The sequence below is a fragment of the Undibacterium sp. Ji50W genome (genome assembly GCF_049340445.1).
Lineage (GTDB): Bacteria > Pseudomonadota > Gammaproteobacteria > Burkholderiales > Burkholderiaceae_D > Undibacterium.
The window spans coordinates 1-57,671 of the sequence record NZ_JBMPOX010000001.1 but is presented as its reverse complement, the minus strand read 5'-3'; the positions used below and the strand labels follow the sequence as shown (position 1 = coordinate 57,671).

At 50.8% G+C, this 57,671-nt stretch carries 53 protein-coding genes, 5 tRNA genes and 1 pseudogene (1 of these 59 running past the window's edge); 17 read left to right on the top strand and 42 right to left on the bottom strand.

From position 1 onward, the window contains the following. From flhB to ACO0K9_RS00285, 3 genes are all read right to left on the bottom strand, one after another. Positions 1–344, bottom strand: partial view of a flagellar biosynthesis protein FlhB gene (gene flhB / locus ACO0K9_RS00295; protein WP_422980680.1) — the 5' end (the start) only. Its footprint begins 808 nt before the window's first position; the window shows 344 of its 1,152 coding nt (coding positions 1–344); its start codon is at positions 342–344; its stop codon lies beyond the left edge, outside the window. A gap of 238 nt (positions 345–582) precedes the next feature. After that, the gene (locus ACO0K9_RS00290) at positions 583–1,830 is read right to left on the bottom strand and encodes an MFS transporter (protein WP_422980679.1); all 1,248 of its coding nucleotides are present in this window, start codon (positions 1,828–1,830) and stop codon (positions 583–585) included. 66 nt (positions 1,831–1,896) lie between these two features. Then, a complete protein-coding gene (locus tag ACO0K9_RS00285) occupies positions 1,897–3,096 on the bottom strand; it encodes an FAD-dependent oxidoreductase (protein WP_422980678.1) in 1,200 nt (399 codons plus the stop codon). Positions 3,097–3,376: 280 nt separating this feature from the next. Here ACO0K9_RS00285 and ACO0K9_RS00280 point away from each other — a divergent pair, with 280 nt between their 5' ends. Further along, positions 3,377–3,937, top strand: coding sequence for a TetR/AcrR family transcriptional regulator (locus ACO0K9_RS00280; RefSeq protein WP_422980677.1), 561 nt, complete (start codon positions 3,377–3,379; stop codon positions 3,935–3,937). 40 nt (positions 3,938–3,977) lie between these two features. Here the strand turns inward: ACO0K9_RS00280 and ACO0K9_RS00275 are convergent, their stop codons facing one another. Next, positions 3,978–4,586, bottom strand: coding sequence for a TetR/AcrR family transcriptional regulator (locus ACO0K9_RS00275; protein ID WP_422980676.1), 609 nt, complete (start codon positions 4,584–4,586; stop codon positions 3,978–3,980). Between the two features lie 358 nt (positions 4,587–4,944). Continuing rightward, positions 4,945–6,441: a hypothetical protein gene (locus ACO0K9_RS00270; RefSeq protein ID WP_422980675.1), complete on the bottom strand. Its 1,497-nt coding sequence runs from the start codon at positions 6,439–6,441 to the stop codon at positions 4,945–4,947. 316 nt (positions 6,442–6,757) lie between these two features. Between ACO0K9_RS00270 and ACO0K9_RS00265 the strand changes: the two genes are divergently transcribed. From ACO0K9_RS00265 to arsH, 6 genes are all read left to right on the top strand, one after another. After that, the gene (locus ACO0K9_RS00265) at positions 6,758–8,350 is read left to right on the top strand and encodes a 2OG-Fe(II) oxygenase (RefSeq protein WP_422980674.1); all 1,593 of its coding nucleotides are present in this window, start codon (positions 6,758–6,760) and stop codon (positions 8,348–8,350) included. Between the two features lie 165 nt (positions 8,351–8,515). Beyond that, entirely contained in the window at positions 8,516–8,860 is a 345-nt protein-coding gene (locus tag ACO0K9_RS00260) for an ArsR/SmtB family transcription factor (protein WP_422980673.1), read from the top strand. A gap of 26 nt (positions 8,861–8,886) precedes the next feature. Continuing rightward, entirely contained in the window at positions 8,887–9,582 is a 696-nt protein-coding gene (locus ACO0K9_RS00255; RefSeq protein WP_422980672.1) for an MIP/aquaporin family protein, read from the top strand. An 8-nt stretch (positions 9,583–9,590) separates the two neighbouring features. Then, positions 9,591–10,010, top strand: a complete 420-nt coding sequence (arsC, locus tag ACO0K9_RS00250) for an arsenate reductase (glutaredoxin) (protein ID WP_422980671.1) — start codon at positions 9,591–9,593, stop codon at positions 10,008–10,010. Next, positions 10,003–10,167, top strand: a complete 165-nt coding sequence (locus tag ACO0K9_RS00245; protein WP_422980670.1) for a hypothetical protein — start codon at positions 10,003–10,005, stop codon at positions 10,165–10,167. The genes arsC and ACO0K9_RS00245 overlap by 8 nt, the downstream gene beginning before the upstream one ends. 75 nt (positions 10,168–10,242) lie before the next feature. Next, the gene (gene arsH, locus ACO0K9_RS00240) at positions 10,243–10,905 is read left to right on the top strand and encodes an arsenical resistance protein ArsH (protein ID WP_422980669.1); all 663 of its coding nucleotides are present in this window, start codon (positions 10,243–10,245) and stop codon (positions 10,903–10,905) included. A 97-nt stretch (positions 10,906–11,002) separates the two neighbouring features. On the opposite strand, the gene ACO0K9_RS00235 is transcribed toward arsH, so the two are convergent. The 3 genes from ACO0K9_RS00235 to ACO0K9_RS00225 are packed head-to-tail and all read right to left on the bottom strand — an operon-like array spanning position 11,003 to position 14,296. Then, positions 11,003–11,878, bottom strand: a complete 876-nt coding sequence (locus tag ACO0K9_RS00235; protein ID WP_422980668.1) for a M48 family metallopeptidase — start codon at positions 11,876–11,878, stop codon at positions 11,003–11,005. 1 nt (position 11,879) lies between these two features. Further along, the gene (locus ACO0K9_RS00230; RefSeq protein ID WP_422980667.1) at positions 11,880–12,404 is read right to left on the bottom strand and encodes an SH3 domain-containing protein; all 525 of its coding nucleotides are present in this window, start codon (positions 12,402–12,404) and stop codon (positions 11,880–11,882) included. Further along, positions 12,401–14,296: a CHASE2 domain-containing protein gene (locus ACO0K9_RS00225; protein WP_422980666.1), complete on the bottom strand. Its 1,896-nt coding sequence runs from the start codon at positions 14,294–14,296 to the stop codon at positions 12,401–12,403. Before ACO0K9_RS00225 ends, ACO0K9_RS00230 begins: the two co-directional genes overlap by 4 nt. 221 nt (positions 14,297–14,517) lie before the next feature. Here ACO0K9_RS00225 and ACO0K9_RS00220 point away from each other — a divergent pair, with 221 nt between their 5' ends. From ACO0K9_RS00220 to ACO0K9_RS00205, 4 genes are all read left to right on the top strand, one after another. Further along, a complete protein-coding gene (locus ACO0K9_RS00220; RefSeq protein ID WP_422980665.1) occupies positions 14,518–14,949 on the top strand; it encodes a hypothetical protein in 432 nt (143 codons plus the stop codon). A 298-nt stretch (positions 14,950–15,247) separates the two neighbouring features. Continuing rightward, complete coding sequence (locus ACO0K9_RS00215) at positions 15,248–16,354, top strand: hypothetical protein (protein ID WP_422980664.1); 1,107 nt, start codon at positions 15,248–15,250, stop codon at positions 16,352–16,354. Positions 16,355–16,493: 139 nt separating this feature from the next. Continuing rightward, positions 16,494–17,681, top strand: a complete 1,188-nt coding sequence (locus ACO0K9_RS00210; protein WP_422980663.1) for an acyltransferase family protein — start codon at positions 16,494–16,496, stop codon at positions 17,679–17,681. 111 nt (positions 17,682–17,792) lie between these two features. Next, entirely contained in the window at positions 17,793–18,689 is an 897-nt protein-coding gene (locus ACO0K9_RS00205) for a hypothetical protein (RefSeq protein WP_422980662.1), read from the top strand. Between the two features lie 80 nt (positions 18,690–18,769). On the opposite strand, the gene ACO0K9_RS00200 is transcribed toward ACO0K9_RS00205, so the two are convergent. Further along, positions 18,770–19,252 (bottom strand): hypothetical protein, encoded by a 483-nt coding sequence (locus tag ACO0K9_RS00200; protein ID WP_422980661.1) that lies wholly within the window; start codon positions 19,250–19,252, stop codon positions 18,770–18,772. Between the two features lie 681 nt (positions 19,253–19,933). Between ACO0K9_RS00200 and ACO0K9_RS00195 the strand changes: the two genes are divergently transcribed. Further along, a complete protein-coding gene (locus tag ACO0K9_RS00195) occupies positions 19,934–20,809 on the top strand; it encodes a carbonic anhydrase family protein (protein WP_422980660.1) in 876 nt (291 codons plus the stop codon). An 88-nt stretch (positions 20,810–20,897) separates the two neighbouring features. Here the strand turns inward: ACO0K9_RS00195 and ACO0K9_RS00190 are convergent, their stop codons facing one another. After that, on the bottom strand, positions 20,898–21,524 hold the full coding sequence (locus tag ACO0K9_RS00190) for a hypothetical protein (protein ID WP_422980659.1): 627 nt from the start codon (positions 21,522–21,524) through the stop codon (positions 20,898–20,900). A gap of 164 nt (positions 21,525–21,688) precedes the next feature. Between ACO0K9_RS00190 and ACO0K9_RS00185 the strand changes: the two genes are divergently transcribed. After that, entirely contained in the window at positions 21,689–22,144 is a 456-nt protein-coding gene (locus ACO0K9_RS00185; protein ID WP_422980658.1) for a RidA family protein, read from the top strand. A 277-nt stretch (positions 22,145–22,421) separates the two neighbouring features. Here the strand turns inward: ACO0K9_RS00185 and ACO0K9_RS00180 are convergent, their stop codons facing one another. Then, on the bottom strand, positions 22,422–22,928 hold the full coding sequence (locus ACO0K9_RS00180) for a DUF2846 domain-containing protein (protein ID WP_422980657.1): 507 nt from the start codon (positions 22,926–22,928) through the stop codon (positions 22,422–22,424). A gap of 218 nt (positions 22,929–23,146) precedes the next feature. Further along, positions 23,147–24,003: pseudogene (locus tag ACO0K9_RS00175) on the bottom strand (IS3 family transposase); the annotation flags it as partial. A gap of 182 nt (positions 24,004–24,185) precedes the next feature. Here ACO0K9_RS00175 and ACO0K9_RS00170 point away from each other — a divergent pair. Continuing rightward, positions 24,186–26,171, top strand: a complete 1,986-nt coding sequence (locus tag ACO0K9_RS00170; RefSeq protein WP_422980656.1) for an NACHT domain-containing protein — start codon at positions 24,186–24,188, stop codon at positions 26,169–26,171. A gap of 304 nt (positions 26,172–26,475) precedes the next feature. On the opposite strand, the gene ACO0K9_RS00165 is transcribed toward ACO0K9_RS00170, so the two are convergent. The 24 genes from ACO0K9_RS00165 to aroC all read right to left on the bottom strand — a co-directional run bounded on the left by ACO0K9_RS00165 (position 26,476) and on the right by aroC (position 48,726). Further along, positions 26,476–26,985 carry a hypothetical protein gene (locus ACO0K9_RS00165; protein WP_422980655.1) on the bottom strand — a complete coding sequence of 170 codons (510 nt, stop codon included), beginning with the start codon at positions 26,983–26,985 and terminating at the stop codon, positions 26,476–26,478. Between the two features lie 480 nt (positions 26,986–27,465). Beyond that, a tRNA-Leu gene (locus ACO0K9_RS00160) sits at positions 27,466–27,558 on the bottom strand. A 78-nt stretch (positions 27,559–27,636) separates the two neighbouring features. Next, positions 27,637–27,710, bottom strand: a tRNA-Cys gene (locus tag ACO0K9_RS00155). Positions 27,711–27,814: 104 nt separating this feature from the next. Further along, positions 27,815–27,890 (bottom strand) — tRNA-Gly (locus tag ACO0K9_RS00150). 35 nt (positions 27,891–27,925) lie between these two features. After that, positions 27,926–28,001 (bottom strand) — tRNA-Gly (locus ACO0K9_RS00145). A gap of 63 nt (positions 28,002–28,064) precedes the next feature. Beyond that, a tRNA-Gly gene (locus ACO0K9_RS00140) sits at positions 28,065–28,140 on the bottom strand. Positions 28,141–28,198: 58 nt separating this feature from the next. Beyond that, positions 28,199–28,783: a CDP-diacylglycerol--glycerol-3-phosphate 3-phosphatidyltransferase gene (pgsA, locus tag ACO0K9_RS00135; protein ID WP_422980654.1), complete on the bottom strand. Its 585-nt coding sequence runs from the start codon at positions 28,781–28,783 to the stop codon at positions 28,199–28,201. A 246-nt stretch (positions 28,784–29,029) separates the two neighbouring features. Further along, positions 29,030–30,898 (bottom strand): excinuclease ABC subunit UvrC, encoded by a 1,869-nt coding sequence (gene uvrC, locus ACO0K9_RS00130; protein ID WP_422980653.1) that lies wholly within the window; start codon positions 30,896–30,898, stop codon positions 29,030–29,032. A 33-nt stretch (positions 30,899–30,931) separates the two neighbouring features. Then, positions 30,932–31,333 carry a holo-ACP synthase gene (gene acpS / locus ACO0K9_RS00125; protein WP_422980652.1) on the bottom strand — a complete coding sequence of 134 codons (402 nt, stop codon included), beginning with the start codon at positions 31,331–31,333 and terminating at the stop codon, positions 30,932–30,934. Position 31,334: 1 nt separating this feature from the next. After that, complete coding sequence (pdxJ, locus tag ACO0K9_RS00120) at positions 31,335–32,105, bottom strand: pyridoxine 5'-phosphate synthase (RefSeq protein ID WP_422980651.1); 771 nt, start codon at positions 32,103–32,105, stop codon at positions 31,335–31,337. Beyond that, positions 32,102–32,983, bottom strand: coding sequence for a DNA repair protein RecO (gene recO, locus ACO0K9_RS00115; RefSeq protein ID WP_422980650.1), 882 nt, complete (start codon positions 32,981–32,983; stop codon positions 32,102–32,104). The genes pdxJ and recO overlap by 4 nt, the downstream gene beginning before the upstream one ends. An 8-nt stretch (positions 32,984–32,991) precedes the next feature. Then, the gene (gene era, locus ACO0K9_RS00110) at positions 32,992–33,894 is read right to left on the bottom strand and encodes a GTPase Era (protein WP_422980649.1); all 903 of its coding nucleotides are present in this window, start codon (positions 33,892–33,894) and stop codon (positions 32,992–32,994) included. Positions 33,895–33,912: 18 nt separating this feature from the next. Beyond that, complete coding sequence (gene rnc / locus ACO0K9_RS00105) at positions 33,913–34,920, bottom strand: ribonuclease III (protein ID WP_422980648.1); 1,008 nt, start codon at positions 34,918–34,920, stop codon at positions 33,913–33,915. A gap of 6 nt (positions 34,921–34,926) precedes the next feature. Further along, positions 34,927–35,337: a DUF4845 domain-containing protein gene (locus ACO0K9_RS00100; RefSeq protein ID WP_422980647.1), complete on the bottom strand. Its 411-nt coding sequence runs from the start codon at positions 35,335–35,337 to the stop codon at positions 34,927–34,929. Positions 35,338–35,643: 306 nt separating this feature from the next. After that, entirely contained in the window at positions 35,644–36,555 is a 912-nt protein-coding gene (lepB, locus tag ACO0K9_RS00095; protein WP_422980646.1) for a signal peptidase I, read from the bottom strand. Further along, a complete protein-coding gene (lepA, locus tag ACO0K9_RS00090; RefSeq protein ID WP_422980645.1) occupies positions 36,552–38,345 on the bottom strand; it encodes a translation elongation factor 4 in 1,794 nt (597 codons plus the stop codon). Before lepA ends, lepB begins: the two co-directional genes overlap by 4 nt. 170 nt (positions 38,346–38,515) lie before the next feature. Then, complete coding sequence (gene truA, locus ACO0K9_RS00085; RefSeq protein ID WP_422980644.1) at positions 38,516–39,334, bottom strand: tRNA pseudouridine(38-40) synthase TruA; 819 nt, start codon at positions 39,332–39,334, stop codon at positions 38,516–38,518. A 70-nt stretch (positions 39,335–39,404) separates the two neighbouring features. After that, on the bottom strand, positions 39,405–42,272 hold the full coding sequence (locus ACO0K9_RS00080; protein ID WP_422980643.1) for a FimV/HubP family polar landmark protein: 2,868 nt from the start codon (positions 42,270–42,272) through the stop codon (positions 39,405–39,407). 373 nt (positions 42,273–42,645) lie between these two features. Beyond that, complete coding sequence (gene asd / locus ACO0K9_RS00075; protein WP_422980642.1) at positions 42,646–43,776, bottom strand: aspartate-semialdehyde dehydrogenase; 1,131 nt, start codon at positions 43,774–43,776, stop codon at positions 42,646–42,648. A 165-nt stretch (positions 43,777–43,941) separates the two neighbouring features. Continuing rightward, a complete protein-coding gene (gene leuB / locus ACO0K9_RS00070) occupies positions 43,942–45,012 on the bottom strand; it encodes a 3-isopropylmalate dehydrogenase (RefSeq protein ID WP_422980641.1) in 1,071 nt (356 codons plus the stop codon). Between the two features lie 56 nt (positions 45,013–45,068). Next, on the bottom strand, positions 45,069–45,716 hold the full coding sequence (gene leuD, locus ACO0K9_RS00065; protein WP_422980640.1) for a 3-isopropylmalate dehydratase small subunit: 648 nt from the start codon (positions 45,714–45,716) through the stop codon (positions 45,069–45,071). 8 nt (positions 45,717–45,724) lie between these two features. Beyond that, positions 45,725–45,847, bottom strand: coding sequence for an entericidin A/B family lipoprotein (locus ACO0K9_RS00060; RefSeq protein WP_186945679.1), 123 nt, complete (start codon positions 45,845–45,847; stop codon positions 45,725–45,727). A 19-nt stretch (positions 45,848–45,866) separates the two neighbouring features. Then, entirely contained in the window at positions 45,867–47,270 is a 1,404-nt protein-coding gene (gene leuC / locus ACO0K9_RS00055; protein WP_422980639.1) for a 3-isopropylmalate dehydratase large subunit, read from the bottom strand. 373 nt (positions 47,271–47,643) lie between these two features. Continuing rightward, complete coding sequence (gene aroC / locus ACO0K9_RS00050; protein ID WP_422980638.1) at positions 47,644–48,726, bottom strand: chorismate synthase; 1,083 nt, start codon at positions 48,724–48,726, stop codon at positions 47,644–47,646. Between the two features lie 454 nt (positions 48,727–49,180). Here aroC and ACO0K9_RS00045 point away from each other — a divergent pair, with 454 nt between their 5' ends. From ACO0K9_RS00045 to ACO0K9_RS00035, 3 genes are all read left to right on the top strand, one after another. Beyond that, positions 49,181–51,415, top strand: a complete 2,235-nt coding sequence (locus tag ACO0K9_RS00045; protein WP_422980637.1) for a GGDEF/EAL domain-containing response regulator — start codon at positions 49,181–49,183, stop codon at positions 51,413–51,415. Positions 51,416–51,695: 280 nt separating this feature from the next. Next, the gene (locus ACO0K9_RS00040; protein ID WP_422980636.1) at positions 51,696–53,048 is read left to right on the top strand and encodes a sensor histidine kinase; all 1,353 of its coding nucleotides are present in this window, start codon (positions 51,696–51,698) and stop codon (positions 53,046–53,048) included. Between the two features lie 8 nt (positions 53,049–53,056). After that, the gene (locus ACO0K9_RS00035; RefSeq protein ID WP_422980635.1) at positions 53,057–53,815 is read left to right on the top strand and encodes a LytR/AlgR family response regulator transcription factor; all 759 of its coding nucleotides are present in this window, start codon (positions 53,057–53,059) and stop codon (positions 53,813–53,815) included. 292 nt (positions 53,816–54,107) lie between these two features. On the opposite strand, the gene ACO0K9_RS00030 is transcribed toward ACO0K9_RS00035, so the two are convergent. The 6 genes from ACO0K9_RS00030 to ACO0K9_RS00005 all read right to left on the bottom strand — a co-directional run bounded on the left by ACO0K9_RS00030 (position 54,108) and on the right by ACO0K9_RS00005 (position 57,170). Then, entirely contained in the window at positions 54,108–54,572 is a 465-nt protein-coding gene (locus ACO0K9_RS00030; protein ID WP_422980634.1) for an ankyrin repeat domain-containing protein, read from the bottom strand. 119 nt (positions 54,573–54,691) lie between these two features. Further along, positions 54,692–54,844 carry a YhfG family protein gene (locus tag ACO0K9_RS00025; RefSeq protein ID WP_422980633.1) on the bottom strand — a complete coding sequence of 51 codons (153 nt, stop codon included), beginning with the start codon at positions 54,842–54,844 and terminating at the stop codon, positions 54,692–54,694. Between the two features lie 1,065 nt (positions 54,845–55,909). Further along, positions 55,910–56,251 (bottom strand): BrnA antitoxin family protein, encoded by a 342-nt coding sequence (locus ACO0K9_RS00020; protein ID WP_422980632.1) that lies wholly within the window; start codon positions 56,249–56,251, stop codon positions 55,910–55,912. 30 nt (positions 56,252–56,281) lie between these two features. Beyond that, positions 56,282–56,593 carry a helix-turn-helix domain-containing protein gene (locus ACO0K9_RS00015; RefSeq protein WP_422980631.1) on the bottom strand — a complete coding sequence of 104 codons (312 nt, stop codon included), beginning with the start codon at positions 56,591–56,593 and terminating at the stop codon, positions 56,282–56,284. Further along, entirely contained in the window at positions 56,580–56,957 is a 378-nt protein-coding gene (locus ACO0K9_RS00010; RefSeq protein WP_422980630.1) for a type II toxin-antitoxin system RelE/ParE family toxin, read from the bottom strand. The genes ACO0K9_RS00015 and ACO0K9_RS00010 overlap by 14 nt, the downstream gene beginning before the upstream one ends. Before the next feature lie 72 nt (positions 56,958–57,029). Then, complete coding sequence (locus ACO0K9_RS00005; RefSeq protein ID WP_422982472.1) at positions 57,030–57,170, bottom strand: DUF7706 family protein; 141 nt, start codon at positions 57,168–57,170, stop codon at positions 57,030–57,032. Positions 57,171–57,671 lie beyond the last annotated feature (501 nt).

Genomic DNA, 57,671 nt, shown 5'->3' with positions numbered 1-57,671 from the left:
AGCCACCCACCAATCAGCAAGGGCGAGCCCAGCGCAACGATCAGCAACAGCACCGCTATCGGCGCAAATGCCACCAGCACGTCCCATAGACTGGCACCGATCTTGGAAAAAAGTAGCTCAGGGTCATAGATAATTTCGCGCTCCAGCGTCAGGCCGGTAATCAAGACGTGATTCAATTGCCGGACCAGGCCATCGCCCATGGCCCATAGCGATCCACCCGCTGCCAGCAAAATGGTGCAGGTTGACAGTTCACGCGAACGTGGAACATCGCCCTCTTCCCGCGCCTGTTCAAGGCGCTTGGGCGAGGCCGGTTCGGTTCTTTCGAGATCGCTATCTTCGGCCATTGCCGACTCCTGTTATTTCCGCAAAGCAACCAGCACACTGATTACACAAAGCTACAGGTGTGATTATTGGCTATGTCAGAAGCACAAGATGCTTGGAATAAAGGAGGAAATACCCCTTAGCTCTGGGGAAAGAATGGCCCTCTGCGCTCAAAGGGCCATGAAAGGCTGAAATCTGAACGCCAGCCTGATGGCAAGACATTCAGATTTAGTTGTTTGAAGTGCGGTTGAAATGCCTTGATCAGGCAGGCACAGCCACAGGTGTTGCCACCATGCGGTGAATGAAATACATCATGACAGCAGTCAGCAGCACGGTGCACACCAGAATATCGCCCAGCAAATCAAAATGCAGTATCGCGCCACCAGCAGGCTGGCTGACGATCATCCCGGCAACCACAGAGCCGACACCACCGGCAATTTGCTGCAGCGAGGAATTGATCGCCATGAATGCGCCCCGGCTGTCAGCGGCTGGCACAGCTGACATCATTGCCTGGGCGGGAATCATGCGCGAAAAAATACCGACAAACAGCAAGACATTGACCAAAATGACCATAGGCAAAGGCGTGACGCCAAGACGGGTGTAGATCACGGCCATGACGATCGTCATCGCAGCTCCGAACAAAAATACGCGATATTTGCCAAACTTGTCGCTGAGCTTACCAACCAGAGGGCCAGTGATAATCGCACCGAAGCCTGTGACCAGATAAATCATCGGCAATTCCTTCATCGAAATACCCAGGTTATTGACCGCAAAGGCGCTGCTGAACGGCATCAGCATATAACCGCCTATGCTCAGAAATCCTGTCGCGGCAAATGCCAGCAAATACCTGGGTGTTGCTATCGTGTCTCTCAAATGATGGAAAGGATTGCGGTCAGACTGCAACTGCAAATGCGCATCAATCGGCTTCAGGTTCACAATGATGATGACGCCGACGATAGCGGCCATCCCCACGATCATCATGAAAGGCGCATGCCAGCCCAAGTGCGCAGACAGATACAGACCAATAGGCAAACCCAGGATCTGGCTACCGGCAAAAGCCGTTTGCAATACACCCATGACCCGGCCGCGCATACTGAAAGGGAACAAGTCTGTCGTAATCGCCATCACGATGGCACCAATGACGCCGCCAAACAAACCCGTCACGATACGTGCGAATAACAGGAAGTAAAAATTAGGCGCAATCCCGCACAGGAAGGTGCCCAGGATAAAGCCGCAATAAAAAAACATGAGCAGCTTTTTGCGGTCAAAACGGTCAGCAAAACCAGCCGCTGTAAAACCGGCGATACCAGCGCTGAAGGCATAGGCAGATACCACCACCCCAAACTGTGAAGGTGTGATATTCAAAGCTGGCATCAGGATCGCACCCAGCGGTGACATGATCATGAAGTCCAGTATGATAGTAAATTGCAAAAACGCCAATATGGCGAGGACAAATTTTTGATAGCCGGTGAACTGCGTTGGCGGTTCGGTAGAAATAGTTTGAGTCATGTTTTCTTTCTTTTGCATTGAAATTCAGACTCTTTATTATGGTCTGAGTTCATATTTTTTTTGTAGTCAAGCAGCTTCTCTGAAGCCCTCTTTTTGTAATAGCACATCCTGATTTCCAGAAAAAAATTCCCTGAAAAACGGTACTGCCTCATAGGAATGAAAGACCTGGGTAAATTTCAACGTTTCCGCTGCGGTCTCTGCATTCCGTGCGCGCATCTCGGTTTCATAGGCAGCGATAGCGGCATGCATATCCAACTCCGGGTTCAGCAATTGCCTGGCCAGCACCATAGCATCCTGCATTGCCATATTCACCCCCTCCCCCGCATACGGTGGCATGACATGGGCAGCATCACCCAGCATGGTCAGGTTAGACAAAGATGGCCAGCTTTGGTGCACAGGTGCACAGAATTGTGGGCGCGGTATGAAAGGCAGGGTGGCATGCTTGAACAATTCTGTCCAGATCCCACTCCAGTTCCCAAATTCATGCCTGAACCAGGCTAATACCTGTTCCCTGTCAGAAAAATCGATTTTGCATTGGGTACACCACTGCTGATCCGCTTTGTGTCCAGTGTAAAAAGCCACACTGCCATCCCCTTTCAGCACGATGAACAAGGTTTTTTCATCATCAAGCACGCAAATTTTTCCACCGCCCAGCAATTCATATAATTCCGGGATAGTACTTGCAACATCAGCTACAGTGCCTTCCAGCACCGTCACCCCCGAATACTCAGGTGCCAGCGCAGTGATATAGGGACGTATTTTTGAGTTGGCACCATCGGCCGCGATGAGCAAATCAGCAGTAAATTTATCGCCGTTTTCAAATGTGATTTCAACCGACTCCTCTGTTCTTTGTAAAGACGAGAAACGGGCATCCCACACCACCGTATCATCTTCTAGCGAAGCCAGCAGCAAATTCCTTAAGGGGCCACGGTCAATCTCTGGCCTGTCGTTGCTCTCTGGTCCAAGTTCATCGATGATGACTGCTGCCTGTGCATCTACAAACAGCATTTTCTCGGCACCCGGACGATACGCCTGCTCAAACGCATCCATCAACCCGGCTGCACGCAAGGCGGATAAACCCGAGCCTTCATTCAGGTTCAGGGTTGCGCCCTGCATGCGGGCAAACTGATTGATATCCCTTTCAAACACCTTCACCTTGGCACCCTGCATTTGCAACAGGCGTGCCAAAGTCAGCCCGCCCGGCCCTGCACCTATGATGGCAATCTGCTTGTCTTGTATTGGACTTTGCTTATGGATTTTTGTCATGACGATGATTCCGGTTTTTATCCATTTCATTGCATGCTTTTGCATAGGCGTGCCGATATTGCTGCTGAATGGATAGACGTTTTGAAATTGCGAATATTGCAGCAAAGCCAAAAATATTCTGTATTTGCAAGAAATCGGCAAGCTGAACACTGCCTTGAGTCGCACTATAATTTAACCAAATTAAAAAGTAAAGTCACTTAATTTATTAATTGAAGTAATAATTGAAGTGGCGAATATGCTAGAATGAAGCAAATGATAAAAACAGCATTAGGGGTCTTTGATGGGACTGAGGGAATTAAAAAAAGCAAAAACCAGGAAAATGATTTCTGATCTGGCGACCAGGCTTTTCATGGAAAAAGGCTATGACGAAGTCACAACAGCAGAAATTGCCAGACTGGCAGAAGTATCTGTGCCTACCCTATTCAAATACTTCCCCACCAAAGAGACCCTAGTATTTGATGAAGAAGCAGAGCGGGAAGCAAGATTGATCGCTGCCGTTACTGACAGAAAAGAAGGCGTATCCATACTGGACGCCCTGCTTCAGCATTTCTCAAGCTATATGGCTTTTGACACGTACAAGAAAAAAGAAGTCGATGCCTTCAGAAAGATGGTTTATTCCACACCAGATTTACATGCCTATGCCAAACAAATCTGGATGCGCTATGAAAAATCACTGGCTGTAGCACTACAGCAAGAAACAAAAAATAAATTAGAGAAAGCAGAAGCGGAAGCGCTGGCCCACTTTATTCTGGATGCATTTCATCGCTCGAAAAATGCCGACAACCCCAAAGCCTCCTTGCATACCTTGTTCAATATGATGAAGAATGGCTGGAAAGAGTAGCCGTCTTGCGCACTGGTTCCATCATCAATTTTAAGTTGATTCAGACTGAGGCCTGCGCCGCCAGACTGTTTTCTATAAATGCCCGGGCGGTCGCCGCTGCATAGCCCTGCGGCATGACATCTCCCGCGGCACTGGCGAGCTGAAAGGCTCCCTCCATAAAAGCCAGCAAGCCCGCCGCCAGCCCCGCAACACCGTCAGTGCGCTTGTGCTGATCTTGCAGACACGCCGTCAATAAAGCCTGTATCAACGCCAATTCAGCAGCAATGGCTTCTTGAAACACGGCGCGCACTTCAGACTGCCTGACGGCTTCAGCGCCAATCACCACCCAGGCAGACACCGCCTCTGGCATGGCCCCCTCCCCTTTAGACAACCTGGCCTGCACATAGGCCGTCAGCTTTTCTTGCGACGTATTGGCACTGGCGGACAACGCCTCATAGCGTGCACGCGACAGACTGGCCAGAAACTTCACCAACGCAATCAGTATTTCGCCCTTGCTTTTGAAGTGATAGTGAATCAGGCCCGGTGCCAGTTCTGCCTTTTTGGCGATGGCCAGTATCGTCGCCTTCTCATAGCCCTGCTCTGCCATGACGGACAAAAGAGCAAACACGATTTCCTGGCGACGCTGCTCTGTATTTGATTTTCTTGACATCCTGGTCTCTTTCTTCATGTATGGCGCAGGCAATACGGTGTACGGTGCTCCACCTCATTTATTCAGATAACAATGAATTAACAAACTAAGAAAGAATACGAATATATTTTGGTTAACTGACCAAATTTACCCCGACTTCACATCAGGGCTACCTCCTATTTTTAAGCTGATTAACCAACTTTTTTAGGCTACTGATTAGTTGCAAATAAAATTCGTGACTCTAAGTTATCCGAAATCAATAAATACGATGATGAGCGGCTGCAGTCGACGCTCCATTCCAGCCTCTGCGTCCCCAAATTGTCATTCGCATGTCGCATTCGACGCTGGCAATGCCCATCAATTCACCAAGAACACGTACTTACCTCTTCAGTGCCCACCCCTCCTCGGTCATTTCCCAAACGTGACGTCCATCGAAATATTGCAGCCCGATAAATTCGCCAACTGTTCCCGGGAATGCACGCCTTTCCACCTGCGTCACGGTCAATAATTGTTTTATTGCCTCCGCTGGCGTCTTAGATCGCAGTTCATTGAGAGTCGGCAGTGGTAGTTTTGCGTAGAATTCTTTTTTCAATGCGGTGCTGTACAGCGCATCCGCAGCTACGTCACGCAATTGGCGTTTGATTCGCCAAGCGAGCGCAACACGCTTGGCCTCGTCTTGTTCTTGCTCGATCATTGAGGGCAAGCGTGCAAGGTATTGAATGTACCACTTCACCGAATCAGATATCCGCATAGATCGCGGCCGTTGCGGTATGAACGGCAGTGTTTCGTTCTGCGTCCGGCCGTTAGTCTCAATCGCTTCCAGATTGACCTCCGACGCCCTTGCGCACCAGTCCACATGTGCCCAGCGATAGCCCTCCTCCCACTGCATGCCGCTACTGCGTCGACTACACACTAGTTGCAACCTGTCACCATCGATATACCCCTCGCAGTCGATTATGTCCACTCCCCCTTCAAGCGAGAACGCAATTTTCCCACCTGCCTGGTTGGTAACCCCTTTCGCATTGCAACGCCAGATGTCAGCCAAACCATAACGGAAGTCGACGGGCGCGATATTAGTCCCGAAGTACTGCACAGTCGCATCATCGAAGAATCGCAAGCAACCGCTTGACACCCATGCACCTGCCGGATCTAGCTCTGCCTTTTCAGTTCTGTAAACACCATCAATTCGCAGCAAGGGAACGCGCGGCGCAAATGCAGATGCCTTGCAGTTTGACAGTATGTTTTCTAGTTTGGACATCAACTCCCGTGCATAGTCCCGCGCGGCCCCGCTGTCGATATTCACGACATCTAACAGCACCTCAAAGTCCGCTGGGCCCAGGTTTATGTACCGCGCAGCCGATACGGCTTGCGTTCGCGTGTATGAATAAGTATCAAGCATCAGTGTACGTAGAATTGGCAGGTCAATTTCGTAGTCGAACGTACCATCATGTATCATCAACCCAAGCACCATCGCACAACTCAAACGTACGCCATCGCTGGGATGCTGGGATAACGACCGGAATAATTTCAAACCATCCGGGATTCGCTGCAATCGATTCCGCAAAAATTCCGCCACTGTGGGAATGTATTTACCATCGAGGTGGACAGCCTCCCTCAACAAGGCAAGCACTTCGTCCGTATCTGTCTTAGTTATGGCAAGCAACTGAGCAACCCATAGTCTAACCAGCGCATTGCTTGATGTATGCCAAGCTAAAACCAAGCATTGGATCTGCTCTGCTTTGAAGCGAAACCTCTTTGTATTGAATTGATCGAAGTAGCCATGTTCCAGGCGTTGCAGTTGTACCGCCGCCGCTAAACGTGTTACGTCGTCAAGCGACGCTAATTCTTCGAAGAGCTTGATGTCTACTTTTTTCATTCTTTACTTTCTCATTCCCTGTCAGAACAATCAAACGCATGCGGCAATGCGTACATACAAATCTGCGCGGAACTCAGTTACTTAAGCATTTGCAACAACCTCATTATGAGCAATACCACACGCTCAACAGAGATTGATTCTCAGCTTTGACCTGGAGGACTGCATAACGTGAACACGCTGCACTTTAATTACTACCTCACAGTCCGGCCGAACGAGTAAATTTTGGTTGAACAACCAAATTTTACTTGGTTTTCATTCAAAGCTGGCGTATTCTTTATTTTAAGTTGGTTGACCAACCTATTTAAAGGAAAGCATCATGCCTGCAATGCAAGAGAAACAACAAGCAGTCACAGCCGCCATTACAGACAACACCAGTAAGGGTATCAAGGGCATCGCCACACCTGGCGAGCGCTTGGCGTTTGAATTCCCCCTGCCCCGCGAAGCTGGCTTTTGCATGCTCATCCATGATTTTTTATCGGCAGAAGAATGCCAGCACTATATCGTCCTGGCCGAAAACACTGGCTTTCAAAGCGCAGAGACCGATTACCCGCCGTCTTACCGCAACAACGACAGGCTGGTGGTGGACAATCCTTTACTGGCGGCTCGTCTTTTTCAGCGCCTGACCACGCGCCTGCAAAACAATGATCAGGCAGCCGCCATCCGCACTATGGAAGACTGGCAATTACACGGTATCAATGAACGCCTGCGTTTTTGCCGCTATCACCCCAATCAACAATTCAACATCCATCAGGATGGTGTGCACTTTCGCCATACCGGCTACCAATCCAGACTGACCTTCATGATTTACCTCAGTGATGAAGCAAGCTTTAGCGGCGGCGATACGGTCTTCTTTACCGCCGGACCAGAATCCACCTTTGCTAAAACAGGCATACTGGGGCGCGTCAAACCCAGGGCTGGCAGCCTGATCCTGTTTGACCACCACCTGTGGCACGCAGGCGAAGTCGTGACCCAGGGTGTGAAACACATCATGCGCAGCGACCTCATGTATCGCCTGCAGCAGCCTGCACTACCACCAGAAGCAAAAACCGCATTCACGCCGGCACACCAGGGCTATGTCTGGGCCATGGCGAAATTGCCGCATGGCCGCATTGCCAGTGCCGGCAGAGATACCAGCATACGCATCTGGCAAGACGACGGTAGTCCGGTAAATGTATTGCGGGGACACGCACAGTCCGTGCTGGGCCTGACTGTCAGCGGGCGGCAACAACTTGCATCAGTATCACGCGACCGCAGCTTGCGTTTGTGGAATCTGGAAACCGGCCTTTGCGAGAAAGCCGTGCATGCGCATGATGCTGCCGTGCTCGGTATCTGCACGCTGCCAGCGTCTGGCCTGGCCACCTGCTCGGCTGACCACAGCATCAAACTCTGGACCGATGATGCCAGCCATGTGGCCAGCCTGCATGGGCACACAGGCTGGGTATGGGCAATATGCCCTTGGTCTGACACCTGGCTGGCCAGCGCTTCCGAAGACGGCACGGTGCGCCTGTGGGACATCCAGCAACAGCAATGCATTGCCGCCCTGCCAGGTGAGGTCGCACTGCGCTGCCTTGCCGTTTCACCCGACGGCGACAGCCTAGTGACAGGTGACATCCATGGCAGGCTGACTGCATGGTCCGGATTAACCGGCTCTTCAGCACACCCCACCATCACCCGCCAGTGGCAGGCACATCAGGCTGCCGTGCGCAGCATACGCTTCTTGTCTGCCGACTTATTGGCCAGCAGCGGCGAAGACAAGTGTGTAAAGGTGTGGGATGTCCGTAGCGGCATACCGGTAAGCACCAGCAGCCACGATAACTTTGTCACCGATATTCTGGTGCGTGACCACGGCAACTACCTGAGCTGTTCTTATGATGGCAGCATACGCCTGCATGCTGCGCCAGCCATCTGAGCTTCCGCTTGCTGCATCAACCTTCATCCTTATAACGGGTTCTTAAGCGACATCCAATAGCAGGCCACTGATTCCGGGGCCTGCCATCAACTTTGCAAAACCAAATCTTGATCATTTCGATATTTCGAATATAATTGAAATATCGAATCAATACAGCAAACACTTATGGAAACCACAGCAGCTATTTCAGCGTTGGCAGCAATAGCGCAAGAATCACGGTTGGCGATTTTTCGTCTGCTGGTGCAGGTCGGGCCAGAAGGCATGATCGCCAGCAAAATCAGCGAAGCACTGAATATTGCCCCATCCTCGCTGTCCTTTCATCTGAAGGAATTAAGTCACGCCAACATGATCAGCGTTAAACAGGATGGGCGCTTCATGATTTACGCAGCCAATTTTACGACCATGAATAATCTGCTGGGCTTTTTGACTGACAACTGCTGCGGCGGCAATCCCTGTACTCCCCTGTCTTCATGCAAGCCAGCAAAGGCTGGCAAGAAAACACCTGCATAAAACTCACTCCCCTTTAGCGCACCACCATGACAAAAGCAAGACGTTATATTTCTGAAGGCCTGGGCACGGCGCTGTTGCTGGCCGTTGTAGTCGGGTCCGGCATCATGGCCGAAAGACTGGCGGGCGGCAATCTCGCCATTGCCCTGCTTGCCAATGCGCTTGCCACCGGTGCCGGTCTGATTGCCCTGATATTGATGTTTGGCAGCATTTCTGGTGCCCACTTCAACCCCGTGGTCAGCCTGTCTGAAGCCTGGCAAAAAAATATGCCGGTATCGGAGGTATTACCCTATATCTGCATGCAGGTCTGTGGCGCTTTTATCGGCGTCGCCGTGGCCCACCTGATGTTTGACCTGCCGCTATTTTTTGCCTCGCAACACGTGCGGACCGGCATGCCTCAATGGTGGAGTGAATTCATTGCCACGTTTGGGCTGATCGCCATCATCATCAGTTGCAGCCGCAGCCGGCCAGCAGTTACGCCATTTGCCGTGGCTGCCTATATCACGGCAGCTTACTGGTTCACAGCATCCACTTCGTTTGCCAATCCTGCGGTCACACTGGCACGCGCTGCCAGCAATACCTTTGCCGGCATACGACCGGTGGATGCGCCGGGTTTCATCATCGCCCAATTGCTGGGTGCCGCCGCTGCGACTGTGCTGTTTGACTGGCTGTATCCGAAACCAGACAAACAGATACAGTCGCCAGCCAACTCATCACCAACATAGCCATCGCCATGAACATCACTATTTATCACAACCCGCAATGCGGCACCTCGCGCAATACCCTGGCATTGATACGCAACACCGGCATTGAGCCAGACATCATTGAATACCTGAAAACCCCGCCATCCAAAGAAAAACTGCAAGCGCTGATCACGGCCATGGCGATACCCGTACGCGACCTGATACGTCAAAAAGGCACGCCCTATCTGGAACTTGGCCTGGACAACGATGCCTTGTCAGATGATGCGCTGATCGCCGCCATGCTGGCCCATCCCCTACTCATCAACCGTCCGATTGTGGTCACCCCCTTGGGCGTCAAACTCTGTCGCCCGTCAGAAGCGGTACTGGATATCCTGCCCCTGCCTCAGTTGAAAGAATTTACCAAGGAAGATGGCGAAAAAGTGATCGATGCGGAGGGGCACCGTGTTTGATCCCCCTGCTGATACTAAAGCTGAACCTCAAGCTGATCCTGCATCTGATTTACCCAGCCTGAAACATGCGCTGTTTCAGCAGCCGGACGTGAACCGTCTGCATGCAGCAAACCCTGCCAGCCATGCACCGCGTTTTTTATTATTGATGGCTCTTTAAGGGCACGTTCTTAGAACCTGCTTGCGATCTTACTGCGCGAGCGTGATCGGGGCTCATGTGCTGCTCAAAATGCTCATGTACTACTGTACATTCCGCTTTTTGCGCTGCTCTTCACTCCCGCTGACGCTCGCTCGCTACAGATCGCAAACAGGTTCTTACAGCAAATTATTGACACTGGAAGCCGCACGCCTGCTGACCGCCATGGGTGGCGAGGTCAAAGTGTTTGATCCACAGGGTCTGCCGCTGCCGGATGGCGCACCAGAGGACCACCCCAAGGTCAGGGAACTGCGTGAACTGGCAACATGGGCCGAAGGCATGGTCTGGTGTTCGCCCGAACGCCATGGTGCCATGACCGGTATCATGAAGGCGCAGATAGACTGGATTCCGCTTTCCGTTGGCTCCGTCAGACCAACGCAGGGAAAAACCCTGGCAGTCATGGAAGTATCGGGCGGATCGCAATCCTTCAACGCCGTCAATCAGTTACGCATACTGGGGCGCTGGATGCGCATGATCACCATTCCCAATCAGTCATCGGTCGCCAAGGCTTTCCTGGAATTTGATGACGCCGGCAGAATGAAACCATCGTCCTACTATGATCGCGTGGTCGATGTCATGGAAGAATTGATGAAGTTCACCCTGCTGACCCGCGATGTCGCGCCCTATCTGGTAGACCGCTATAGTGAACGCAAGGAAAGCGCGGAAGAATTGTCCAGGCGAGTGCGTCAGGCTAACATCTGAACCGCTTGCCAGTACCGTCCGCAATGCAAAACGCCCATCAATATGGGCGTTTTGCTTGATGCATACAACAAACCAGGTCGCTTTTAGTGCATCAGATTTAGCGACTGAACTCTTTAGAACGTTCAGCAAAAGATTTGCCAACTGAGCCATTATTGGAATCGAAACGGCCATTCATTACCTTGCTAAGACTGTCCAGGCGGTCTGTTGGGGTGGGATGGGTTTCAAACAGCAAGGTAAAACCACCATCCCGCGGGTTTTGAGATTGCAGCGTCTGCAAAACACCCGGCAGACCGTAAGGATCAAAACCGGCACGGGCTGCAATCACGACACCAATACGATCAGCTTCGTATTCATCACTTTTGTCGAGACCTTTGGAATAAACGTCTTTAACAAAGCCCGCAATATATGGTCTGAATTCGGCTGGCCCTTTATTCCAGCGTTCTGTGAATATTTCAACACTCCCACCTGCAAGAGCACTAATTTGAAGTGCCTTCACATAATGCTTACGAATCACATGAGCTATTTCATGGGATAAGACCCCTGCCAATTCAGATTCATTGCGCATACGTGCAAGCAAACCCTTGGTGACAAAAATATTTCCTCCTGGTGTCGCAAAAGCATTGAATCCATCATCATCCAATACACCAAACGTCCACGGCAAATCAGGACGCTCGGTTTGCAATGCCAGCCAACGCCCCAGTGTATTCACATAGCGATGCAAGGCTGGGTCATTTAACAAAGGCTTCGCTCCCAACAAGGAAGCCGCAAAGGTATTACCGATTTCTATTTCTTTCGGCTCGTCAATCCCCATGCTGTCGATAATGGGCTTGGCCTTATCGAGCAGGTTACCAGCGGGACCCATTTTGCTTTTAGCAGCATCCATTGCCTTATTTAAGAAATCAAACTGCGCCATCGCTGAACCAGACAGCGCCAGGGCCAGACAGGTAACGGCAAACTTATATAGTGCGCGCATCTTAATTGCCCTCCCGCTTTCCAGCCGCATCCTGGCCGGCATAGTCAACATTGCTTGCCACCAGTTTTGAACGCTGGGCGAATGCCTGGGCACTGTTTTTGTCGACCGCAAATTTTTGCATTTTCTGTAGCTCAGCATAATTGGGCGATGCGCGTTTCAGGTCTTCCTTGTCCAGCCCCTTGACACCTGTACCCACGGTGCCTGTATTGGAAGTGCGCCCGGAAGTCGCCAGTGAACCCAGCAAGCTGCCACCACTCGATGGTGCGGCAGTACTGACACCAGCGGTGGCTTCCATGCGCAGGTCCAGCAGTTTTACCCAACCAGATTGGCCATTGGCGGTTTTCACCTGTGCCCAGCCGCCGCTGCGTTGCAATACGTCGACCTTGGTCTGGCTAGACAGGGTGGTCAGGGCAGCAGAATCAAATTGCGCCTTGTCGCGCAAATCCGTGCTGCGCTGGGTGTAAGCGCTTTCGGCACTGGCACTGCCAGCCAGCAGCATGCTGATGATTAAAATCGGGATTCTCATGCACTTTTCCTTATAGGCTCATACAATTCAACTTCCGCGACCCGGCCTTTGACGGCAAAAGCCCCGCGCAACTCAAAATCGAACTCAAAATCGGACTTTGACTGGGCACAGGCCTGCACCGTTTCCCTGGTAACAAGCACCCGCGCAACACCTTTGGTCAAGCCTTCTACCCGGCTGGCAAGATTGACGGTATCGCCAATTGCAGTGTAATCCAGCTTGCGTTTGGCACCAATAAAGCCTACCACAGCAGACCCCGTGTGTACACCGATGCCGACATCGAAGTCAACCAGGTCAGATCCGTCTGCCAGCAATTCCTGCCGGAAAGCCAGCAGGTTGGCCTGCATTTCCATGGCTGCGGCAACTGCATGCCTCGCATGTTCGGCATCATCCAGCGGTGCGCCCCAGAAAGCCATGATGCAGTCACCGATGAATTTGTCCAGCGTGCCGCGATGACGCCAGACCACCTCGACCTGATGTTCAAAATAACGGTTGAGCAGTTTCACCACTTCATCCGGAGACTTGCTTTCAGACAAGCTGGTAAAGCCGCGTATATCAGAAAACAGTACTGATATCTGCCGCGTTTGCCCGGATAAACTTTCTACAGTTTCACCGTGGTCCACAATTTTTCGCACGACCTCAGGGTTCAGGAAGCGGCCAAACAGCGATACCGTCCTGTCACGCGTGCGGCGTTCACGCAAAAAACCGGCAATGGCTGCGGACAGAAACCAGGCCCAGGCAAACACCAGCGGCGTAGCCAAGGGCAACATCAGGTGATGGTTGATCATATTGTCTGCCAGCAGCAAGGCCAGCACCGTTGCCACCAGCAACAGGCTGCCAGTCAGGACTGGATTGACGCGACGCCTGAACGCGAATACCAAACCAACAATCAGGCATACGCCGATTGTAAATGGCCAGATGGCTGCCACATCACGAATGCTGCGGCCATTTTTTAAATTATCGATCGCCACCGCCAGAATATCCACACCCGGATACCCCGCATCCAGCGGCGTCAGGTGATGATCAAAGGCCCCTGCTGCCGACGAACCGATGACGATGATTTTATTCTGGAAGCGCTGCTTCAACTCTGCCAGAGCGGCGGGTGACAGGTCTGGCATTTCTTCGGTGAGTTTCTTGAACAGGTCGGCATAGGCATAGCGTTGGTGGCCTTTTTCCGGCCAGAACAACTGGAAGTCTTTACCGGCCGGCAGGCGGCCATTGATATCCCCCACCACCCTGGCGGGCAGGGAGGGTATTTTCCAGCCATTCACATCGATATGCAGATGATAGCGGCGCACCACGCCGTCGGCATCTTCAATGCTGTTGACCAGACCCAGCCGCCAGGCCTTGCGATCAATGGCATAAGGTAATTGCAGCGTGGCCCGCGCACCCTTGCTGCCAGCCTGCTTAATGGCAAAGACATCCCCTACATCCTGCAAGGCGACATCAGCAACAAACGCCGATGGTTTGAGCTGCAAGACTTCAATATAAGTGTGTGGCAATTGCTGGATCTGCTGTGACAGAAAAGCATCACTCAAGGGTTTTTCCTGATCGCGCTCATGAAAATTCAGATCAAATACGACCGCACGTGGTTCCAGCGTCGCCAGGGATTCCAGCAAAAACCCGTGTATCTCACGTTTCCAGGCCCACAGGCCGGCAATTTTCTGCATGCCCAGCATGCTGGCATCGTCGATATCCACCACCACAATATCCGCATCTGCCTTATAGCCTGGCGCGTGGTGCCGCAGATACACATCCCCCAATCGCGACTCTGTCGTGGCCAGCCCATGCAGCCCAAACAACTCCACAGCCATCGCCAGCACCAATAGCAAGGTCAGCGCCGCATACCAGCGCGTCGTTGCATTATTGATGAAGGGGAAGAGTTTTTTTAGCATGTCGTCAGAGCCGCCCGAATAAATTCTTGCTTATGCATTGCATTTTATTGCATTATATTTACAGATTAACTATTTATTAGTCTCACTAAATCCAATAAATTTATTCCCCCATCAATCCAGGAACCAATAAGAATAAAAGCAATGCCTGCGCGCTTGTGACATTCACCACAAAAAAAACAGCACCACACCAACCATAACAATCATAACAAGGACAGATTCACATGTTTAAGGGATTTTTATTCAAATTTATTCTTTTCGCTTTATTGATTCTTACCTGCTTCGAAAGTATTACCGGTTATACCGACAATCGCGCGTTCAAAAGCCATGGCCTCACAGCACAAACCGAGCAAATAGATAAATACTCGCAAACCGTGCGTACCAAGACAAAGTATGGGCGTACTACTGATGTGTCGGTTACCAACGAAGCTGACATCAACTTCACCACGGCAGATAATCAACAAATCACCGTGAAGAAAACAATACCCAAAGAAATCATGGACAAGTATCAAAGGCGTCAGCCAGTGGATATTGAATATGTAAGCACCGATCCAAAGAAAACCCGCTGGCCAGGAGAAACCCGCGATGTAAAATCATCCGTCATATTCGGCCTGATCTGCTTCGCGGTATTGTTTTTCCTTGTCAAGTTTCGCTAGAAAAATTCTTGGGGCCGCTTTACGCAAACAGGCACTGTATTGCACCTCGACGCCATCTGTCGCTGCCTAAAACATCTACAATCCATCACTATACTTGCGCCTGGTTTTTACCCAATCCGGAGGCAAGCTAAAGCAGCTCAAGCTTGTGTTTCATGACGTTATAAGAAATACTATTGCGCTTGCAAGTCGCTTGAATAGAAATTCGCACTTCCATTAAACTGGACAAGCGTATCTATTCTGTGGCCAGGCACTGCAGCCAGATGACATCAAAACCACTTTAACCAAAAACCAAATAACAATGCGCCCATCAACGAGTCCATCAACAAGTATCACAAAAATTTTCCTTCCTGTCGTTCTGGCACTGAGTTTGATTTCCTGCGGTGGCGGTGGTTCTTCCGGCTCGCCAGGTACTTCTGGCACATCAAGCGGCACAAGTACAGGCGGTACATCCAGAAATCTTCTTTTTGCAACTGATATTGCTCATGGCGCCATCGGTAAATTCGCGACCTTAAACCCCGCACCCGGCACGTCATTTTCTGGCGACGTTATTTCAGGGATGCATTGGATATATCCAACCATCTCTTATGACGCCAAAACCGATCAACTGTATGCCATTTCACTTGACAGCAGTAACCCAACCAGCACAGGTCGCGTCATCGCTTTTGGCAATGCGAGTACCATGAGCGCCAACAGCACCCCAAGCCGGAATATTACGCCTGTCGGCTATAACATTACGACTTCTCTCGGAAAATTTTATCTTGATAAGAAAAATGATACGCTGTATGTCATTGCGTCGTCTATTCCCCTACTTTGTGGCTTAGGCTGCAGCGATGCCTTGCTGGTGTTCAATCACGCCAGTTCACTCAATGGCAATGTCAAACCGGATAGGGTCATCAATTTGACCATTACTACCGACGCGATCAATCAATCGACCGTCAACCAATCGATTGAATACTTCACCATCGACTCCAGCCGTTCATTGCTTTATCTCAGCCTGAACGGAATGATATTTGTCTATCCCAACATCGATACAGCAAACGGAAGAATCAAATATAGCCGCTTTTTTTCTGTGACCACTTACGACACAGATATCGCACTTGATGAAGCAAGAGACAGGTTATACAGCGTCAATACTTCTGCGGGCTTGACCGTTGTCAACGGCGCCAGCACAGCCAGTGGCAAGGTTCCCCTGGGTCGTTTACGATTCACCACAGTGGACAACAATAGTGACAATACGCAATTTGTGACTTTTGACCCGCAGAATGACAGGTTATATATCGGCGCATACACCAAGGCTTACATCATCAATCAGGCCAGCACTATCGGCACCCAAAATCCACCTACCGCAGCCGTTGGCATTATTGCGCCTGAGGGAATTTCTATTGGCGGATTTGCCTTCCCTTAAAACAAGCAACGCCTCGTAGGCCTAGTAGGCCTACGAGGCCATCGGCCATTCAGGCCTCCAAAGGTATCAGGGCAACATGTACCGCAAAAAATCCCTGCTCGTCAGGATTGTGTTCTAACAACTTATTGACAACAACTTGATGCATCCCAAAAGATTGAACGGCCTGGATACCCTGCGTGCGATGGCCATACTGCTGGTATTGATGTCACACTACTCCGGCTTTGTCAGCAAACACCAGACCTTTGGCTTTGTCGGCGACATAGGTTGGGCAGGCGTGGATTTATTTTTTGTGCTGAGCGGCTACCTGATAGGCAACCAGATCATGTCTGGCATCGCTAATGGGGAGCCACTGTCGTTAAAGAACTTTTTTGCCCGACGCCTGCTGCGCACCCTGCCCAACTATTATGTGGTGCTGGCAGCGTACTTTATTTTTCCGGCGGCGCTATCCGGACGCAGTACTTCATCTCTTTGGCAATTCCTCACATTCACACAAAACATAGGGCTGGAATACGGGCAGACATTTACCCATTCCTGGTCGCTGTGCATAGAAGAACAGTTTTACCTGATACTGCCGCTCATCAGCCTTGTCCTGCTACGGCTCAAAAGCCCACTGTGGCTGGCCTGGGGCCTGCTCATTGCGGCAATTGGTGGTGGCATGCTGTTTCGCGGTATGGCATTCTTACCTGCTCATCCTGCTGGCGGTACGGGATTCTTACATGGTCATCCTGCGTTTGATGCGCAAGTTTACTATTCCACCTTTGGACGCTTTGATGAATTGCTGCCTGGCGTCGCCATTGCCATGCTCAAGAATTTTCATACGGGTTTCTATGACCGACTGATGCGTCATGGCCAGGCATTGCTAATCACCGGCCTGCTTGCCACCTGCGGCGTCTTGTATTGTATCAACAGCGACGACACCAACAAACCGCTGATCGTCAACGCATTGGGCTTTTCATTACTGGCCATCAGCTTCGCCATCCTCACCCTGGCTGCACTCAGCCCCAACAGCTACCTGCACCGCCTGCGCCTGCCCGGTGCCGCCCAACTGGCGCTATGGTCGTATGCCGTCTACCTGGTACACAAACCCGTGTTCATGCTGATAGGTGCAGAACTGACCAAACAGCATATCGACGCGAATGCACCTTTGACTATCATGTCTGTCACCGCTGCCGGAATATTTGGTGGCTGGTTACTGTATCGCCTGGTGGAGACACCATTTATGCAGATACGGGCACGATGGTTTCCAAGTAAAACCCGGCAAACAAGCAACCGTGCGAAAAAAGATGAAGAAGATAATCGAACTTACCTGAATACCAGTGGACTGTAACAGTGAAAATCCACCATTTGAAACGGGGCAGCGGAATATCTGTACTGTCATTGCGGTGAATGCCCTTATCTTTGCTACACTAAAACAAATTCCTTGTTCATCCCAAAACCTGTGACCACCATTGTTCGCGCTGCCAGCATTTCAGTTGCCTGCCTTATTCTTGTAACTGCTGCCTATTTCACCTGGCTTAGCCAGAATGAAACGGCTGGTTCGACGGCACCTGCAAACGCTACAGACAAAAACATATCAGCTCGCTCAGCGAACTGGGGCGATTCCCCATTTGCTCACGGCACCGCAAGACCCTTACCGCGTGTACAAAGCCAGGACACACAAGCGCAAGCCTTGCTTGTCATAGGACGAAATGGCAGAGTGATTGATTTTGGAGGAAAGAATGCCCAGGAATATATCGCGCAATGGATAGCTGCAGCACGCACGGGGGATGCCAACGCAGCCTACAAGGTCTATCAGGCAGAGTCAGTCTGCGCAAACAATGACGAACCTGCCCCCGAATATCAAAACCCTGCAGAACATGCGCAATTCTTGCGCGAGCGTGAAACACTGCGAAAGCTCTGCGCAAATATCACACCAGCGCAATTACAAGAACGCATGCGGTTTTTGACGCTGGCAGCCAACGCTGGCAATGCGGACGCAAAGATCGATTTTTATATGGAAGGCCCCACCGGCAAAACCATAGACTTGACAGAAAATCGGGATGACCCGGTCGTCAAAAAATGGAAAGAAGATGCCGTCAATTATTTAAAAGACGCAGCAGGACAATGTGAACCCTTTGCGATGGGTCTGCTAGCCACTGCCTATGATGCCAGCGAAGTCCTTGAGCATGACATGAAATTGTCCATGACCTATAGCGTGGCAGAGTCCGCAGCACGCGGGCGTCAACTGAGCGCAGAACAATTGAAGAAACGCTTTGGTGAACAAATGACAGAAACAGATTTTGCCGATGCACTCAATGCAGGGACGCAAATCGCGCAAAAATCATGCAAAAAATAAACCGCAAAAATTGAGTTGCAGAAGTTGGGTTGCAGAAGTTGGACTGACAAGCTGCCAGTCCAATTCCCAATGAAGGCCGCTTAATTCCAGAGATAACAATAAGTCTGGCTGCGCTCCAGATTGCTGCCCAACGCACCGCTGGCAGCAATGGTTTTGACCCAGCCATCAGGTGCCGTGGTTTTAGGCACGGCATTGCAATTTGAATGCACCCAATGTATGCCTACGCCACTTGTGTAGGGTTCACCACACATTTCCAGCCTGTCGTTGACTTTAATGGCCGCTAACGACTTGGGGATGGATTTGGCATTTTTAACGTAATCGACAGCATAGACGTTATCCATCGCTACATCATAGGTTTGACCGTCCTGGTCTACACGGACCTGTACATGCGTATGCGACAGCCCTACCCCTTTCAAGGTTTGTGTTGCTGCAGCAAATTTCGGCGCGCTCACAACGGTACCAGTGAGCAAGGTTCCAGCAGCAGCCTGACAACTGCTCTGCTCACTCGCCATGACGCATAAAGACTGGGAAACCAAAAACAAGGTAACTAATAGCTTATTCAATTTCAAACTCCTTTTAACGATGTTAGAAATGACCTCATCCCATATCTTGGGTAAAAAACACATGTGGGAAATTGAGGCGCGCGACTATCAATACACCAGGGCCAAGTGCACAGTGTCTGCACTCAAGCGTGCACATCAACACCCTACACCTGGCACCAGTTGGCCAGACATCTTTGCCGTTCATTTATTATCGGAAAGACACAGAAGTAGATATCACTTAAACCATAGCCGTCAAGCAATTTATGTAGGATGTTTATACAAAATTGTGCACTACGCCATGTCACCAAAATCACCGTCAGCATGCACATTAGCGTCACTGGCATTGCTGTCCATGGCAAGCAAACGGCGATTATTCAATTCCGCTTAACGCGAAACATCATCAAAAAATAATTTTTTTGCACTATTTGTCTTGATAATCTATATTGCAAAAACAACACATTTGATGATGAATTAGACAATCACCCTATTTGCTTATAGAAGCCTTGCACTTGTAATTCCCAAACCTGCCGTGTTTTTCCAGTTTGTATTTGACTTAACTTCCATTGAAGAAAGAGGCAACTCATGTTGACGAATAGGCGACAACAAGTAAATCCCTGGCATTTGACACTGATGCTGACTTTGTTCCTAGGTATAGGAGGCTGTGCAAGTAACCAGCCAGAATCACCTAAACAGTCGATGACGATGCCAATGCCTGCCGATGGCATGGAGATGCAAAAAAGAATGTCCATGCCCATGTCCAGCAGCCATGTCGAAGAAAATTATGAGAATCAATGTCCCAAATGGAAATATCCCGAGTTAACTGGAACAAAAAACAACTGGGTGGAGGTCTACAAATGCCTCAAATGTTCAGACAGCATACCGAACCAGTCGCCAATTGTGTTGGACCCGACAACGGCCAATAGCGGCAGTGGATGGACCGTCCCCACCAATTTGAGCGACCCCAGGTTTGCTGTAAACCTGGTGCGCAAAGATGACCATAACAACTACGCCTTTGCGGTCAACCCCCAAGGCGGCAGACCACTGACCATCGTTTCTTCCAATTGGGGAGGTGCAGGGACAATGACATTCACGCTGCAAGAATTCCATTTCCACGTCCCTGCCGAACACGCCATCGTCAGGCAACCCATATCCATGCTGGAGATGCATGTCAAAGCCAGCGGCATTGGCAGTGGTGCCATCAGCAACAGGAAGGTCGATGCCGTATTTGCAGTGCAATTTGCGATAGGGCCAGAAACTGGTGGCCCCTATTCGGTGCTACAACCAGTGGCAGAAAGCATGGCAGGCAATCCAACCTTGCCGATCAAACATTTCCAACTGGGCAGCCTGATTTTTCCCTTCACCACACAGCCACAATTCCAGTATTACGGATCACTGACCACCCCCACCTGCGATACACCGGTATTCTTTTTTGTGCTACGGGAACCGGTGCGCATACACTCCGCCGACTGGAACTCCATCGCCAACAGCCTCACATTGTTGAACGGTGTTTCCAACGCCAGACCATTGCAGGCGCGACCGTTGACGACACCGTCAAGTGTGGCTATCGTAAGCCCGTGACGGGAATTAACGGTTTGCCCGCAGCCAGACATAGCTGTGCGATGAGAAAATCGCCAGCTATGTCACAATTGGCAAAGTCGGCACAGTTTCAGCGAAAAGCCAGCTTCGACATGAATGCAATAAGAAGACAGATAACCAGCACTTTCCAGATCAAAGCACGTTGATACCAGGGCGGCGCATCAGTCAGATCGTTGCTGGTCGCTTTGCGATTTGCCAGCCGAAATTTCACGGCATAATCTTCATCAAGAAACCGTATGATAATCACATCCATATCCGGATCAAACCGTACCGGCCAGACGCTACTGACTTTTCTGGCCCAGACAATGCTGGCGATTCCCAATACGCCGAAAACAGGTACCAAAGAATACCAGCTTAAATCGGCAATAAAAGCTTTGGGGCGCATGATCACGGGCAAAACAAAAAATGCTGCCATATACATCATCAGACGAATCAAATGCATCAACGGACTTTTCTCAAGGAGGGCGTTAGCCAAACCAGTTTGTTGAGCATGCTTCTCACATCCGGGAAAGGCCAGATACAAGACGTCACTCTTCATGGTCATGCCGCCCAACAGATTTGGCCGTAAGGATTTCACCCGCCCTACCCGGCTGGTCGTTTTATACAGTTTGCCTGTAGCCCCGCACTTAGGGCAACATGGCGGCCACACCAGTTGTGGAATATCTTCATCAATTGCTACGCGTACGATTTGTGACACTATGCTTACTCCGGTGATGGTCGATTTTTTGCGTAAAGGCGCGAGGCTTTCTCCAGCCAGTTTAATACCCTGCGGAGCAGCATACCAAAACTGCTAAGATTGAGAAAGCATTGGAGTAAAGGCAGGCCAACCCCTACACTGTAAAACTTGGAAGGAATACGATTTTGGAAAGACGCAGCTTCTGCATCAGTACAGCAGCGTTTGTCGCCGCTATACAATCATCTTCAACCTACGGAGCATCCAGCATGACCAGACGTGCCATCAATCCTTCAAAAACTGGCTGGGCGCACGGCCACGAAGTATCGAACCCTTCACGCATACTCTTCATTAGTGGCCAAGTGCCAGAAGCGAGCGACGGCACCGTCCCAAAAGATTTCAAAGACCAATGCCGCCTGGCCTGGGCCAACGTCGAAAGACAGCTGGTGGCAGCAGACATGTCCCTCAACAACATCGCCAAGATGACGATCTTCCTGTCCGACCGACGCTATATCCAGGATGCCTACGAGGTGCGGGCTGAGGTGCTCGGCAAGAATGCCGTACCACCGGCGATGACCATTCTTATTGCGGGTATCTATGATGAAGCTTGGTTGCTGGAGATTGAGGTGATTGCTGTTGCGTAGGCTGGGTGCCTTTGGTTCAGCAATTTGTTAAGGCGTACACGTCTTGCCAGATTCTGTGATCAACATGTAATGAAGACAAACACGATGCACTCTATCTTGCGGTATACGAAATTAATAAAAACGGTGATGACTGCCCGCACCCTGCTTAATGCGGATGCGCAGAGGTCAATCAAATGTTAAAAGTAACTGACTGCCGGAGCCCACCGCTGGGAAGCCGTCCTGTTGACTACCGACTTGGGCATGGTCAGCCAATGTACATCCACACCCTATTCTGTGCCTATTTTGGTGCTCCCTTGACGTCAAATGGTGGTTGATAGTTAGTCAATCCAATTTCGCGAAGTGCGTCTGGTTCCAGCACGTTCGCAATAGCCCATTTATGACTCGCGGATATGAACACGCTTTTATATCCAGGCGCAATACCAAAACTCTGAAGTCCAATTGTCAGGCGGTAGTAGCGTGTCTCGCCTGGCTCTAACTCAATTGGGAATTGAATTGTATCCTTGGCGTTATCCATTCCGGACCAATGCTGCTTGAACACATGGGTGCCGGGTGGAAGGTAGAACGCGGTATAGCCTTCTTTGTTGAGCGACGCGACTTTGGTGCCATCAACATAAAAGTGGCTCTGGATTCCACCAAAGAAGGGCGCGTCAGGACGGTAAACGTAAATGAGTACCTCGTTCTTGGCTGGCTGGGCGGCCACGCTGAACTTGGGGCCGGTGGCTGAACAGGCAGAAAGCAAAAGCATTATAAGGAGCGGTAATATCTGACGGGCGAATTTCTTCATGGCCTCTTGATTATTGGGTGATAGAAAAAGCTGGTGTGATTATTTTGTTTATTGCTTATATTACAGGAATTTTAAGCCCAGGAACAAAACCACCTTGACGCCTAAAGATGCGCTTTATCCAACAACAGCTCCGACGCACCAGCCCTAAAATCCACCAAGGACTGCGACGCAAACGCTGCTTGCACATTAGCTCCATTGAAGAGCACAACGTGCATAGTCGGACTGTCACGATTCTTAAACCCATTTGAGAGATGTCTGTCCATTTGTAATAGCGTATCCGTTGTCATGCGTGGCCTGAGCGCCCAGCCAACCACCTCCCGATTGAACAGATCCAGAACGATCGCCAGGTACAGCCAGCCTTCATCTGTCCACAAATACGTTATGTCCGACGTCCAGATTTGATTTGGTTCGTTTGGGCTGAAGTTTCTGGCAAGCAGGTTCTCTGCTACTGGAAAGCGGTGTTTCGAGTCTGTGGTGACCTTGTAGCGCCGTTTGTGGCGCGCTCGGATATTGTTCTCACGCATCAGTCTCTCAACACGTTCTTTGCTGGCCGTGAAACCTCGTAATCGCAGTTCCCGCACCATACGCGGACTACCGTAGGCTCCCTTGATTTCAGCATGAATGGCGCGTATCAACGCAAGCATTTGCTCGTCTGTTAAACGCTTACGGTCAGGTATGCCGCCACGCTTCCACGCACGATAGCCACTGATGCTGACTTCCAGAATCTTACACATATCGGATAGCGCAAACGACTTACCCTGCGCGTTAATCCAGGCGTACTTTACAGAACATCCTTCGCAAAGTACGCCGCTGCTTTTTTTATGATTTCGTTCTCCCGTTTCAGACGGGCAACTTCAGCGCGCAGTCGAGACAATTCCATTTCTTCCGGCGTCACTACTCTGCTGCCAACACCGTTAAGTTTGCCAGAGGCAGCAGCCTTCACCCAGTTGCGTAGCGTCTGGTCACTTAGTCCGAGTGCCTTGGCTGTTGCCGGGATGGAATCCCCTTCTGCTACCCGTTTGATAGCGAGTTCCTTGTATTCGACGGTATAGGCCTGTTTTGGTATCTTCTTCATTTCTTGTGCTTCCAAAGTAACGTTATTTTACGCCATCTATGGAAGACTAAATTTCAGGGGAAGCTCAACCAGCTTTATCTCAAGTTATTATTTGTATAAACAAAACAACATTTCACATTTCAATTTTCATTTAAATACTACAATAACATAACAAAATACCAATTTAACTTCCAAGGCATAAAATGACAGACCCTATTTCCACAGCATTAGCGACAGTAGCGGTCAAAGAAATTGCGAGCGCAATAATAAAGCCTATATTCGCAGCGGCATTTCAAGGAAGTAAGAAACTTACAGATAGTGTCAAGGGTATATTCATTGACAAGTTTGCTGAGTATGTAGAAAGGCAAATCAAAAGCCATTCATATCTTAATACATTAGTTTTTCAAAACCCAATGTCGCTAGAGGATCTTTATATTCCACTAACACTTTCACCAAGTGTCAAAAATTATACAATCGAAGAATTATTGATTAATAAATTTCCAGAAAAACTGTTTCAATCTTCAAAACGAGTCTTAATCACGGATACAGCTGGCATGGGGAAATCTACTCTCATGAAATACATGCTAATTCAATGTATTCGTTCGAATTTTGCCATTCCAATTTTTGTCGAACTGCGACACCTATCACGCAGCAGGACACTCAAGGTACTTCTTGAGCAAGAACTAAATGGTATAAATTCAAATAATGAGCATAAATTCGAAGAAGAAGACCTGAATACAATTTTGAAGAAAGGTCGTTTTGTATTTTTTTTGGATGGCTACGACGAAATTTCATTCGGCGATCGTGAGGAAGTTACGAAAAATGTAAAAACATTTTTTGAAACTTATCCAAACAACTTTTTTATAATCACATCACGCCCAGAAACAGCACTAGCGTCTTTTTCATCCTTTGATAAGTATCATATCCGCCCACTAAAAAACATAGAATCTTTCGAACTAATTCGAAAATATGATAACTACGGGCAAAGAGCAATAACTTTAATTGCACGGCTTCAGGGGGAAGATTTGCGTCCCGTTCGTGAATTTTTAGTTAACCCGCTACTGACTACCCTTTTATATAGGTGTTTTGAGTATAAACAACGCTTCCCTGAAAAAAAACATGTTTTCTACCGACAAGTATTTGACGCCTTGTACGATTGGCACGATGCCAGTAAAGATGGCTACAACACAAGAGAGAAAAAATCTAAACTCGACCTGGATAATTTTCATCGAGTTCTAAAAGTGATGGGTTTTATTTCGACAATGTCCGGAGAAATTGAGGGAGACAAAGACAAAGTTTTGAGGTGGATTAATGAGGCGAAAGACCTTTGTTTTGGACTTGCTTTTTCCGAAAACGCTTTTTTGGAAGACATAACCCAAGCTGTACCAGTTTTCGCAAAAGACGGCCTAGCATATAAATGGGCTCATAAGTCTATAGCTGAATATTTCGCTGCTCAGTATATCTGTACTGAAGGTAAGCAACAGCAGGCCGATGTCTTTAAGCATATTTTAGATAGCAATCAAATTGAGAGATTTATTAACATGCTGGATCAAGTATATGACATTGACCAACCTGCGTTTAGAAAGTATTTTTCACTCCCGTTTGCTAAAGACTATCTAACATATCGCAAAAAAAGGTATCTGCAAGTCGGCCCATTGATCCCGTCCGAAGATGTGGAATTGCGACGTTCAATTAGTTTCGGTAATTCGTTCACTTTGGCGCGGAATGTTTCTGCCGGAGATTCGAAGGTGTTTCGAGTGAACATCGACGCTGCCATTAATGATGAAATTGAAATGCTTTATGACCATTTTTCCATTGCAAAAATATCTAATTTAAAAGGGAATTTAATTATTGCAAGATATAGAAACAATATTGGCATCATAGCTGAAATTTTAGCAAATAAACGAGATCCGCTTGTAAGGGTAGCAGGGAGGGCAGAAAGTACGAAAAAGCCGATTACCATATTTGGCCTCCATATCAAGACACCAATATCACTTAATGACGATCCCGATTCAATACTAAACACGGATAGAAATTTTGCAAATGTCACTCGCTTGTTGATACGTGAAACCCAAGCTCCTTCAATAATCTCTGAAAAATGCCAACATTTTTGTGATACTTTTGCAGACGATGAATCACGAACTAGTTTCACAGAAAAAATAATGGCGATTACACGAAAATCAAAATGACATCAAATTGAAAATAGACAAACAACTGGCTCAACCTGCGTACCAACATTTTCCACGTCAGAGCGAGATTAATCATCGGGATCGCTATCACCACAATAATATTGCATTGGTGAGGCATCATCCTTTTGGTGAGCCAAATGAATGCAAACTAACGCATAATCTAATTCACCGTGTTTGGCGCAATTAACCTTTTCCATGTGGCGAACTCAATGTGACATTTAACGATTTAAGTTGACCGGCGCATAGCCCCAGCGTCGAACCGTGAGCCACCCTCATCAACGCTGTTCGATTCTGGAACGATTTGTTATATTTTTTTTGCAAGCAATTTTTCAACAGAAATAGATTCTGTTTTCGCTAAGTTTATATAGAGCGATTGCGGGGTATAAATTAAACCCCACGGGATACCCCACCATCCCATTATGAGATTAAATATTGTGCTTATTAACCCAACTCGAATAGATCGTTTTGAACCTTGAATACAATAATTAGAAAATGCTTTACGAGTAAAGAAAACTGCTGAGTAAACTATGCAATATCGAACTAATACTGAGTCTTTAGTTACCAGGACTCCATTGAACTCTGCGCCTTTATCAGTAATTTTTTTGGAGTTTTCCGTTAGCCACTCAATGAGTTTATCTCGAGACAAATGCTCATTTGCTGGCTTAATGTAATAAATATAGATTAATGTGAATGCGACAAGCATTACACCGAATACACCGAAACCCATAGCTTCTTCGTACATACCCGACATTGCATTCATTGCTGACAAACCAATCAACAACAAAGCTCCAACTATAACGAGAACATAGGCCATATAACTCTCCAAAATATATATAACGTGTCAATTCAGCCGCGCCGAAGACGTCGGCTGGAATGTTGGGTTGGACGATGAAGCAATTTCAGCTTTTTATCGCGAAGAAGTGTCAGTGAGCTCGCCGAAGTATTTCCACATGTGGCCAGCTGGACCCCGCTTAAATTTTCCAACCACTTCAACTTTTCGATACCCAGGCCACAGCTTGTGCCTTTGTCGGGCGCACCAATGACTCACGATGACCATTTATTTTTACCTGCGCCCGCCAACCATTCGCCACTTTTGAGAACGATGCCAAAATAACACTCGAATAAAAAATGAATTGGCGAATAATAAACTGTCGTGGGGAGTTTGTGGGGAGTTAGAAACAGAAAATAGTGGTTTAAAGCGGTAATTTGCGTATTTGCGAAACCAAAAAAACCCCGCAAAGCCTTGATTTCATTGGCTTTGCGGGGTTTTATGATGATATGCGATGTAAGTACGTGGTGCCCGAGGCCGGAATCGAACCGGCACGCCCGCTATTAACGAAGCGGCGGATTTTAAGTCCGATGTGTCTACCAGTTTCACCACTCGGGCCCACTACTACAACTATACATTAGCGAATGGCTAATGTCAGTTCTGAAAAAAAAGCGCTCTAAAGCGCTTTTTTGTATTTGGAGGCGGGGGTCGGGATCGAACCGGCGTCTACGGCTTTGCAGGCCGCTGCATAACCACTTTGCTACCCCGCCAGGGGTGCTACCTCAGCATCTGGGTGATTTTCATCACGCTTCATTATCGCTGAAATGCGGTGCAACTTGAATAAAAAAGGGAAGCCATGCTTCCCTTCAGAATCTGGAGCGGGAGAAGAGTCTCGAACTCTCGACCTCAACCTTGGCAAGGTTGCGCTCTACCAACTGAGCTACTCCCGCATTGTATTGCTGATACTTTAGGTACTACGCCATTTTGGAGCGGGAGAAGAGTCTCGAACTCTCGACCTCAACCTTGGCAAGGTTGCGCTCTACCAACTGAGCTACTCCCGCATTTTTACTACTGTGCTGCCGTTTTATTTCCGTACTACTTTTCGCTGCCGTCCAAAAAGTTTTTGGAGCGGGAGAAGAGTCTCGAACTCTCGACCTCAACCTTGGCAAGGTTGCGCTCTACCAACTGAGCTACTCCCGCGTTGCGAAGACCAGAATTATATACGAACCGCCATTTCTGTCAACTGCTCATTCCACGCTCATTCCATTTTATCGGTGGTTTCCTTGATCAGTGGCCAGGCTTTGCGCAAATAATAGAACATGGACCACACTGTCAGCACGGCGGCCACCAGCAACAACCAGGAGCCAAGTATCTTGGTGTCCAGCACGCCAAACAGCATGTCATAGTACAGCAGCATGGGTATGGCGGCCATTTGTGCAGTGGTCTTGATCTTGCCTAAAGAGCTGACTGCCACGGATTTGGAGGCACCGATCAGGGCCATCCATTCGCGCAAGGCAGAGATGGTGATTTCGCGACCGATGATGACGAAGGCGATAACGGCGTTGACGCGGTCGAGCTGCACCAGCACCAGCAAGGCCCCAGCCACCATCAGTTTGTCGGCCACAGGGTCTAAAAAGGCCCCGAATGAGGATGTTTGATTCCAGCGGCGTGCCAGGAAGCCGTCAAACCAGTCGGTGACGGCAGCCACGATAAAAATCGTGGTGGATGCCAGACCTTTTTCAAAGGGGCTCAACCAGACGTCCGGCAGATAAAAAACACCGACCACCAGCGGTATCAGCGCCACGCGCAGCCAGGTCAGCAGGATAGGAAAATTGAAAGGCATGTTTTTTGGTTCTTATTCAGAATGTGCTACAGGAACAGTGGCTACAATGTTAGTGGACTGTAACAGTGAAAAGCGAAGTGCCTGCCATGCGCGCGCCGACCATGGCAGCGTTGCAAATACTCGCGATAGCCCCGCTATCGCTGCGTGCTGTTGCAAACCCAGCCTTGCCCTGGTTCGCCTGGCACATGTCCTTCACTTCGCTTTTCACTGTTACAGTCCGCTAGCGCCTGCCGCAATTATATTTCTCTATCGCAGCCGCTTGTAAATTTCTTCTGCCAATTGGCGAGAAATGCCTTCGACGCTGGCCAAATCGGCGACGCTGGCATCGCTGACACCTTTCAAGCCACCAAAACGCACCAGCAGGCGCTGCCGGCGTTTGGGGCCTATGCCTTCTATTTCTTCCAGTTGCGAGGTCTGCCTGGCCTTGTCGCGCTTGGCACGCATGCCGGTGATGGCAAAGCGGTGGGCTTCGTCGCGGATCTGGGCAATCAGCATGAGGGCGGCGGATTCCTTGCCCAGTTCTTTTTCTTCACGACCATCGACAAAGACCAGGGTTTCCAGGCCGACCTTGCGGCCCTCGCCTTTTGCCACGCCAACGATGAGGCCGATATCCAGCCCCAGTTCAACAAAAACCTGCCTTGCCATTTCGACCTGGCCTTTGCCGCCGTCTATCAGCACGATATCGGGCATGCGGCGTTCATTGGCTTCATCACCGCTGGCGACTTTTTCATAGCGGCGGAACAAGACCTGGCGCATGGCGGCATAATCATCGCCGGGGGTGATGTCTTTGATGTTGAAACGGCGATATTCACCATTTTGCATGGCATGGTGGTGAAACACGACGCAGGACGCCTGGGTGGCTTCGCCCTGGGTGTGGCTGATGTCAAAACATTCGACGCGCAGTTCTTCGAGGTTTTCCACCTCCAGTTCCAGCACGGTGCTCAGGGCGCGGGTGCGTGCCTGTTGCGAACCCTGCTCTGACAGCATGCGGGCCAGTGCCAGCCTGGCCCCTTTGACGGCCATGTCCAGCCAGGCGCGGCGTTGCTCTTGCGGCTGGAAGGATAAATGAATGCGGTGACCGCATTGCTCGGCCAGCGCCAGCATCAGGTCAGGTGCATCCAGTTCCACATTCATGACCAGGGTGGATGGAATGAATTGATCGACATAGTGTTGCGCCAGAAAGGCGGAGATGACTTCAATCTCGATTTCATTTTCTGCGACGCTGACGGCATCATCCACATGGGTAGGGAAATAAGCACGATCACCCAGGTGTCGTCCGCCCCTGACCATTGCCAGGTTGACGCAGGCCCGACCGCCCTCCACCACCACGGCCAGGATGTCGATATCGACGTCGCCTGCGGTTTCCATGCTTTGTTGATGCAGGACTTTGGACAGAGCCTGCATCTGGTTGCGCACCATGGCGGCCTGTTCGAATTTCAGTTCCATGGAAAAATCGAGCATTTTCTTTTCCAGGGTCTGCATGACTTCGAGCTGGCGACCACGCAAAAAGTCGGCGGCATGGTTAACGTCTTGCTGGTAGTCTTCTGGCGCAATGATGTTGACACAGGGTGCGCTGCAACGGTTGATCTGGTGTAGCAGGCATGGGCGGGTGCGGTTGGAAAACACGCTGTCTTCACAACTGCGCAGCAAGAAGACTTTCTGCAAGATCTGCATCGATTCCTTGACTGCCCAGCCGGAAGGAAACGGCCCGAAGTATTGGTGTTTCTTATCAATCGCGCCGCGGTAATACATCATGCGTGGCGTTTTTTCTGAGGTGATTTTCAGGTAGGGGTAAGACTTGTCATCACGAAATACGATGTTATAGCGTGGCTTTAATGCCTTGATGAGGTTGTTTTCAAGGATCAGGGCTTCAGCTTCGCTGCGGGTGACGGTGGTTTCCAGCTTGGCGATTTTCTCTACCATCATCGCGATGCGCGGGCTGGAGAGGTTTTTCAGGAAATAACTGGACACGCGTTTTTTCAAATCACGTGCCTTGCCCACGTACAGCACCTGGTCATTGCTATCAAAATAGCGGTACACACCCGGCAGGTTGGGTAATTTGGCAACCAGATCGAGCACTTGCTGGCGTGCTTCTGAAATGTGGGGTTCGGTCATGATGCAATCAATCTGCAGCGCTTGTGGAAGTCGCTACTTTAGCAGGGATTGTTCAATGACCACAAAGGCGATGGCATAATCGGTTTCGTCACTGACCGAGATACGCGCATTAAGACCACGTTCTTGCATCCAGTGCAGCATGTCGCCATAGCTCTGTATGACGGGCTGGCCCTGCTCATTATTCATTGTCTGCACGGCATGCCAGTTCATGGGGGCACGCATGCCCATGCCCACGGCTTTGGAAAACGCTTCCTTTGCTGCAAAGCGGGTAGCCAGATAACGCAGGCCACGGGCTTCAACCAGGGCCTTGCGTTCACGATAGATAGCCAACTCTTCCGGCCCCAGGATTTTTTCGGTAAAGCGTTCACCATTACGCACCAAGGCATCTTGCATGCGCGAGATTTGTACGATGTCGGTGCCTATGCCGTAAATCATGTCAGGCTACTTTGTGCAATGTGGCCAGTCGTGCTTTCACCATCAGGGCCTTCATGTCGCTGACGGCTTTTTGCCAACCAACAAACAGGGCCTGGGCGACGATGGCATGGCCGATATTCAATTCTGAAATTTCTTGAATGGCAGCAATGGCGGCGGTGTTAGCCATATGCAGGCCATGACCGGCATTCACTTTCAAGCCATGGCGTATGCCGGCAATGGCTGCATGCTGTATGCGTGCCAGTTCTTGCGCCTGCAATGCAGGCTCAGCCGCTTCGGCATAGCGGCCAGTGTGGATTTCGATGACGCTGGCGCCTGCCTCTGCACTGGCTTGTATTTGCTGTTCGTCTGCATCGATGAAGAGCGATACGCGTATGCCTGCGGCTTGCAATTGCCTGACTGCTGCCTGCACTTTGGCAAAGTCACGGACAACGTCGAGGCCACCTTCGGTGGTGACTTCTGCGCGGCGTTCTGGCACCAGGCAGACATCTTGCGGCTGTATGCGGCAGGCGACATCCAGCATCTCGTTATTGACGGCGGTTTCCAGGTTCATGCGCGTCAGCAGGCGTGGGCGCAGTTGTTCCACATCTGCATCGTGGATATGCCGGCGATCTTCACGCAGATGCAGGGTGATGCAATCTGCCCCCGCCTCTTCTGCCAGCAAGGCTGCCTGCAAGGGGTCGGGATAGCTTGTGCCGCGTGCGTTGCGCAGGGTGGCAACGTGGTCGATATTCACGCCCAGTTCTATCAACTGGCTTTGTTGGTGGATATTCATAGGTTCTGCAAATCGATCAGTATTTGCCGGGTATTCAGCGCTGCACCATGCAGGTGATGGGCGAGCAAAAAACGCATCAGCAGCTTGCTTTGCAATTGCGTGCTTTGTTCAGTATAGTCGCCGCGCTGCATGGCCAGTAAAGTCTTGCCGCTGACCCTGGGTACGGTGTCGGCTGGCATGGCGGGCCTGGGGCCACGTTCGGGGTCAAGCACATAGAACTGTTCTGTCTGCACGCGTTCACGTTGTTGCGTGCAACGCGTCAGGTCACCCAGCAAGCCGGATTCGCGCAGCAATGCCAGCTCAAAACGACGCAGGACGATGGTAGCTGGTTCGTCATGGGCCAACTGGTTCAGGGTGGAGACATACAGGTCAAACAAATCCGGATGCGCTTCATCGCGCATCAGGAATTTGACCAATAATTCATTCAGGTAAAAGCCACACAGCAAGGCAGATTTTTCTAGCGGCAGCATGCCGCCTACCCAGTCCGCCGTGGTCAGGGTGCGGATTTCGCCTTTACCAGTCCAGCCCAGTTGCAGCGGCTGGAAAGTCTGCAAGACGCTGCGCAATTGCGAATGCGGGCGCTTTGCCCCCTTGGCAACCAGGGCGATGCGGCCATGGTCACGCGTCAATACATCGATGATGAGGCTGGTTTCTTTGTACGGCCAGGAATGCAGGACAAAGCCTGGCTGCTCGTGTATCCGCAAGTCTTTGGCGGGGGATTTGCTGGCAGCGCGCCGGGTGGCCGAGTTTGCCGGTGTTACTTTAGGTGCACGTGAGCGTGAGGCAGTTTTTTTGGCAGCAGGCGGCGCTGGCAGTACAGCCGCTGCCTTGTCTGCAACGGCGCTGTCTTCCGGCACGGCGACTGCCTGCTCATCCATGGGTGGATTTACTCGTAACCGTAAGCACGCAAACCGGCTTCATTGTCTGCCCAGCCGGATTTGACCTTGATCCAGATTTCCAGATACACGGGGCCACCAAACAGTTTTTCCATGTCCTGACGTGACTGGGTGGAGATGTCTTTCAGACGTGCACCCTTGTTGCCGATGACCATGGATTTGTGGCCATCCCTGTCCACCAGGATAGCGACGAACACACGACGCAGATTGCCTTCTTGTTCAAACTTTTCTATCAGCACGGTGCTGGTGTAGGGTAATTCATCACCCACAAAGCGGAACAGTTTTTCGCGCACGATTTCTGCAGCCAGAAATTTTTCACTGCGGTCGGTGATGTCGTCTTCGCCAAACATGGGCGGGTTCAGCGGCAGGTATTTGCGGATTTCGCTTTCCAGGTTTTCCAGCTGGAAGCGCAAGGTGGCAGACACCGGCACAATCGCAGAAAAATTATGCAGGGCTGCCACCTTTTGGGCAAACGGCATCATCACGGCCTTGTCTTTGACGCGGTCAGATTTGTTGATGACGAGGATGCAAGGTACGTCTTTCGGCAGCAAATTAATCACTTGCTGGTCAGCCGGGCCAAAGGTGCCCGCTTCAATGATGTACAAAATCACGTCTGCGGCTGTCAGCGTGGTGGTGACGGTGCGGTTCAGCGTGCGGTTCAGTGCATTCGAATGACGGGTCTGGAAGCCCGGCGTATCGATATACACGAACTGGGTATTGTCTTTGGTCTGTATGCCGGTAATGCGATGGCGCGTCGTTTGTGCCTTGCGCGAGGTAATGCTGACCTTGGCGCCGATCAGGGCGTTCATCAGGGTCGATTTACCGACGTTAGGTCGCCCGACGATGGCGATATAACCACAGCGGAAATCAGGATTGTCTATTAATTCAGTCATGCGGTCGTCAGGCAGTCGTCAGGCAGTTTTAGGGTGTGGGTCAAGATCAAGGGTCGTCAGGGCTTCATTCACAGCCGGGCCAGCGGCCTTGTCTGCTACTTTATCTGCAGCCTTGTCAGTCGCTTTGTCAGTCGCTTTGTCGGCAAGCTTGTCAGCGGCTTTTTCAGCTTTCTCTATCTTGACTAGTTCTGCTTTTGGCGTGTCAGCCCTGGTGGCTTCTGCTTCAAGCAGGTTTTTTTGTTTTGTGGTCTGTGGCTTGGCTTCTGGCACTGCTTCAGTTTGCACGGTCGCAATGCCAGCCAGTTTTAATTGTGATGCACGTGGCTTGGTTTTCTTGCTTGCGGGCGAACGCACCAACATAGCCAGCGCTGTTTCCAGCGCCAGTTTGGCGGCGGCCTGCTCACCGGCCCGACGGCTGCCGCCAGTGCCAAACACCTGTATTTCCAGCTTGGGCACCAGGCATTCAATTTCAAATTCCTGGTTATGTGCGGCACCATGCGTGGCCACCACATTGTATTGTGGCAAGGCGATTTTTTTACTTTGCAAGAATTCCTGCAACAGGGTCTTGGCGTCCTTGCCCAGGGTGGTCGGATCTACTGTTGCCAGTACTGGTGCATACAGGGCGCGTATGACTTCACGCGCGGCATCAAAACCAGCATCCAGAAAGATGGCACCGAACAGCGCTTCCAGGGTATCGGCAAGAATTGACGGGCGACGGAAACCGCCGGACTTCAACTCTCCTTCACCCAGACGCAAAAACTGCGACAGTTCTATTCTTTGTGCAATTTCGTACAGCGATTGCTGCTTGACCAGATTGGCACGCACCCTGGACAAGTCGCCTTCGTCGATATTTGCAAAACTATCAAACAACAAGGAAGCTACGACACAATTCAGGACAGAATCACCCAGAAATTCCAGGCGTTCATTATGCAAAACACTGTGACTACGATGTGTCAGAGCCTGCTGCAATAAAGCGGGGTTGCTAAACTGGTGCCCCAGCCTTTTCTGCAATAGTTGTTGATTCATACGAGCTTACTTATTTTCTGCCTTTACTGGCTTTGTGGCAACAATCCCACTTTTCGCGGTCGTGCCCGAGTATTCCATCAATAAATTGGCGGGGCCAAACAAATGGATTTTTACGTCGTACGAAAAGCTGACTTCTATTTCATCACCATTTTTGACGATGACCAGGTCCTTGCCTGCTATCGCATCGAAATAACCCACTTCGGCCTGTTTATCAAAAGAGACCTGCACTTCCCTGACGGTACTGCCTGCATTTTTTGCGGTGACGATGGCTTTGCGGATTGAATTGTATTCAATCGCGGTCGGTGCCACTTTCATAGCCAGCATGGCAAGCATAATAATCACGCCCAGGGAAAGGATCAAACCGATCAGAGAGATGCCTTTTTGCCTGTACAGAGTGGAATAAGGTGTGTATGACATAGATTTCAGTTCCTGATTAAGATTGAAGCTTGAGAACATGCCGAAGAAGTATCGCGAGCGACCTTATTGTGTACCAGGAAGCCAGACCTGCGTAGCAGGCCCGCTTTTGGAATCCACATTGGGTCGCCAACGAACTACCACAGCGATTCCTTTGAACCCGCTTGCGATCCTACTGCGCGGGCGTGATCGGGGCTCATGTGCTGCTCAAAATGCGCATGTACCAGAGTACATTCCGCTTTTTGCGCTGCGCTTTATATTACCCTGACTCTCGCTGACGCCCGCTCACTACAGATCGCAAACAGGTTCTTAATGAAAACTACCAATACGCTTGATATTGCCTAAATTCATCCAGATGAAAAACGCTTTACCAACAATATTCTTGTCGGGTACAAAACCCCAGTAACGGCTGTCCTGACTGTTATCCCTGTTGTCGCCCATCATGAAATACTGCCCTTCTGGTACGGTACAGGCAAAGCCGTCGTTGCCATAGGTGCACAATTCATGCCCCGGGAAATCATGCGGGCCATTCACAAATGTCGGTGCCTGCTCGTCATTGAGGATATTGTGTGAAACACCCGTCAGATTTTCATTGTACTGCTTGAAATAACTCAAGCGCTCTTCATCCAGAAAATCTGGCCGGTTTTCATACGAAAGCTCATTACCATTGATCGATAAGCGTTTGTTTTTATACACAATTTTATCACCAGGCACGCCAACCACACGTTTAATATAGTCCACAGTAGGGTCAACAGGGTATTTAAATACCATGACATCCCCTCTTTTTGGGTCATTTATCTCAATGACTTTTTTATTGATTATGGGCAAACGTACGCCAAAGGTAAATTTATTTACCAGTATCAAATCACCAACAAACAACGTGGGTAACATAGAGCTGGAGGGTATCTTGAACGGCTCAAACAAGAAGGAGCGCAAGAAAAACACCAGTGCAATGACAGGGAAAAAGCTGCCCGAATACTCGATCCAGATTGGCTGACGCAGTAATTTGGCTTGCAGTTCCTGGCGGCCATTTTCGTCGACGCGAATACCATCAGCAGTCAGGCGGGCCGTGCGTGCATCCAGTTCAGCCAGGGCTTTATCCGCCACTTGCTGGCGTTGCTTGGAAAAAACAAACATGTCCAGAAACCAGATGATGCCGGTAACTATTGTCAAAACAAACAGAATCAGGGCAAAATTGCCCAAAATTGATTGCAAACTCATTTTTCATCCACTTGTAAAATCGCCAAAAATGCTTCTTGCGGAATTTCTACCGAGCCAACTTGTTTCATGCGTTTTTTACCTGCTTTTTGTTTTTCCAGCAGTTTACGCTTACGGCTGATATCGCCACCATAACATTTCGCTAACACGTTCTTGCGCAAGGCTTTGACGTTTTCGCGGGAAATGATGTTGGAGCCGATAGCGGCCTGGATAGCCACGTCAAACATCTGGCGCGGGATCAGTTCACGCATTTTTGCGGCCACGGCACGGCCACGGAAATGGCTGTTTGCCCTGTGGACGATAATCGCCAGTGCATCTACCTTTTCGCTATTGATGAGCATGTCGACCTTGACGACATCAGCGGCACGGTTTTCCTTGAACTCATAATCCATGGACGCATAACCGCGTGAAGTGGATTTCAGGCGATCAAAGAAATCGAGGACGATTTCAGCCATCGGCATTTCATAGGTCAGCTTGACCTGGCGACCGTGATAATTCATATCCAGCTGCACACCGCGCTTTTGCGTGCACAGGGTAATCACCGAGCCCACATATTCTTGCGGCATGTAAAGGTTCACGGTAACGATAGGCTCGCGGATTTCTTCTATCTTCGACGGTTCAGGCATCTTGGATGGGTTATCCACCATCAGGATGGTGCCATCGGCCATCAGCACTTCATACACCACCGTTGGTGCAGTGGTGATGAGGTCCATGTCAAATTCACGTTCCAGGCGTTCCTGCACGATTTCCATGTGCAACAAACCCAGGAAGCCGCAGCGGAAGCCAAAACCCAGCGCCTGCGAAACTTCAGGTTCATACATCAGGGCTGCGTCATTGAGCTTGAGCTTTTCCAGGGAATCACGCAAGGCGTCGTACTGATTCGCTTCAACCGGGAACAGGCCGGCAAACACTTGTGGCTGCACTTCCTTGAAACCCGGCAGCGGTGAAGCCGCAGGTTTATTGGCAACCGTAATGGTGTCGCCTACTTTTGCCGATTTCAATTCTTTGATGCCGGCGATGACAAAGCCTACCTGCCCTGCCGACAATTCGGTACGGCTCAGTGATTTAGGGGTAAAAACACCCACGCTTTCCACCAGATGCTGGGCTTCGGTCGCCATGAACAATATCTTGTCCTTGGGGCGCAAAGTACCATTCATGACACGCACCAGCATGACCACGCCGACATAATTATCGAACCATGAGTCAACAATCAGAGCCTGCAGGGGTGCGGTAGGATCACCTTTGGGCGCCGGTACTTTGGCGATCATGGATTCCAGCACTTCTTCGACACCCAGGCCAGTTTTAGCCGAGCAATGCACGGCATTTGAGGCATCGATACCAATGACTTCTTCAATTTCCTTGCAGGCGTTCTCCGGGTCTGCAGATGGCAGGTCAATCTTGTTCAGGACTGGCACGACTTCTACACCCAGCTCGATGGCGGTATAGCAATTGGCTACGGTTTGCGCTTCGACACCTTGCGATGCATCCACCACCAGCAAAGCGCCTTCACAGGCCGACAGGGAACGACTGACCTCATAACTGAAATCGACGTGACCGGGGGTATCGATCAGGTTCAGGTTATACACCACGCCGTCTTTGGCTTTGTAATGCAATGCTGCTGTCTGGGCCTTGATCGTGATACCGCGTTCACGTTCAATATCCATGGAATCGAGTACCTGTGCTTCCATCTCCCGGTCGGAAAGACCTCCACAAATCTGGATGATACGATCTGCGAGTGTGGATTTGCCGTGATCAATATGGGCAATAATCGAAAAATTGCGGATGTTATTCATTGAAATTACAAAAGAAACAAAGGTGAGGCGAATACCGGCTACAAAAAAAGCGCTCCGTACTGGGCAAGGATCCCCAGGCGAGCGCCTTCAGTTTGGGTTTTGCAAAACGCCATTTTACCGGATTTCATCCCGGAAAGCCGAGAAATCGTCAAAGTGATGCAATTCTGAAACTATAAAAACGATAAGAAAGCCAGGGTTTCCACCAGCTCTCTTTGCGGCAACTGCCACTTGTCCTCATAATCGATTTTTGCCAGGTACAAACCATCCGGCATAAACGTGGGGGCGGCAATTTCACGGTTCAGGCTGGTCAGCACCTGGCCCATCCATTCCGGCTCACGCTTGCCGGTTCCGACAAAGATGAGCGAACCGACAATATTCCTGACCATGTGGTGCAGGAAGGCACTGGCACGCAGCGTAAAGATGATCATTTCACCCTGGCGCTGTATCTGTATGCTGTACATGTTCTTCACCGGCGTTTTGGCCTGACAGCCGGATGCACGGAAAGATGTGAAGTCATGCTCGCCGATCAAATGTACCGCAGCGGCACGCATGCGCTCAACATCCAGTGGGCGAAATACCCAGCCGGCACGATTCATCCACATGGGTGAACGTACTTTGCAGTTGTGTAAAATATAATGATAGGTGCGTGCACGCGCACTGAAACGGGCATGGAAGTTGTCGTCAGATTCGGGGTCCATGGGCAATTCTTTCGCCCACTGCACCGCCACCGATGCCGGCAGGAAGGCGTTCACACCATTTACCCAGGAATACTCTGCGCGATACAGGTCGGTGTCAAAATGCACGACCTGCTCTATCCCGTGCACGCCAGCATCCGTGCGGCCAGCGCAGGTAACACGGATATCAGCGGCACCAGTGAATAGCTGCAAGGCCTTCTCCAGCGTATCCTGCACGGTATTCCCGGATGGCTGCGTTTGCCAGCCATGCCAGGAGCTACCATCATACTGCACGCCTAAAACTAATCGTTTCACACCAATTCCATATCAAAAAACAAAACGGGCGCCAGCATTTGCCGCGCCCGCTGCATTCAAGTCAAACCAGTTACGCCATTTCAGCGATCATCCCCTTGGCTTTTTCCACTTGCTCTGTGGTACCACCCTTCAAGACTTCATCCAGCAACTCGCGGGCACCTTCCTTATCACCGATCTCATGGTAAGCCACGGCCAGGTCCAGCTTGGTTGCCATTTCTGCATTGTGTGCAGGGCTTTCTGCTTCCGCCGCTGTTGCGCTTGCTGCGGTGGCATCTGCAGGTGCCAGGTCAAGATCGATACCAGACAAGTCAAATTCGAATGCAGCACCAGCATCCGCCGGAGGGTGTGACAGATTCAGCGCAGGTGCAGCTTCTGCTTCATGCTCAACCGACAGTGCTGCCATCAGTTCTCTTTCCAGTTCAGCAGTAGCTGCATCGGCGCTGGCAGTGGATGAGGTGGACAAAGGTGCAGCGCCTGCCTTGTCGCTGGCAAAATCCATTCCCAGATCAAATTTATCTGCTTCTGCTTCAGCTACCGCTGGAGCGGCATGTATTGCAGGCGGTGCAGCTGGCTCAGGCTCTTTCACGGCAAAATCAAAATCGATCGTACCAAAATCCACGTCAGCGGCTGCAGGCTCTTCAACTGGCTTGGCTTTTTCAGCAGCGACCGGAATTTTTGGCACGATAGGCTCGCCAGCATCCGAGATATCCAGGTCAAAATCAAGCGCGCCTTCATCCATTGCTGCAGGTTCAGCAGCTTCTGCCTTCTTCGCTGCGGCACCGGAATCACGTTGTGCCGTATCGATGATACTGATGGCTTCCAGCATGTCCTGAGACAGGGAATTGCCCAGCAAGGCTTCCGGATCAAGATCTTCCAGCGGCTGGGTACCAGAACCCAAGCCCGTACCAGCCGCAGTATCCGATTTGGCTTTGCCACCGGCATACAGAGGATTGCCTGGTTCCAGCACGATACCCATGGACGCTGCCTGTGACCAGTCATCACCCTCACCGCTGGTCATGCCATACAACTCACTGGCCAGACGCTCGAAGGTTTTCGCATCCTTGCGGGCAAAATAGATTTCCAGCAGCTTGACCCTGACCGCATGACGATCTGGCTGCGTACGCAATGCTTCTTTCAGGATTTCTTCTGCCTGTGAATCACGACCATAAGCGATATAAACATCAGCTTCAGCAACCGGATCAACTTCATTCGCATCCAGCTGGCTGGCAGACGGCGCAAAATTGGAGTTGAACACACTGTTATTGGTATCCACACTTTGACCACCAGTCGAGCCGAACATGGAGTTGGCCTTCATGCTGGAACCGGTCAGGATACTGTCTTCAAACTGTTGCAATTTTTTCTTGCGACGGCTGGTATAGATACCATACCCACCCAGCAATGCGAGGATGGCAGCGCCACCAGGCAACAGGTAGTCAGACAGGTTATCGAAGAAGCCTGGTTCTGGCGGAGGTGGTGGGGGTGGAGCAACTGGTTTGCGTTTGACCGGTGGTTTGGGTGTTGCAACCGATGCCGCAGTCGACGCAGCGGCTGGTGCCGGTGCCGGCACGCTGGCTACAGGGGCTGCTGCACTGGCAACGACCGGTGCTGGAGCAGGTGCAGGGACTGGAGCGGGAGCTGGTGTTGCTACCGGTGCAGGTGCCGGGGTTGGGGCAGGAGTTGGGGCTGGTGCAGCTGCAGCAGATGCACTGGCCTTGGATTTTTGCTCCTTGGCATTCAGCTCAGCCTGTTTCGCGGCTAAATCCTTGTTTTTAACTTCAAGCAATTTTTGCAGGTCGCCAACGTTCTTTTCCAGTTCCTTCATGCGGGCACTGGCTTCGGCTGCTGCTTTTTCTTTTGCCAGGCGATCCTCTTCAGACCCGCCTTTGCCCTTGGCGTTTTTTGTGGCATCCGCAGGACTGGCTTTTGACAGTTTCAGCTTATCGGGTGAATCGCTGGTGGCAGTAGGTACTTCTTTGACCTTGGCCGTGATGGCACCGCCAGCACTTTGTTTTCCGGTCGCTGGCGTTTTTTCTGCAGGCGCATTGGCAACCTGATCAGCCAAACGATTGCGATAGGCATTGAAGTCGGCGGCATGTGCTGTCACGACGGAGTGTGCTTCACTGCCAGTCGTGGCACGTACCGATTCCGCATCAGGAATTGTCAGAATCTGGCCAGACTTCAGGCGATTCATGTTATTGCTGTTGAAAGCCTGGGGATTGGCACGATACAAACTGACAAGCATCTGATCCAGCGATACGCCTTCAGGTTTGTAGCTGCCTGCGATCTTTCCCAGCGTGTCACCTTTTCTGACCTGGTAATCGCCAGCTGCTTTGGCTTCTTTATTGCTATCTGGTGCAGCAGCAGCCGCTGCTTTGGTAGCGGCCCTGCCGGCAGCCGCATTGGCAACTGCATTTAATTGACGACCATTTTGCGCAGTATTTTTCCCTGCAGCATTTTGTGGCTGGTTAGCAACGGTTATAGGGTTGCTGACTTGCGCAGACTGGCTATTGCGCAGTTCTGCGGGGTCCAGCAGGAAGGTATATTCCCGCATTAATTTGCCGTTGGAGGAATTCATTTCCAGCAACATGTCGACAAATGGTTCGTTCATCGCCTCTGCTGAACTGACACGAATGACATATGCCTGGCCGCGTTGTTCAATCGCAAAACGCAGTGACAACAGGGCCGAATTAAAGTCTATATTTGACCGTTTGAACGCATCTGGCGACGCCAGTCGGGGCACCAGAGAATCGACCTCTTCCTTGCTGGGAGAGGTCAATTCTATCTCTGCACGCAGAGGCTGACCCAGTGCTGACAACACGGTCAACTTACCCAGGCCGGTAGCATGTGCACTCGACAACATAAACAGGGATGACGCTACAGCAATACTTAACGCCTTGCGTCCCAGGGTGATCACAGACGATTTTTTTTGATTATGCATTTTGTCAGACATATTGGGAATTTTTGGCGAACAAAGTCCGCTGGGTGACGCTTTTCAATGCTTAGCGACGCGTCCTAATGTTTCACATTAACATTACAAACATTGCCACGCAAGCTTAACGCGATTTATCACAGTGGTAAACACATCAAGAAGCCCTAAATGTAAGGATATCGCATAAATGTTGTTGCTAAATGACAAGTGAAAAGATATTCGCCAAAATCCGAATGATTTATTTATTAAAAGTTAAAGCCAAAACCACAACTAAAACCGCAGCACACTATGCGTGCGAATTTTTTGAGGTTTTAAAAACGACAAGGGGACGCAGCACGCCCCCCTCTATTTTACAACATCTTTCTCAGGCTACATCAAAACATCAGCCTTCGATCAATATCCTCAGCATACGGCGCAGTGGTTCTGCGGCACCCCACAGCAATTGATCGCCAACTGTAAAGGCACCCACATATTCAGGACCCATGGCCAGTTTGCGGATACGGCCAACCGGGATAGTCATGGTACCGGTCACAGCCACCGGTGTCAGGTCACGGATGCTGGCTTCACGGGTATTTGGCACGACTTTAACCCATTCATTGTCAGCAGCGATCATGGCTTCGATATCGGCTACCGGCACGTCTTTTTTCAGCTTGAATGTCAATGCCTGGCTGTGACAACGCATGGCACCAATACGCACGCAGAAACCATCGACTGGTACAGCTGCCGTACCAAAGCCTGCGCCCTGGCCAAGTATCTTGTTGGTTTCGGCCATGCCCTTCCATTCTTCCTTCGACATGCCGTCACCCAGGTCTTTGTCAATCCAGGGAATCAGCGAGCCACCCAGCGGCACACCAAAATTGGCGGTTTCATCAGCAGTCAGGGAACGCTGTTTGGCGATCACTTTACGGTCGATTTCCAGAATCGCACTTTTCGGATCATCCAGCAAAGTACGCACTTCTGCATTCAAAGTACCGTATTGCGTCAGCAATTCACGCATATGCTGGGCACCACCACCAGATGCTGCCTGGTAAGTCTGGGTGCTCATCCATTCGACCAGACCAGCCTTGTACAGCGCACCGACGCCCATCAGCATGCAACTGACCGTGCAGTTGCCGCCTATCCAGTCTTTTTGTCCATTGAGCAACGCTTGCTTGATCACGGGCAGATTGACCGGGTCCAGCACGATGACTGCATTTTCATTCATGCGCAGGCTGGATGCTGCATCGATCCAGTGGCCTGTCCAGCCAGTTGCACGCAACTTTGGATAAATGTCATTGGTGTAGTCACCACCCTGGCAGGTAATAATAATTTCGCACTTCTTCAGCGCATCAATATTATTTGCGTCTTGCAAGGTTTTTTCATTCTTCGCCATTACAGGGGCTGTGCCACCTGTATTCGAAGTAGAAAAAAATACGGGTTCAATATGATCAAAATCACCTTCTTCCTGCATGCGTTGCATCAGGACAGAACCCACCATACCGCGCCAACCTACCAGACCCACCAGTTTCATCATTTTTCCCTAAAATTTTGCAGGACGTCCCTGCCCTTCTAATAAATCAGAGGAATTACGCAAAATCGTCCCAGCAAGGCGTCAGCGACGAAGACAGTACTTTAGTACGCGGCTCCTAGGAGAGGAGCTGCAACGCAGCTGGGGCGGTTTTGCGTAAGTCCTACCAAATTAATTCAATGCTTTTACAACTGCTTCACCCATCTCGGTCGTACCCACCTTGGTAGTCCCGGCCTCATAAATATCCGGCGTACGCAAACCCTGGGCCAACACTTTCTTGACGGCATTTTCTATACGATCTGCCTGCTCGGCCTTGTTCAGCGAATAACGCAGCATCATGGCAGCCGACAGGATGGTGGCCAAAGGATTGGCCACGCCCTTGCCGGCGATATCTGGTGCCGAACCATGGGATGGCTCGTACAAACCCTTGTTATTCGCATCCAGCGATGCCGATGGCAACATGCCTATGGAACCCGTCAGCATGGATGCCTGATCGGACAAGATATCACCGAACATATTGCCGGTGACGATGACATCGAATTTCTTCGGTGCACGCACCAATTGCATGGCAGCATTGTCGACATACATATGATCGAGCGCGACATCCGGGTATTCTTTATGCACATCAGTGACGATTTCTTTCCAGAACTGGAAAGTTTCCAACACATTGGCCTTGTCAACACTGGTCAGGCGCTTGCCGCGTTTTTGTGCTGCCTGGAAAGCTACATGGGCAATGCGACGGATTTCAGATTCGGCATAGCGCATGGTATCAAAGCCTTCGCGCTCGCCTTTGAACGGGCCATCCGGGCAAACACGCACACCGCGTGGCTGACCAAAATAAATATCGCCTGTCAGTTCACGAATGATCAGGATGTCCAGGCCAGAAACTACTTCCGGCTTCAGCGTGGAAGCACCTGCCAGTTCGGGATACATGATGGCCGGACGCAGATTGGCAAACAGCTTCAGGTTTTTACGCAAACCCAGGATAGCCTGCTCAGGACGCAAGGGGCGGTCCAGGGTGTCGTATTTCCAGTCGCCCACCGCACCAAACAATATGGCATCTGCTGCCAGCGCCAGTTTCAGCGTGGCTTCTGGCAAAGGATGGCCAGAGGCTTCATAACCGGCGCCGCCGACGGGGGCTGTTTCCATTTCAAAGGATTCGCCCAGCACATTCAATACCTTGACTGCCTGCTCAACAATTTCCGGACCTATGCCATCACCTGGCAAAATAGCAATTTTCATAGTGGATCAATAAGGGATCAATAAGGGATCAAAACAACAGATTAAAAAAGATGCGCTTAAATGGTATTAGCCAGCCACGGTTGGGCTGCAATATGGCGCTCTTCGAATGCGCGTATCTTGTCGGACTGACGCAGGGTCAGGCCAATATCGTCAAGACCATTGATCAGGCAGTATTTGCGGAAGGCATCAATATCGAACGGGTAGCTGGCGCTGCCAGTCGTGGTGCGCACGACCTGCTGCTCCAGATCCACCAGCAACCTGTAACCAGGGAAGGCCTTGACTTCATTGAACAAGGCATCCACCTGGGCTTCGCTCAAGACGATGGGCACAACGCCATTTTTATAGCAGTTATTAAAGAAAATGTCGGCAAAACTGGGGGCGATAATGGCACGGAAGCCATATTGCTCCAGCGCCCAGGGCGCATGCTCACGCGAAGAACCGCAACCGAAGTTCTTGCGCGTCAACAATATGGATGCCCCCTGATAACGCGGGTGATTCAACACAAAATCCGGGTTCAATGGACGCTTGCTATTGTCCATGCCAGGCTCGCCATGATCAAGATAGCGCCATTCATCAAACAGATTTGGGCCAAAGCCGCTGCGTTTGATGGATTTCAAAAACTGCTTGGGGATGATGGCATCCGTATCTACATTGGCCCTGTCCATGGGCGCAACCAGACCATCAAGTAAAGTAAATTTTTCCATGTCGCTACTTATTTTTTGCCTGCATTCTCGACTGCTTCGCCAGCCTTTTTAACGTCTTTACCCAAACCCTGAACGGTATTGCAGCCTGCCAGGATGAAAGCGCAAATCGCCAGTGCAAATAATTTCTTCATGTCTTTCCTCCGCAATACATTAATTCAAACTACGTATGTCAATAAAGTGTCCTGCGACACCTGCCGCTGCAGCCATGGCCGGCGATACCAGATGGGTACGTCCACCCTGCCCCTGACGCCCTTCAAAATTACGATTCGAGGTAGAAGCACAACGCTCGCCCGGCTCCAGACGGTCGGCATTCATGGCCAGGCACATGGAACAACCCGGCTCACGCCATTCAAATCCGGCGGCCTTGAAAATCTTGTCCAGGCCTTCACGCTCGGCCTGCTCTTTGACCAGACCAGAACCCGGCACCACCATCGCCAGCTTCACATTCGATGCACGGTATTTACCACGCACCACGGCAGCGGCGGCACGCAGATCTTCTATACGCGAATTGGTGCAGGAACCGATAAATACCTTGTCGATACGGATATCAGAAATCGCGGTATTTGGCTGCAACGCCATGTACACCAGGGCTTTTTCTATAGCATCGCGTTTGACGGCATCTTTTTCCTGCTCAGGATCAGGTACGCGGCCATCTATGGCGACGACCATTTCGGGCGACGTACCCCAGGTCACCTGCGGCTTGATATCGGCAGCATTCAGTGTCACCACCATATCGAATTTGGCACCGGCATCGGTGTGCAGGGTGCGCCAGTATTCAACGGCACGTTCCCAATGCGGGCCAACCGGTGAAAATGGGCGGCCTTTGACATAATCGATCGTTGTCTGGTCCACCGCCACCATACCAGCACGGGCACCAGCTTCAATCGCCATGTTGCAAACCGTCATGCGGCCTTCCATGGACAGGCTGCGAATGGTGGAACCGGCAAATTCGATGGCATAACCAGTACCGCCCGCGGTACCGATCTTGCCGATAATCGCCAGCACGATATCTTTGGCTGTCACGCCAGATGGCAATGCGCCATCTACCTGCACCAGCATGGCCTTGGATTTTTTAGCGATCAATGTCTGGGTTGCCAGCACATGCTCCACTTCCGACGTGCCTATGCCATGCGCCAGGCAGGCGAATGCACCATGCGTGGAGGTGTGTGAATCACCACACACCACGGTCATGCCGGGCAAGGTCGCGCCTTGCTCAGGGCCGATAACGTGGACGATACCTTGACGTTTGTCAGCCATGCCGAAATAAGTCAGTCCATATTCCTTGGCATTGCCATCCAGCGTTTCCACCTGCAGGCGCGAAATGGGATCATCAATACCATTGACGCGATTGGTGGTTGGTACATTGTGGTCGGCCACCACCAGGTTGGCGGACAGGCGCCATGGTTTTCTGCCAGCCAGTTTCAGGCCGTCAAAAGCCTGGGGGCTGGTAACTTCGTGCAAGAGATGCCGATCTATGTACAGAATGGCAGTACCATCCTCCTCGGAATGCACTACATGAGATTCCCACAATTTGTCGTAAAGCGTTTTAAGCATGATCTGAAGCCTGAAAATAGGTCAATAATCCGTACTGCATCAATTTTTTGCATTTGATTATGCCACAATTGTGCAATGCAAAACCACGTCTCACGCCAAATTGGTGCATGAAAATTTCAAGATAAAAATCAGGTTTGAATTAAATCGCCAAATTTTCATCTGACATGGGATGGAAATCTGGAAATTTCCCGGTGAATATTTTGATGCAGTCTGGAAACAAAAGCCATCAAAAGACATGCAGAACATGTCATTGATTAAGTTCCCCACTACAGCATACCACTTACCCGGACCAAGGCCAGTCCGGGTGATTTTTCATGGTGACCCATGGTGACCATCTGGCATGGTCACCCTGTCTACAGTATAGAGTGAAAGATCAGCCAGGCAAGCGCACATCTGCGCATTGGGCACGATGGCGCAGGGCATGGTCCATCAACACCAGTGCCAGCATGGATTCAACAATCGGTGTTGCCCGTATACCTACACAGGGGTCGTGACGGCCAAAGGTTTCCACCATGACCGGATTGCCATCCTTGTCTATTGAGCGACGTGGGACGCGTATCGATGAGGTTGGCTTGATGGCGATGGATACCGTGATGTCCTGACCAGTGGAAATACCACCCAGAATGCCACCGGCATTGTTGCCGATAAAACCTTCCGGCGTCAGTTCATCACCATGTACCGAGCCACGCTGTGCAACGGACCTGAATCCGGCACCGATTTCCACTCCTTTGACGGCATTGATGCCCATCATGGCATAGGCGATTTCCGCATCCAGCTTGTCATAAATGGGTTCCCCCAGCCCTACCGGCACCTTGCTGGCCACCACATCAATTTTGGCACCGATGGAATCCCCGTCTTTTCTTAAGGCATCCATATAATCTTCAAGCCGCTGTATCAGCACGGCATCGGCGGTTGGCGCAAAAAATGGATTATCGACGGTATGAGCCCAGGCTTCAAACGGGATATCGATCTCACCGAGTTGGCTCATGCCGCCATGGAATACCGTTCCATATTGCTGATGCAACCATTTTTTGGCGACCGCACCCGCCCCTACCACCGGCGCCGTCAGGCGTGCCGACGAGCGTCCGCCACCGCGCGGGTCACGAATGCCATATTTATTCCAGTAGGTGAAATCAGCATGGCCGGGCCGGAAGGTTTCGGTGATGTTGCCGTAATCCTTGCTGCGCTGATCCTGGTTACGTATCAATAGCCCAATCGGCGTGCCCGTGGTTTTACCCTGATAGACGCCGGACAGTATCTCTACCGTGTCTGGTTCCTGACGTTGTGTCACATGACGCGAGGTACCCGGGCGACGGCGATCAAGTTCTGGCTGTATATCGGCTTCGGACAGCTCCATGCCTGGCGGGCATCCATCAATAACACAACCGATGGCAGGCCCATGTGATTCGCCAAAGGTGGTAACAGTAAACAAAGTGCCGAAAGTATTGCCAGACATAAGTATGTGAAGAAAAGTAGGTGAATAGACAAATCTATCCGCATTTTACCAGTGAAGCGGCAGGCGCTGAATTCAAGTTCCGGGAAACTTGACCGGAGATTTCGCAAATTATCAAGAAATTCAAAGTATTTTTCTTCCCAATCGGTCAAATCTTGTTTTATTCTTACCAAAGAGACGAGTTGACGCTTGGCTGACGCTAGGTTTAGTGTCATAGTTCCACAAGGAACAAATTTTGCAGCGCCCTTAGAACGTGTTTACGATCTGTAGCGAGCGAGCGTTTGTGCATCAGCGGGGTAAGGCTAACAAAAACGCAGCGCAAAAAGTGGAATGTACTCTAAGTACATGAGCATTTTGAGCAGCGCATGAGCCCCGCGTGGACTACGATTGCGCTCGCGCTTAAGATCGTAAACAGGTTCTTACCATAAGATATGCCAAGCATGGAGCCGCATTACAGATGAATTCAACGATCCACTCGTCCGAAGATGATCTGGTTTTCCTGGAAGAACCAGACAGCGAAGAAGCTTCGGTGGCATCCAAGCCCATGCAGACTTGGCGGATCATGATTATTGATGATGATCCGGATGTGCATTCGGCCACCACCTTTGCGCTGGGCAGTCTTGAAATACAGCATCGCGCGCTGAGCTTTCTGCATGCCTATTCTGCGGCAGAAGCACGTGACATATTGCAAAGCGAGTCGGATATCGCCATCATCCTGCTGGACGTGGTCATGGAGCAGGAAGACGCTGGCCTGCAACTGGTCAGCCATATCCGGAAGACTCTGGGCCTGACCGATGTCAGGATCATACTGCGTACCGGCCAGCCAGGTTATGCGCCTGAAATTGATGCAATTCGTGACTACGACATCAATGACTATAAAACCAAATCCGAACTGACACGTACCAAGCTGTACACCGCCGTCACCTCGGCAATCCGCTCTTACGAACAAATCTGCGCCATCAGCGCCAGCCGGCGTGGCCTGGAAATGATCATTCATGCCAGCACCGAACTGATGGCGCTGCAAGGCCTGCAAAATTTTGCTGCTGGCGTGCTGGTACAAATCAGCGGCCTGCTGGGTTTGAATACCGAAGGTTTTGTCTGCGCCAGGCAAGCCCCGGCCGAACAGCAGGAAGAAGGTGAACTATTCGTCATTGCCGCCACGGCCATGTACCAAGGCAAGCTGAATCAAGCATTGAATCAGCTTGATGCACCGGCCGCCAACATCGTCAAACGCTCACTGGAGTTGCGCCAGAGCGTGTTCGAAGCCGACATGACGGCACTGTATTTCAACAATGTGGCGCAAAAAGATTTCACGCTCTACCTGAATACTGGCCTGCACCTGAACGAGATGGACCAGCGCCTGCTGGGCGTCTTTTGCGGCAATGTATCGGTGGGTCTGGACAATGTGATGCTGACATCACGCCTGCACAATTATGCATTTTATGATCCGCTGACCGGCCTGGCGAATCGCCTCAAGCTCTTGCAGACACTGAATGAAACCCTGCAAACCTCACTGAAAAGTCATAGCGCCCTGTCACTGATCGATATCGATCACTTTGCCGAAACCAATGACGCCCTGGGCCATCAGTTTGGCGACCTGTTACTGTATTCAGTCGCGCAAAGACTAGCCAATACCTTTGGCGAAGATTGCCAGTTGGCCAGGGTCGGTAGCGACACCTTTGCCTTGCTGGGTGAGGCCAGCATGGTCTACCCGGACAAGATACTGGCCCTGTTCAACGCACCGTTTGACGTTGACCAGCAAGAAGTGCAGTTGTCGGCCACCATAGGCCTGATCAAGCTGGATGAGTATGATGGCGATGGTTCAGAAGCGCTGAAAGACACCAATATTGCCCTCAAGCGCGCCAAAATGAACCGGCGCGGCGGCTATGAATACTTCACCCGCAATATGGGTGTGGAAATTCGTGAACGTGTCTTGCTCATGCATGCCCTGCGGGCCGCCTTTGAGCGTGAAAAATTATTCTTGGTCTTCCAGCCGCAAATTGACATGCGCGATGGCCGCGTGACAGGTGCCGAAGCCCTGCTGCGCTGGAAGACAGATGATGGCCGCTTTATCCCGCCCGACCAGTTCATCCCGATTGCCGAATATTCCGGCCTGATCGTCGATATTGGCGAATGGGTATTGCGCACCGCCTGTTTTGAACTGGTGCACTTGCGCAGCCTGGGCTATACCAACTTCCAGATGGCGATCAATGTGTCGCAGGTACAGTTTTCACACCCGCTGTTCATGCAATCACTGAACAAGGCCCTGACCGATACCAAGGTGCCACCCAATTTTGTGGAACTGGAAATTACCGAATCCATGGCCATGAAAGATCCAGAACTGCTGGTCAAGACCCTGCACCAGATCAAACAGTTGGGTATGAGCGTGTCGATTGATGACTTTGGCACAGGCTTCTCTTCACTCAGCCACCTGCAAAAACTCGATGTAGACAAATTGAAAATTGACCGTGCCTTTGTCAATGAAATCCAGAAAAATTCAAGTGAAGGCAGTATCGCCAAGATGATCGTCCAGCTTGGTCAAAACCTGGGCCTGTCGATTATTGCCGAAGGGGTGGAAAGTGAAATGCAGGCCGCTACCCTGCTTTCTTACGACTGCCATATCGCCCAGGGCTATCTGTACTCCAAGCCCCTGACCCGCGACGATTTGCATGCCTGGCTGGCAACAAGATAAACCGTTCAGCCCAGCTTGTGCGCCTGACATCACCCAGAAAAATGCATAGTGATCATGCGATTGCCTGCGCGACCGTTTATTAATAGTGCATAAACAGTTCATATTGCATGGCTTTTTCTTCGTTCTGTCCTGCCGATTTTGCAGACTGTCGCATGTCGCTATCCATGTCCGGGTAATTTCCTTACAGTGCAAGCATGGACTGAAAAGTCCCGAGAAAGCAGCGCCCCCCGTTATCAGCGGCGCTGCATCGATCTGGGATACTCGCTAAAAGAGATGCATCATGAACAATACGAACACACAAAATTTCAAGGAATTCATCGCCGACATGATGGCTTTGCTGAGCAGAGTCTTCGACAAGACAGCGGCCTGGGTCACGCAATTATCGTGGTGGAAATTTCTGCTGTTTGCCGCGCTGACCATTGCCGCTGGCGGCATTTTGCAGGACGCCCTGTTCACGTCTGAAGAAAATGTGATCATCAAGAAAAACACGCCTTCGGCAAAAGCCAAGAAGACCAGCAAGATCACGGATGGCGATACCAATATTGAAATTGACAACACCGGCATCCACATCCGCAAGAACAATGCCGATGGCAAGGGCAAGCAAATCGAGATAGACGAAAACGGTATCCGCATCAACAAGGATACGGACACGCCACCAGGTACACCGGCAGCATCTGCCACAGCAACCAGCCCAGGCGCAGAGCCAGCCCCCCCTGCCGCGCCAGCCGAGCCTGCTGCTCCGCCAGCACCTCCAGCCATGCCGTCGGTTGCAGGCCATGATGATATCCACATCAAACTGCCGGCGGAAGTTGCCAGGGAAATCAGCGAAGACATCAATAATGCCGTCGCCGATGCCGCCGACGAAGAGGTGCGCAGCTACAAGCGCACGTCCTCCAAATGGTTCAAGAACTTTGTTGTGTTGCTGGTATTTGGCCTGTTTGGCATGAAGGCTCTGATGAGCGGCAAAGTCCGGGCTGAAGAAAAAGCCAAGGAAGCCGGCATGGCCGCTGAACGCGAATCGCTGCTGCGCCAGGTCAGTGAAGCACAAATGCAGATGATGCAGGCCCAGGTGGAACCACATTTCCTGTTCAACACCCTGGCCTCAGTCGAACATCTGATAGAAACCGATCCGCCACGCGCTGCCGCCATGCAGCGCAGCCTGATTGCCTATCTGCGCGCGGTCTTGCCACAAATGCGTGAAAACGCCAGCATCACCAATCTGGGCCGCGAAGCAGACATGATCAAGTCTTACCTGGAATTGCTGAAAATGCGCATGGAAGAACGCCTGAATGTCGATTTCATCATGCCGGAAGGCTTGCGCAGTGCGGCCTTCCCACCGATGATGCTGCAATCCCTGGTCGAAAATGCCATCAAGCACGGGCTGGAATGCAAGGCAGAAGGTGGCACCATACGCTTCCATGCCGAAGTCGCCCACAACAAGCTGCGCGTCTCGGTCAGCGACGATGGCCTGGGATTTGGTGCCATGCCCAGCAACGGCACCGGCCTTGGCCTGCAAAATATCCGGGAACGCCTGAAATTGATTTATAAAGAAAAAGGACAAATGATCATTACAGCCAATCAACCAAGCGGCGTTTGCGTTACCATAGAAATCCCTTACGAATTAGCCAATTAGTGACGACTATGCCAACAGCAATACTCGCCGATGATGAAAGACTGATGCGCGACCAGTTAAAGTCGCGCCTGGAACAGGTCTGGCCTGAACTGGACATCCTGGACGAAGCCAAGAATGGCGAAGAAGCCGTTGAACTGGTAGAAAAACACCGGCCTGACCTGGTGTTCCTCGACATTCGCATGCCGGTTAAGACCGGCCTGGAAGCAGCCAGGGATATCGGCAACAAAGCCCATATCGTTTTCATCACCGCGTATGACCAGTACGCCATCCAGGCCTTTGATCATGGCGCGGTTGACTATGTATTGAAACCGGCCGATGTGGATCGCCTGACACGCACCGTGGAAAGGCTGAAGCAGCGCCTGTCCAGCCAAAGCCAGCCCAGCGACATGAGCAGCATGCTGTCACAACTGGCCAAGCAGATGGGCATCAGCGCCAAACCGGATTACATGCAATGGATACAGGCCTCAATAGGCCAGGAACTGCGTCTGATACCGGTGGAAGAAATCCTGTTTTTCCAGTCCGACGAAAAATATACCCGGGTACAGACTGCCACCTATGAAGCACTGATACGCAAGCCGGTACGTGACCTGGCAGAAGAACTGGACCCTGCCCTGTTCTGGCAGATACACCGTTCTACCCTGGTGAATGCGAAAGCGATTTCTGGCGTGATCCGCGATCTGCGCGGACGTCACCTGGTGCAGATCAAGGGCCTGACCGAAAAACTGGAAGTCAGCCGCAGCTTTGTGCATTTGTTCAAGCAGATGTAAGCGCTTTAAAAAACGCAATTGGCTTGAGGCGCAGTCATGCACACGCAGTAGTGACGTGGCTCTCAGCAAGGCAGACAGGCTGCACATGGCCGCATTTTAACTTTTTGTACGATGTGCGGTTTCAGGCTCGGCGAGGAGCGGACAGCAGGCTTGCCTCTCGTGACATCGCGCAGTCGTGCAAACATTGACGATGGGGACGTGCCGTTCTAGAACTGCATCGCCGCGCTGCTGTCACCGCCCCATATCCAAAGCGTGGGGGCCGTTCCTGGCAGCCACGACTGCACATAGCGCCTTACGTAAAGTAGGATACACCAAGCCGTTGTGCCAATATCCTCGGACTAACGCCCGACTTGTTCGCCAAATCAGGATTCGCGCCACGACTGACGAGAAGAGATACGATTTCTTCACGCTTTGCCATTACGGCACGCCATAAAGGTGTATTGTCAAAAACATCTACCGGGTCAATTTCTGCGCCATTGTCTAATAGGAGTGAGCAAATCTCACGATCACAACCCCGTGCCGCAAATGCAAGCGCGGACCAATTCTGACCACGGTCCTTATGATTTGGGTTAGCCCCACTGGCTAGCAACAGCGAAACTATTGCCGGGTTGCAGTCGCTACTCAGAATGGCGTGCATAAGTGCGTCGCGTCCGTCCGAATCCGAAACACTTGTCGAAGCACCCGCGCTAAGGGACTGCCGAACACCTTCAATATCTGATCGATAAATGAAGGAAATCAATTGTTCATCAAATTTCATACTAGGCCCATATCCGTCACGTATATCCGTAGCTATCCGCCCCCATCAAGCCAAGCTTATTGACTAAGACATCGGAGTTGGTATAGCAGTGCTGCTTGTCCTGGCCTGTCCCGTACTTATCAGACATGCTTGGATTTGAGCACCACCGGTGTTGTAGTCGATTTATTGGTGCTGACCGTGCGCGGCTCCAGCCCTTCCAGACGCAAGCTGGCGCGATAGTTCTCGGTACGCAGCTTTAGGAACACCTGGCGCTTCATTTCAGTTGTCAGCATCGCAACATTCCTACATGATTAGTGAAACTGCACCTATATTGTAACGCGTCTCACTTGGTCCCCAGCTTGTAATCAAGTTCACTTCCGCTGCATTTACACAGCAAGCATGTGCAACTGACTCTCAACCGCGCCGCTCAGCGTCTTACCGAGAAACCTGGTGTCGTAGACCGGCTGCAGTACGTCGCCTTGCTCATGCAATGCCAAGGTGTTCAACGATGCCGCGAAATTGCCTAAATTTCAATCAGGCGAACAACATTTATTGTTCGCCTGATTAAAAAATGTTCAGTTTGGCGTTCGATTGAACCAAAACTTGCGCCGTTTTCTGCAAAAAATGCAGCTCAAGCGGCATAAGGTGGTTTAACCGAACACTGAACAGGGCACTGGAGCGGATGGCTGTATGGTCAGATACTAGCAGGCGTGAAGTCGCGTGAGGAGGTACTGGCTGAGATGCTCGCAGCGTTTGCAAGGCCTAGCAATGAGACCGTGCAGGCAAAGTGATTTCCCCTGTCGTCGTGCCTCAGCGGCTGCTAGGTCAAGAATGTCGTAATGAAAGAACTGCCCTCGGGCCTTGTGTGACCCCGGCCTTGGGATTCTTCGCCCCCCAGTCATTGAGCCAGCCAACCTGACGGCTCGCATGATCGTCGCTAAACGTAGCAATACCGGTGCTTTGATTGGCCTCAGCCAAGCTGCTCCCCAGCGCATTGCCAAAGGCAATTGGCCTGATGCAAAGTCGTAACCGACCTCCCCGCACACGCAGTATTGGCGCGGCTCTTGGCTAGTTCGCAGTGTTGAGTAAAGCAATTTTTTTGATGGCCACCGCCGATGTGCGGTTTTTAGATGTGCAGACGAACAGCGGTCTGATTGATATCAATAATGTCGGCTAAAGCCTATCCCGCACTAATCACGCCTACGTTCTTTGCCCTGATGCCTGGCGGTAGCATTCTGGTAGTGAGTAGGGAGGATTTTGGTAGTGTTTCGGTAGTAAAAAGGGAGAATTTAAAACGCAATTAACCATCCAGAACGAACGCGCTGGACTCATGGTGATAGGTGAATTTCGGATTGCGGTTAACGTGTTGCAATGCCCCGCTCTGCCGTTGCCATGCACACCTGGTCGCCCACTTGGAGCCTGTCAGGCAGCAAGCGAAGTCTTAATGGGATTTCTGCTGCTTGGTTTCCATGTACACGCTCAATAGCTGGTTGATGTGTGTCTGGTAAGCCCTGGCCTTGCTCCTTGAACCACTCCAGCACATCGCTCTCCAGACGGATCGTCACGGCCTGCTTGGCAGGCTGACGTAATTCAGCCGGGCGGAAGAAGTCGTCGCCCAGTTCCGCAATGTCGCTGGTGTCAATGTCTTCGTCTTTCATTGTGGCCAGCCGCTTCCAGTCTGTTGTAGATGCCTTGCTCATCGCGTTTCACCTCATTTACGTTGATGGGGTTTAAGCCAGTATCTCCAACCCTTTGCGGTCCACCAGGTTTAACAGTTTCAGTGAAGGACCGTTTGGGTGTTTTTGTCCTTGCTCCCACTTCTGCACCGTCGAAGCACTGGTGTTGAGGTAGGCCGCAAACACGGCCTGGCTCGCCTTGACGCGCAAACGCAGATGCTTGATTTGTTCCGCCGTATAGTCTTGTACTGGCGACAGACACAGTGCATCAAATTCCCGCATGGTGGTTGTGTCCATCACTCCAGCAGCATGCAAGCCTTGCGCTGTGCCGTGTAGTACGTCGAGTAATTTGTCATGTTTGCTCATTATTCACCTCGATGAGTTCTTGCGCCCGTATCGCTTTATCCAGTGCCTTGCGGTCGTATTTCATGAATTCTGACGCCATCAGTTTCAATGCCTGCAATTCTTTGTCGTCAATGTTGTCACGCTGGTTCTTGGCAAAGCCGTACAAGAAGAAGGCCTTGTCCTTGAGTTTAAAACCCAGAATCGTGCGCAATCCGCCACTCTTGCCCCGTCCACCTACCGCGACCCGTTTCTTGACGACATGTCCACCCAGGTGGGCATCAATCAAGCCTTGTCCCATCTCAGCCACAGCAGTACATAGCGCCTGCTCCGGCAAGCCTTCTTTGGCTGCCCAGCGGGCAAACCATTTCGTCAAGAAGATTTGCATGTCGTCGTGTCTCGTTATTATGAGGTTATTATATAGCACTTAGTGCCATATAACATCCTTGTGAAGCTTAGTTCAGCGCGGCGCAACACCCTGCTCCGCCAGCGCCGTGCGCAGTTGCTCCCCCGCCTCCTGCATGGCATAGGCTTCTTCTTCACTGGCCGCCAGTGGCCGGTAATCGCTATAGCCAACACCTTTGGCAAATCCTACTGTCAGATCAAATCGAAACTACTATAGCTCACTCACGTCCTGGCCAACCTCCGAACTTCCGCCACTCATTTATATAAGCTAACGCCTGCTCTTCAGAAATTTCGGAAAATTCAAAATCAAAGTCACCTTTCAGCCATAAGTCGATAACTATAAATACATCCTCATCTGTGCTTGACCAATTGCCATTAAATTTCGCTCTATATCCTTAGAATACAAAACAGGATGAGCCGACAGAGGGCGCCGATAAATCTCGTAAGGCTTTCCAGCACCGTTATCCAGCAAATAATATTTAAAATTATTCATCGTTTCAATTTCACGTTTTGGATTGCCTCTATACCAACGGGGTTCAGCACACGAGAAGAATTTTCAATCATTTGAAGTCACTAGTGTCCGGTTAAATTGGTAAGTAAAGCCAGCAAAGCTAATGCAGGCGCTGGTTTTGGCGGTTTTAGGGGTGTCCACGATTTGAATTTAAAATATGTCATTTGCGATAATCTCCGGTTTATT

What these genes read in the sequence shown, in the direction of transcription:
- ACO0K9_RS00290 (WP_422980679.1), bottom strand. Translation starts at nt 1,830, where the DNA reads ATGACTCAAACTATTTCTACCGAACCGCCAACGCAGTTCACCGGCTAT.
- ACO0K9_RS00285 (WP_422980678.1), bottom strand. Translation starts at nt 3,096, where the DNA reads ATGACAAAAATCCATAAGCAAAGTCCAATACAAGACAAGCAGATTGCC.
- ACO0K9_RS00280 (WP_422980677.1), top strand. Translation starts at nt 3,377, where the DNA reads ATGGGACTGAGGGAATTAAAAAAAGCAAAAACCAGGAAAATGATTTCT.
- ACO0K9_RS00275 (WP_422980676.1), bottom strand. Translation starts at nt 4,586, where the DNA reads ATGTCAAGAAAATCAAATACAGAGCAGCGTCGCCAGGAAATCGTGTTT.
- ACO0K9_RS00270 (WP_422980675.1), bottom strand. Translation starts at nt 6,441, where the DNA reads ATGAAAAAAGTAGACATCAAGCTCTTCGAAGAATTAGCGTCGCTTGAC.
- ACO0K9_RS00265 (WP_422980674.1), top strand. Translation starts at nt 6,758, where the DNA reads ATGCCTGCAATGCAAGAGAAACAACAAGCAGTCACAGCCGCCATTACA.
- ACO0K9_RS00260 (WP_422980673.1), top strand. Translation starts at nt 8,516, where the DNA reads ATGGAAACCACAGCAGCTATTTCAGCGTTGGCAGCAATAGCGCAAGAA.
- ACO0K9_RS00255 (WP_422980672.1), top strand. Translation starts at nt 8,887, where the DNA reads ATGACAAAAGCAAGACGTTATATTTCTGAAGGCCTGGGCACGGCGCTG.
- arsC (WP_422980671.1), top strand. Translation starts at nt 9,591, where the DNA reads ATGAACATCACTATTTATCACAACCCGCAATGCGGCACCTCGCGCAAT.
- arsH (WP_422980669.1), top strand. Translation starts at nt 10,243, where the DNA reads ATGTACTACTGTACATTCCGCTTTTTGCGCTGCTCTTCACTCCCGCTG.
- ACO0K9_RS00235 (WP_422980668.1), bottom strand. Translation starts at nt 11,878, where the DNA reads ATGCGCGCACTATATAAGTTTGCCGTTACCTGTCTGGCCCTGGCGCTG.
- ACO0K9_RS00230 (WP_422980667.1), bottom strand. Translation starts at nt 12,404, where the DNA reads ATGAGAATCCCGATTTTAATCATCAGCATGCTGCTGGCTGGCAGTGCC.
- ACO0K9_RS00225 (WP_422980666.1), bottom strand. Translation starts at nt 14,296, where the DNA reads ATGCTAAAAAAACTCTTCCCCTTCATCAATAATGCAACGACGCGCTGG.
- ACO0K9_RS00220 (WP_422980665.1), top strand. Translation starts at nt 14,518, where the DNA reads ATGTTTAAGGGATTTTTATTCAAATTTATTCTTTTCGCTTTATTGATT.
- ACO0K9_RS00215 (WP_422980664.1), top strand. Translation starts at nt 15,248, where the DNA reads ATGCGCCCATCAACGAGTCCATCAACAAGTATCACAAAAATTTTCCTT.
- ACO0K9_RS00210 (WP_422980663.1), top strand. Translation starts at nt 16,494, where the DNA reads ATGCATCCCAAAAGATTGAACGGCCTGGATACCCTGCGTGCGATGGCC.
- ACO0K9_RS00195 (WP_422980660.1), top strand. Translation starts at nt 19,934, where the DNA reads ATGCCAATGCCTGCCGATGGCATGGAGATGCAAAAAAGAATGTCCATG.
- ACO0K9_RS00180 (WP_422980657.1), bottom strand. Translation starts at nt 22,928, where the DNA reads ATGAAGAAATTCGCCCGTCAGATATTACCGCTCCTTATAATGCTTTTG.
- ACO0K9_RS00170 (WP_422980656.1), top strand. Translation starts at nt 24,186, where the DNA reads ATGACAGACCCTATTTCCACAGCATTAGCGACAGTAGCGGTCAAAGAA.
- ACO0K9_RS00165 (WP_422980655.1), bottom strand. Translation starts at nt 26,985, where the DNA reads ATGGCCTATGTTCTCGTTATAGTTGGAGCTTTGTTGTTGATTGGTTTG.
- pgsA (WP_422980654.1), bottom strand. Translation starts at nt 28,783, where the DNA reads ATGCCTTTCAATTTTCCTATCCTGCTGACCTGGCTGCGCGTGGCGCTG.
- uvrC (WP_422980653.1), bottom strand. Translation starts at nt 30,898, where the DNA reads ATGACCGAACCCCACATTTCAGAAGCACGCCAGCAAGTGCTCGATCTG.
- acpS (WP_422980652.1), bottom strand. Translation starts at nt 31,333, where the DNA reads ATGATTTACGGCATAGGCACCGACATCGTACAAATCTCGCGCATGCAA.
- pdxJ (WP_422980651.1), bottom strand. Translation starts at nt 32,105, where the DNA reads ATGAATATCCACCAACAAAGCCAGTTGATAGAACTGGGCGTGAATATC.
- recO (WP_422980650.1), bottom strand. Translation starts at nt 32,983, where the DNA reads ATGGATGAGCAGGCAGTCGCCGTGCCGGAAGACAGCGCCGTTGCAGAC.
- era (WP_422980649.1), bottom strand. Translation starts at nt 33,894, where the DNA reads ATGACTGAATTAATAGACAATCCTGATTTCCGCTGTGGTTATATCGCC.
- rnc (WP_422980648.1), bottom strand. Translation starts at nt 34,920, where the DNA reads ATGAATCAACAACTATTGCAGAAAAGGCTGGGGCACCAGTTTAGCAAC.
- ACO0K9_RS00100 (WP_422980647.1), bottom strand. Translation starts at nt 35,337, where the DNA reads ATGTCATACACACCTTATTCCACTCTGTACAGGCAAAAAGGCATCTCT.
- lepB (WP_422980646.1), bottom strand. Translation starts at nt 36,555, where the DNA reads ATGAGTTTGCAATCAATTTTGGGCAATTTTGCCCTGATTCTGTTTGTT.
- lepA (WP_422980645.1), bottom strand. Translation starts at nt 38,345, where the DNA reads ATGAATAACATCCGCAATTTTTCGATTATTGCCCATATTGATCACGGC.
- ACO0K9_RS00080 (WP_422980643.1), bottom strand. Translation starts at nt 42,272, where the DNA reads ATGCATAATCAAAAAAAATCGTCTGTGATCACCCTGGGACGCAAGGCG.
- asd (WP_422980642.1), bottom strand. Translation starts at nt 43,776, where the DNA reads ATGATGAAACTGGTGGGTCTGGTAGGTTGGCGCGGTATGGTGGGTTCT.
- leuB (WP_422980641.1), bottom strand. Translation starts at nt 45,012, where the DNA reads ATGAAAATTGCTATTTTGCCAGGTGATGGCATAGGTCCGGAAATTGTT.
- leuD (WP_422980640.1), bottom strand. Translation starts at nt 45,716, where the DNA reads ATGGAAAAATTTACTTTACTTGATGGTCTGGTTGCGCCCATGGACAGG.
- ACO0K9_RS00060 (WP_186945679.1), bottom strand. Translation starts at nt 45,847, where the DNA reads ATGAAGAAATTATTTGCACTGGCGATTTGCGCTTTCATCCTGGCAGGC.
- leuC (WP_422980639.1), bottom strand. Translation starts at nt 47,270, where the DNA reads ATGCTTAAAACGCTTTACGACAAATTGTGGGAATCTCATGTAGTGCAT.
- aroC (WP_422980638.1), bottom strand. Translation starts at nt 48,726, where the DNA reads ATGTCTGGCAATACTTTCGGCACTTTGTTTACTGTTACCACCTTTGGC.
- ACO0K9_RS00045 (WP_422980637.1), top strand. Translation starts at nt 49,181, where the DNA reads ATGAATTCAACGATCCACTCGTCCGAAGATGATCTGGTTTTCCTGGAA.
- ACO0K9_RS00040 (WP_422980636.1), top strand. Translation starts at nt 51,696, where the DNA reads ATGAACAATACGAACACACAAAATTTCAAGGAATTCATCGCCGACATG.
- ACO0K9_RS00035 (WP_422980635.1), top strand. Translation starts at nt 53,057, where the DNA reads ATGCCAACAGCAATACTCGCCGATGATGAAAGACTGATGCGCGACCAG.
- ACO0K9_RS00030 (WP_422980634.1), bottom strand. Translation starts at nt 54,572, where the DNA reads ATGAAATTTGATGAACAATTGATTTCCTTCATTTATCGATCAGATATT.
- ACO0K9_RS00025 (WP_422980633.1), bottom strand. Translation starts at nt 54,844, where the DNA reads ATGCTGACAACTGAAATGAAGCGCCAGGTGTTCCTAAAGCTGCGTACC.
- ACO0K9_RS00020 (WP_422980632.1), bottom strand. Translation starts at nt 56,251, where the DNA reads ATGAGCAAGGCATCTACAACAGACTGGAAGCGGCTGGCCACAATGAAA.
- ACO0K9_RS00015 (WP_422980631.1), bottom strand. Translation starts at nt 56,593, where the DNA reads ATGAGCAAACATGACAAATTACTCGACGTACTACACGGCACAGCGCAA.
- ACO0K9_RS00010 (WP_422980630.1), bottom strand. Translation starts at nt 56,957, where the DNA reads ATGCAAATCTTCTTGACGAAATGGTTTGCCCGCTGGGCAGCCAAAGAA.